This is a genomic window from Streptomyces sp. NPDC086554, from assembly GCF_040686095.1.
In the GTDB taxonomy this organism is placed as follows: domain Bacteria; phylum Actinomycetota; class Actinomycetes; order Streptomycetales; family Streptomycetaceae; genus Streptomyces.
This window is the reverse complement of sequence record NZ_JBFBJK010000019.1, coordinates 1-56533: the sequence shown is the minus strand read 5'-3', so window position 1 is coordinate 56533 and position 56533 is coordinate 1. Positions and strand designations below refer to the sequence as shown.

At 71.2% G+C, this 56533-nt stretch carries 49 protein-coding genes and 3 pseudogenes (1 of these 52 cut by a window edge); 26 read left to right on the top strand and 26 right to left on the bottom strand.

The features are described 5' to 3' along the window. The 6 genes and pseudogenes from AB0O76_RS28690 to AB0O76_RS28665 all read left to right on the top strand — a co-directional run. Positions 1-647: the 3' portion of an STM4015 family protein gene (locus tag AB0O76_RS28690; RefSeq protein WP_365496831.1), read on the top strand. Its footprint begins 316 nt before the window's first position; the window shows 647 of its 963 coding nt (coding positions 317-963); its start codon lies beyond the left edge, outside the window; it ends in the stop codon at positions 645-647. Positions 648-673: 26 nt separating this feature from the next. Then, positions 674-1624, top strand: a complete 951-nt coding sequence (locus AB0O76_RS28685) for an STM4015 family protein (RefSeq protein ID WP_365496829.1) — start codon at positions 674-676, stop codon at positions 1622-1624. Further along, positions 1605-2690: pseudogene (locus AB0O76_RS28680) on the top strand (STM4014 family protein); the annotation flags it as partial. The gene AB0O76_RS28685 and the pseudogene AB0O76_RS28680, both read left to right, overlap by 20 nt. A 418-nt stretch (positions 2691-3108) precedes the next feature. Beyond that, positions 3109-3915, top strand: a complete 807-nt coding sequence (locus tag AB0O76_RS28675) for an STM4013/SEN3800 family hydrolase (protein ID WP_365497108.1) — start codon at positions 3109-3111, stop codon at positions 3913-3915. Beyond that, entirely contained in the window at positions 3912-5273 is a 1362-nt protein-coding gene (locus AB0O76_RS28670; protein ID WP_365496828.1) for an STM4012 family radical SAM protein, read from the top strand. Before AB0O76_RS28675 ends, AB0O76_RS28670 begins: the two co-directional genes overlap by 4 nt. Before the next feature lie 11 nt (positions 5274-5284). Further along, positions 5285-6139: an STM4011 family radical SAM protein gene (locus AB0O76_RS28665; RefSeq protein ID WP_365496826.1), complete on the top strand. Its 855-nt coding sequence runs from the start codon at positions 5285-5287 to the stop codon at positions 6137-6139. Positions 6140-6147: 8 nt separating this feature from the next. Here AB0O76_RS28665 and AB0O76_RS28660 read toward each other — a convergent pair whose 3' ends face one another. The 3 genes from AB0O76_RS28660 to AB0O76_RS28650 all read right to left on the bottom strand — a co-directional run bounded on the left by AB0O76_RS28660 (position 6148) and on the right by AB0O76_RS28650 (position 11301). Next, positions 6148-6813, bottom strand: a complete 666-nt coding sequence (locus AB0O76_RS28660) for a class I SAM-dependent methyltransferase (RefSeq protein WP_365496825.1) — start codon at positions 6811-6813, stop codon at positions 6148-6150. A gap of 251 nt (positions 6814-7064) precedes the next feature. Beyond that, positions 7065-10073, bottom strand: coding sequence for an FAD-linked oxidase C-terminal domain-containing protein (locus AB0O76_RS28655; RefSeq protein WP_365496823.1), 3009 nt, complete (start codon positions 10071-10073; stop codon positions 7065-7067). A 61-nt stretch (positions 10074-10134) separates the two neighbouring features. Beyond that, complete coding sequence (locus AB0O76_RS28650; protein ID WP_365496821.1) at positions 10135-11301, bottom strand: aminotransferase class V-fold PLP-dependent enzyme; 1167 nt, start codon at positions 11299-11301, stop codon at positions 10135-10137. 97 nt (positions 11302-11398) lie between these two features. Here AB0O76_RS28650 and AB0O76_RS28645 point away from each other — a divergent pair, with 97 nt between their 5' ends. Both AB0O76_RS28645 and AB0O76_RS28640 read left to right on the top strand, forming a co-directional pair. Continuing rightward, positions 11399-12163, top strand: coding sequence for an IclR family transcriptional regulator (locus tag AB0O76_RS28645; protein WP_365496819.1), 765 nt, complete (start codon positions 11399-11401; stop codon positions 12161-12163). Between the two features lie 409 nt (positions 12164-12572). Next, positions 12573-13547, top strand: coding sequence for an SLC13 family permease (locus tag AB0O76_RS28640; protein ID WP_365496817.1), 975 nt, complete (start codon positions 12573-12575; stop codon positions 13545-13547). Positions 13548-13551: 4 nt separating this feature from the next. On the opposite strand, the gene AB0O76_RS28635 is transcribed toward AB0O76_RS28640, so the two are convergent. From AB0O76_RS28635 to AB0O76_RS28595, 9 genes are all read right to left on the bottom strand, one after another. Next, positions 13552-16440: an NHLP bacteriocin export ABC transporter permease/ATPase subunit gene (locus tag AB0O76_RS28635; protein ID WP_365496815.1), complete on the bottom strand. Its 2889-nt coding sequence runs from the start codon at positions 16438-16440 to the stop codon at positions 13552-13554. Position 16441: 1 nt separating this feature from the next. Next, entirely contained in the window at positions 16442-18727 is a 2286-nt protein-coding gene (locus AB0O76_RS28630) for an NHLP family bacteriocin export ABC transporter peptidase/permease/ATPase subunit (RefSeq protein WP_365496813.1), read from the bottom strand. Continuing rightward, positions 18724-19530: an HlyD family efflux transporter periplasmic adaptor subunit gene (locus tag AB0O76_RS28625; protein WP_365496811.1), complete on the bottom strand. Its 807-nt coding sequence runs from the start codon at positions 19528-19530 to the stop codon at positions 18724-18726. The genes AB0O76_RS28630 and AB0O76_RS28625 overlap by 4 nt, the downstream gene beginning before the upstream one ends. A gap of 93 nt (positions 19531-19623) precedes the next feature. Beyond that, positions 19624-19851: a type A2 lantipeptide gene (locus AB0O76_RS28620; RefSeq protein WP_365496810.1), complete on the bottom strand. Its 228-nt coding sequence runs from the start codon at positions 19849-19851 to the stop codon at positions 19624-19626. A gap of 630 nt (positions 19852-20481) precedes the next feature. After that, positions 20482-23331 (bottom strand): DUF5682 family protein, encoded by a 2850-nt coding sequence (locus AB0O76_RS28615; protein ID WP_365496808.1) that lies wholly within the window; start codon positions 23329-23331, stop codon positions 20482-20484. 35 nt (positions 23332-23366) lie between these two features. After that, entirely contained in the window at positions 23367-24491 is a 1125-nt protein-coding gene (locus AB0O76_RS28610) for an AAA family ATPase (protein WP_365496806.1), read from the bottom strand. A gap of 84 nt (positions 24492-24575) precedes the next feature. After that, a complete protein-coding gene (locus AB0O76_RS28605; RefSeq protein ID WP_365496804.1) occupies positions 24576-26036 on the bottom strand; it encodes a VWA domain-containing protein in 1461 nt (486 codons plus the stop codon). Then, complete coding sequence (locus AB0O76_RS28600) at positions 26033-27451, bottom strand: hypothetical protein (protein WP_365496802.1); 1419 nt, start codon at positions 27449-27451, stop codon at positions 26033-26035. Before AB0O76_RS28600 ends, AB0O76_RS28605 begins: the two co-directional genes overlap by 4 nt. Beyond that, entirely contained in the window at positions 27421-27924 is a 504-nt protein-coding gene (locus tag AB0O76_RS28595) for a hypothetical protein (RefSeq protein ID WP_365496800.1), read from the bottom strand. The genes AB0O76_RS28600 and AB0O76_RS28595 overlap by 31 nt, the downstream gene beginning before the upstream one ends. Before the next feature lie 170 nt (positions 27925-28094). On the opposite strand from AB0O76_RS28595, the gene AB0O76_RS28590 reads away from it, so the two are divergent. Then, complete coding sequence (locus AB0O76_RS28590; protein WP_266873596.1) at positions 28095-28553, top strand: Rrf2 family transcriptional regulator; 459 nt, start codon at positions 28095-28097, stop codon at positions 28551-28553. Positions 28554-28662: 109 nt separating this feature from the next. On the opposite strand, the gene AB0O76_RS28585 is transcribed toward AB0O76_RS28590, so the two are convergent. The 3 genes from AB0O76_RS28585 to AB0O76_RS28575 form a co-directional block, all read right to left on the bottom strand. After that, positions 28663-29139: a carboxymuconolactone decarboxylase family protein gene (locus AB0O76_RS28585; RefSeq protein ID WP_365496798.1), complete on the bottom strand. Its 477-nt coding sequence runs from the start codon at positions 29137-29139 to the stop codon at positions 28663-28665. A 96-nt stretch (positions 29140-29235) separates the two neighbouring features. Next, positions 29236-29676 (bottom strand): hypothetical protein, encoded by a 441-nt coding sequence (locus AB0O76_RS28580; protein ID WP_365496796.1) that lies wholly within the window; start codon positions 29674-29676, stop codon positions 29236-29238. Positions 29677-29696: 20 nt separating this feature from the next. After that, entirely contained in the window at positions 29697-29918 is a 222-nt protein-coding gene (locus tag AB0O76_RS28575; protein WP_365496794.1) for a hypothetical protein, read from the bottom strand. Positions 29919-30124: 206 nt separating this feature from the next. Here AB0O76_RS28575 and AB0O76_RS28570 point away from each other — a divergent pair, with 206 nt between their 5' ends. Continuing rightward, positions 30125-31330 carry an acyl-CoA dehydrogenase family protein gene (locus AB0O76_RS28570; protein ID WP_365496792.1) on the top strand — a complete coding sequence of 402 codons (1206 nt, stop codon included), beginning with the start codon at positions 30125-30127 and terminating at the stop codon, positions 31328-31330. On the opposite strand, the gene AB0O76_RS28565 is transcribed toward AB0O76_RS28570, so the two are convergent. Both AB0O76_RS28565 and AB0O76_RS28560 read right to left on the bottom strand, forming a co-directional pair. After that, positions 31324-31476, bottom strand: a complete 153-nt coding sequence (locus AB0O76_RS28565; protein ID WP_365496790.1) for a hypothetical protein — start codon at positions 31474-31476, stop codon at positions 31324-31326. The genes AB0O76_RS28570 and AB0O76_RS28565 overlap by 7 nt on opposite strands. 17 nt (positions 31477-31493) lie before the next feature. Next, the gene (locus AB0O76_RS28560) at positions 31494-32906 is read right to left on the bottom strand and encodes an aldehyde dehydrogenase family protein (RefSeq protein WP_365497106.1); all 1413 of its coding nucleotides are present in this window, start codon (positions 32904-32906) and stop codon (positions 31494-31496) included. Between the two features lie 140 nt (positions 32907-33046). Between AB0O76_RS28560 and AB0O76_RS28555 the strand changes: the two genes are divergently transcribed. Both AB0O76_RS28555 and AB0O76_RS28550 read left to right on the top strand, forming a co-directional pair. Next, positions 33047-33637, top strand: a complete 591-nt coding sequence (locus AB0O76_RS28555; RefSeq protein WP_365496788.1) for a TetR/AcrR family transcriptional regulator — start codon at positions 33047-33049, stop codon at positions 33635-33637. Positions 33638-33851: 214 nt separating this feature from the next. Next, on the top strand, positions 33852-34673 hold the full coding sequence (locus AB0O76_RS28550) for an endonuclease (RefSeq protein ID WP_365496786.1): 822 nt from the start codon (positions 33852-33854) through the stop codon (positions 34671-34673). 73 nt (positions 34674-34746) lie between these two features. Here AB0O76_RS28550 and AB0O76_RS28545 read toward each other — a convergent pair whose 3' ends face one another. Continuing rightward, the gene (locus AB0O76_RS28545; RefSeq protein WP_365496784.1) at positions 34747-35724 is read right to left on the bottom strand and encodes an NAD(P)-dependent oxidoreductase; all 978 of its coding nucleotides are present in this window, start codon (positions 35722-35724) and stop codon (positions 34747-34749) included. After that, positions 35721-36896 (bottom strand): lactate 2-monooxygenase, encoded by a 1176-nt coding sequence (locus AB0O76_RS28540; protein ID WP_365496782.1) that lies wholly within the window; start codon positions 36894-36896, stop codon positions 35721-35723. Before AB0O76_RS28540 ends, AB0O76_RS28545 begins: the two co-directional genes overlap by 4 nt. 115 nt (positions 36897-37011) lie before the next feature. Between AB0O76_RS28540 and AB0O76_RS28535 the strand changes: the two genes are divergently transcribed. Both AB0O76_RS28535 and AB0O76_RS28530 read left to right on the top strand, forming a co-directional pair. Continuing rightward, on the top strand, positions 37012-38208 hold the full coding sequence (locus AB0O76_RS28535; RefSeq protein WP_365496780.1) for a helix-turn-helix domain-containing protein: 1197 nt from the start codon (positions 37012-37014) through the stop codon (positions 38206-38208). Positions 38209-38455: 247 nt separating this feature from the next. Next, complete coding sequence (locus AB0O76_RS28530; protein WP_365496778.1) at positions 38456-39025, top strand: hypothetical protein; 570 nt, start codon at positions 38456-38458, stop codon at positions 39023-39025. A 47-nt stretch (positions 39026-39072) separates the two neighbouring features. On the opposite strand, the gene AB0O76_RS28525 is transcribed toward AB0O76_RS28530, so the two are convergent. Continuing rightward, positions 39073-41034, bottom strand: a complete 1962-nt coding sequence (locus AB0O76_RS28525; protein WP_365496776.1) for a M13-type metalloendopeptidase — start codon at positions 41032-41034, stop codon at positions 39073-39075. Positions 41035-41203: 169 nt separating this feature from the next. Between AB0O76_RS28525 and AB0O76_RS28520 the strand changes: the two genes are divergently transcribed. The 3 genes and pseudogenes from AB0O76_RS28520 to AB0O76_RS28510 form a co-directional block, all read left to right on the top strand. Continuing rightward, positions 41204-42346 carry a S1 family peptidase gene (locus AB0O76_RS28520; protein ID WP_365496774.1) on the top strand — a complete coding sequence of 381 codons (1143 nt, stop codon included), beginning with the start codon at positions 41204-41206 and terminating at the stop codon, positions 42344-42346. 184 nt (positions 42347-42530) lie between these two features. Continuing rightward, the gene (locus AB0O76_RS28515) at positions 42531-42719 is read left to right on the top strand and encodes a hypothetical protein (protein WP_365496772.1); all 189 of its coding nucleotides are present in this window, start codon (positions 42531-42533) and stop codon (positions 42717-42719) included. Beyond that, a pseudogene (locus tag AB0O76_RS28510) lies at positions 42692-42943 on the top strand (DUF3048 domain-containing protein); the annotation flags it as partial. The gene AB0O76_RS28515 and the pseudogene AB0O76_RS28510, both read left to right, overlap by 28 nt. Here AB0O76_RS28510 and AB0O76_RS28505 read toward each other — a convergent pair. Beyond that, positions 42942-43205: a hypothetical protein gene (locus AB0O76_RS28505; RefSeq protein WP_365496770.1), complete on the bottom strand. Its 264-nt coding sequence runs from the start codon at positions 43203-43205 to the stop codon at positions 42942-42944. The pseudogene AB0O76_RS28510 and the gene AB0O76_RS28505 sit on opposite strands and share 2 nt — an antisense overlap. Here AB0O76_RS28505 and AB0O76_RS28500 point away from each other — a divergent pair. After that, positions 43189-43434 (top strand): DUF3048 C-terminal domain-containing protein, encoded by a 246-nt coding sequence (locus tag AB0O76_RS28500; RefSeq protein WP_365496768.1) that lies wholly within the window; start codon positions 43189-43191, stop codon positions 43432-43434. The genes AB0O76_RS28505 and AB0O76_RS28500 overlap by 17 nt on opposite strands. Here AB0O76_RS28500 and AB0O76_RS28495 read toward each other — a convergent pair. After that, the gene (locus AB0O76_RS28495; protein ID WP_365496766.1) at positions 43431-44063 is read right to left on the bottom strand and encodes a LysE family transporter; all 633 of its coding nucleotides are present in this window, start codon (positions 44061-44063) and stop codon (positions 43431-43433) included. The two genes, AB0O76_RS28500 and AB0O76_RS28495, sit on opposite strands and share 4 nt — an antisense overlap. A 519-nt stretch (positions 44064-44582) precedes the next feature. After that, positions 44583-45011, bottom strand: a complete 429-nt coding sequence (locus AB0O76_RS28490) for a class I SAM-dependent methyltransferase (RefSeq protein WP_365496764.1) — start codon at positions 45009-45011, stop codon at positions 44583-44585. A gap of 163 nt (positions 45012-45174) precedes the next feature. Between AB0O76_RS28490 and AB0O76_RS28485 the strand changes: the two genes are divergently transcribed. After that, entirely contained in the window at positions 45175-45786 is a 612-nt protein-coding gene (locus AB0O76_RS28485) for a hypothetical protein (RefSeq protein ID WP_365496762.1), read from the top strand. 99 nt (positions 45787-45885) lie between these two features. On the opposite strand, the gene AB0O76_RS28480 is transcribed toward AB0O76_RS28485, so the two are convergent. Further along, positions 45886-48114: an MMPL family transporter gene (locus tag AB0O76_RS28480; protein ID WP_365496761.1), complete on the bottom strand. Its 2229-nt coding sequence runs from the start codon at positions 48112-48114 to the stop codon at positions 45886-45888. 369 nt (positions 48115-48483) lie between these two features. Here AB0O76_RS28480 and AB0O76_RS28475 point away from each other — a divergent pair, with 369 nt between their 5' ends. Further along, complete coding sequence (locus tag AB0O76_RS28475) at positions 48484-49698, top strand: hypothetical protein (protein ID WP_365496759.1); 1215 nt, start codon at positions 48484-48486, stop codon at positions 49696-49698. Between the two features lie 179 nt (positions 49699-49877). Further along, positions 49878-50963 carry a tetratricopeptide repeat protein gene (locus tag AB0O76_RS28470; RefSeq protein ID WP_365496757.1) on the top strand — a complete coding sequence of 362 codons (1086 nt, stop codon included), beginning with the start codon at positions 49878-49880 and terminating at the stop codon, positions 50961-50963. On the opposite strand, the gene AB0O76_RS28465 is transcribed toward AB0O76_RS28470, so the two are convergent. Next, entirely contained in the window at positions 50941-51375 is a 435-nt protein-coding gene (locus AB0O76_RS28465) for a PPOX class F420-dependent oxidoreductase (protein WP_365496755.1), read from the bottom strand. The two genes, AB0O76_RS28470 and AB0O76_RS28465, sit on opposite strands and share 23 nt — an antisense overlap. A gap of 166 nt (positions 51376-51541) precedes the next feature. Between AB0O76_RS28465 and AB0O76_RS28460 the strand changes: the two genes are divergently transcribed. After that, positions 51542-51973: a DUF4345 domain-containing protein gene (locus AB0O76_RS28460; protein ID WP_365496754.1), complete on the top strand. Its 432-nt coding sequence runs from the start codon at positions 51542-51544 to the stop codon at positions 51971-51973. A gap of 86 nt (positions 51974-52059) precedes the next feature. Here the strand turns inward: AB0O76_RS28460 and AB0O76_RS28455 are convergent, their stop codons facing one another. Then, positions 52060-52497 (bottom strand): DUF1801 domain-containing protein, encoded by a 438-nt coding sequence (locus AB0O76_RS28455; protein WP_365496752.1) that lies wholly within the window; start codon positions 52495-52497, stop codon positions 52060-52062. Positions 52498-52624: 127 nt separating this feature from the next. Here AB0O76_RS28455 and AB0O76_RS28450 point away from each other — a divergent pair, with 127 nt between their 5' ends. The 4 genes and pseudogenes from AB0O76_RS28450 (at position 52625) to AB0O76_RS28435 (ending at position 56399) form a co-directional block, all read left to right on the top strand. Then, positions 52625-53893, top strand: coding sequence for an aminotransferase class I/II-fold pyridoxal phosphate-dependent enzyme (locus AB0O76_RS28450; RefSeq protein ID WP_365496750.1), 1269 nt, complete (start codon positions 52625-52627; stop codon positions 53891-53893). Between the two features lie 113 nt (positions 53894-54006). Further along, positions 54007-54408: pseudogene (locus tag AB0O76_RS28445) on the top strand (transcriptional repressor); the annotation flags it as partial. A gap of 90 nt (positions 54409-54498) precedes the next feature. Then, complete coding sequence (locus AB0O76_RS28440) at positions 54499-54981, top strand: GNAT family N-acetyltransferase (RefSeq protein WP_365497104.1); 483 nt, start codon at positions 54499-54501, stop codon at positions 54979-54981. Positions 54982-55139: 158 nt separating this feature from the next. Then, positions 55140-56399, top strand: coding sequence for an MFS transporter (locus AB0O76_RS28435; RefSeq protein ID WP_365496748.1), 1260 nt, complete (start codon positions 55140-55142; stop codon positions 56397-56399). Positions 56400-56533: the final 134 nt, after the last annotated feature.

Below are 56533 nucleotides of genomic sequence, written 5' to 3'. Positions count from 1 at the left end.
ACATGGTGATGGAGGAGTGCGAGATCTCCTGGATCAACCAAGGCAATGTCAGCCCGCTCCTCGACGCGTTTCCCGAGCTGCGGGAGTTCGGTGTGCGCGGCGGCACCGGCCTCACGTTTCCGGCGGTGCGGCACGAGCGTCTCCAGACGCTCGTCGTCGAGACGGGCGGTCTGCCCGCCGAAGCCGTGCGCGGCATCGCCGCGAGCGATCTGCCCGCTCTCGAACAACTCGACCTGTGGCTCGGCACGTCCGACTACGGCGGCGACGCGTCGCTCACTGACCTGGAGCCCTTCTTCGCGGGCACCCGGCTGTCGAGCCTGCGCCATCTCGCCCTGCGCAACAGCGAGATCCAGGACGAGATCGCCACCGCCATGGCGTCCGCACCGGTGGTGGCCCGGCTCGAGGTCCTCGACCTGTCCATGGGCGTGCTGACGGACGACGGCGCCACGGCAATCCTGGCCGGACAGCCGCTCACCCACCTGAAGAAGCTCGACCTGCACCACAACTACCTGAGCGCCGCCGTGCGCACGCGGCTGCGCGACTCTCTGGTCCCGGCGGGCGTCGAGGTCGACCTCGGCGCGGACGACGCCGATGAGGACACGGAGGACGACGGCACGGTCTGGCGCTACGTGGCCGTGGGCGAGTAGCGGACTTCGGGAAGTGGGGGAACGCCATGGGGTATCCGACGGCTCATCTGTTGCAGTTTGACGGGCTGCCGGTTTTCACCTTCCCGTTCGAGGGTGATGCCGCGGAGGACGAGCTGCCGCCGCCGGAGGCGGTCGCCTGGCGGTTCGACAGCTACGCGGGCGAGGAGGTGTTCGCGCGGCAGTGGCGGCGCTTCTTGGCTGCCGTGCCCTTGGAGAAGGTGCGTGCGCTGGTCATCGGCCCCTGGTGGGACGAGTACGACGAGGTGGGCATCGCTCCGGTCGTCGAGCTGCTCTGTGCCGAGCGGAACGGGCTCGCGGGGCTGCGGGCGCTGTTCCTCGCCGATGTGCTGTCCGAGGAATCGGAGATCTCCTGGATCAAGCTGGGGGATCTGACGCCGCTTCTGAAGGCGTTCCCCCGCCTGGAGACGCTCGGGGCGCGCGGCGGCGAGGCTCTGGTCCTGGAGCCGGTGCGTCATAACTTCCTGCGCAGTCTGCGGTTCGAGTCCGGCGGCCTGCCCGCCGCACCCGTCCGGGCGCTCGGCGCCTGCGAGTTCCCGGCGCTGGAGCACCTGGAGCTGTGGCTGGGCACGGACTGGTACGGGGGCGATGCCTCCGTGGCGGATGTCGCCCCGCTGCTCTCGCCGGGCGGCCGACTGCCCGCGCTGCGTCATCTCGGCCTCCAGAACAGTGACATCCAGGACGAGATCGCGGCGGCGGTCGCCGGGGCGCCCGTGGTGCCGCAGCTCAAGTCCCTGACCCTGTCCATGGGGGCGTTGAGCGACGAGGGCGGAGCCGCGCTGCTCGACGGGCAGCCGCTCACGCATCTGCGGGACCTCGATCTGCACCACCACTTCCTCTCCGAGCCGATGGCGGCGCGCGTCCTGGACGCGTTGGAGCCGCACGGAGTGCGGGTGGATCTCCATCGCGCGCGCCCCCGACTGCGATCGGGGGCCCGCTATGTCGCCGTCGGGGAGTAGTCGAGGGCCGGGCCCCGGCCTGCGGTTCGCGGTCGTCGGCAATCCCGAGAACCGCCGGGTGGAGCTGTTCGTCTCGGCCGTCCGGCAGGCCGCGCTCCCCGCGCCGCGGATCGTGCCGTGGCACGACGTCCTGCGGGACGGCGGTGCCGACTTCGCCGCGGACGAGATCGTGCGCCTCGACTCCCCCGGTGAGAACGCCGACGTCGACCGGGCGCTGCGCGGCATGGACGACCCCACGCGCGTGGAGGGCAGCGCACGTTGGTACGAGCGGTTCACCGCGGCCGTGCGGTCGCTGCACGGCGGGGTGTGGCTCGATGACCCCGGCGAGCTCTCCGTGCTCTTCGACAAGCGGCGCTGCCATGACGTGCTCGCCCGCGCGGGAGTGCCCGTTCCTGCCTCGCCCACGTCCGGCGCGACGGTGACGGTGCGCGGCTGGGACGACGTTCGCGGCCTGATGCGTGAGCACCGCATGCCGAGGACCTTCGTCAAGCTCGCCCACGGATCGTCCGCGTCCGGGGTGCTGGCCGTCGAGACGGCGGGCCCCGGCCGCGTCCAGGCCACCACGTCCGTCGAGCTCGCGGACGGCCGGCTGCACAACTCTCTTCAGGTGCGCCGCTATCGGGACGAGCGGGAGATCGCCGCGATCGTCGACGGACTCGCGCCCGACGGCCTGCACATCGAGCGCTGGCTGCCGAAGGCGTCGCTGGACGGGCGGGTGGCCGATCTGCGGATCGTGGTCGTCGGCGGCAGGGCCACGCACGCCGTCGTACGCACCAGCCGCTCGCCTCTGACGAACCTTCATCTGGGCGGCGCACGCGGCGAGTTGGCCGCAGCGATCGAGGCCTCGGGCGGTCGCTGGGCCGAGGCTCTGGAGATCTGTGAGCGCGCGGCCGCCTGTTTCCCCGGCACGCTCTGCGTCGGTGTCGACCTGCTGCCGGCCATCGGCTGGCGGCGGTTCGCCGTCGGCGAGGTCAACGCCTTCGGAGATCTGCTGCCACGCCTGACGGGTCTGCCGGGCAGCGGGGCCGAGGGGCTTGACACGTATGCGGCGCAGGTCGCCGCCGTACGGCAGGGTAGGTCGGCCCCCTCCCAGCCACCGGCGCCACCCAGCGGGCCCGAACGGCGCGACACACCTGCCGCGCACGTCACCGCCGTACAGCACAGTACGTCGACCCCCTCCCAGCCACCGGCGCCACCCAGCGGGCCCGAACGGCGCCACACACCTGCCGCGCACGTCACCGCCGTACAGCACAGTACGTCCGTCGCCTCGCAGCCACCGGAGCCTTTTGCGCCCCCGCAGCCACCGCAGTCGCGGCAGTCACCGCAACCACCGGACGATCCAGGACCAGGCGCGCGCCCGGCCCCGCACCACCCCGCATCGCCGAACCACCCCGCAAGGAACCACCATGCAAGCGCCTGACATCTCCGACGTGCCGGCCACCGCCGGCGGACACCCGGCAGCCGCCGCGGACGCCTCACTCGACATGAACGAGGTCGTCGGCCGCGACGACCTTCTCCTCGTCACGCTCGACACCCTCCGCCACGACGTGGCCGTGGAGCTCGCCGCTGCGGGCCGCATCCCGAATCTGGCCCGCCATCTGCCCGGCGGCGCCTGGGAGAAGCGGCACGCTCCGGGCAGTTTCACCTATGCATCGCATCAGGCGATGTTCGCCGGGTTCCTGCCCACGCCCGCCGCGCCGGGCCCGCATCCGCGGCTGTTCGCCGCGCGCTTCGCGGGCAGTGAGACGACCGCCGGGCGCACCTTCGTCTTCGACACCCCCGACCTGGTGTCCGGCCTCGCGGACGCCGGCTACCGCACGGTGTGCATCGGCGGCGTCGGCTTCTTCAACAAGCAGGGCGCGTTGGGCAACGTACTGCCCGGCCTCTTCCAGGAGAGCCACTGGGAGCCGGAGTTCGGCGTGGCCTCGCCGACGTCCTTCGAGGCGCAGGTGGCGTGCGCCGAGAAGGTGGTCGCCGAACTCCCCCACGACCAGCGCCTGTTCCTCTTCCTCAACGCGGCCGCGCTGCACCAGCCCAACTGGTTCCATCTGCCCGGCGCCACCCGCGAGACGGGCGACAGCCGCGCCACGCACGCAGCCGCTCTGGAGTACATCGACCGTCACATCGGGCCGCTGTTCGCCGCGCTGAGCTCGCGCCGCCGCTGCTTCGCCATCGTCTGCTCCGACCACGGCACGACGTACGGCGACGACGGCTACACCGGCCACCGCCTGGGACACGAGGCCGTGTGGACGGTGCCGTACGCCCACTTCTTCCTGGAGCCGTCCGCATGAGCACCCCGCGCCCACGCCCACGCCCGTACCAGAGTTACGTCTACGCCTACCCGCACAAGACCGCGTACCGCCCGCTCGCCGACCGCCCCGAGCTGCGCACCCTGTGGGAGGGGGAGCCCAAGGACGCGCTCTCCCTCTATCTGCACATACCGTTCTGCGAGGTCCGCTGCGGTTTCTGCAATCTGTTCACCCGCATCGGCGCCCCGGGCGAACTGACCACCCGCTACCTCGACGCCCTCGACCGGCAGGCGACCGCCGTGCGGGACGCGCTCGACGAGCGGGACGGGGCGGCGACGCCCCTGCGGTTCGCCAACGCGGCGTTCGGCGGCGGCACCCCCACCTATCTCGATGCCGCCGAGCTGGAGCGGCTCTGCGACATCGCCGAACGGCGCATGGGTGCCGATCTGCGCGCGATACCCCTGTCCGTCGAGGCGTCCCCGGCGACCGCGACCGCCGACCGGCTCGCGGTCCTCGCCGAGCGGGGTGCGACCAGGCTCAGCCTGGGCGTGCAGAGTTTCGTCGACGCCGAAGCCCGTGCGGCCGTGCGGCCCCAGCGCCGCGCGGACGTCGAGGCGGCGCTCGGGCGGATCCGCGACGCCCGCATCCCGGTGCTCAACATCGACCTCATCTACGGGATCGAAGGCCAGACCGAGGACAGCTGGCGCACTTCGCTTGACGCCGCGCTCGCCTGGCGGCCCGAGGAGCTCTACCTCTACCCGCTGTACGTACGGCCGCTGACGGGTCTGGGCAAGCACGGGGCGGCGCAGGGCGGCACGGCACTCACCGACGGCGAGTGGGACGAGCAGCGGCTGCGGCTGTACCGGCAGGGCCGCGACCACCTCATCGCCGAGGGCTATGTCCAGGTGTCGATGCGGATGTTCCGCCGCGCGGACGCGCCGCCGCAGGGTGCGGACAACTACGCGTGCCAGACCGACGGCATGATCGGCCTTGGCTGCGGGGCCCGTTCGTACACCTCGACGCTGCACTACTCCTTCGACTACGCGGTCGACCTGCGCGAGATCCGCACGATCATCGACGACTACACCGCCACGGAGGACTTCACCCGTGCCGTGCACGGCCGCCGGGTCGACGGGGCTGAGGCCCGCCGCCGTCATCTGCTCCAGTCGCTGCTGCAGGCCGACGGTATGCAACTGGCGGATTACCGCAAGCGGTTCGGCACCGACCCGGGCGAGGACTTCCCCGCCGAGCTCGCCGGCTTCGCCGAGTGCGGCTGGATGGAGCGGGACGCCGATGTGCTGCGTCTGACCCCGGAGGGCCTTGCACACTCCGACGCGATCGGCCCCGATCTCTTCTCCCCCGAGGTGCGCGCCGCGATGGCCGCGTACGAACTGAAGTGAGCGGAGCGAGCATGGACCTGACGATCCTGTACCGCGGCCCGCTGGCGTCGTGCGACTACGACTGCCCGTACTGCCCGTTCGCCAAGCGGCGTGACAGCCCCGGCCAGTTGCGGGCCGACCGGGCGGCCCTTGAGCGGTTCGCGGGGTGGGCCGGGCGGCAGACCGATGACCGTCTCTCCGTCCTCTTCACGCCGTGGGGCGAGGGCCTGGTCCGATCCTGGTACCGGCGCGCCTTGGTCGAGCTCTCCCACCAACACCACATCGACCGGGTTGCCATCCAGACCAATCTCAGCTGCCGTACGGACTGGCTTGCCGAGGCCGATCCGGACACGGTCGCACTGTGGTGCACGTATCACCCGGGGCAGACGCCTTACGACCGCTTCCTCGCCAAGACGCGTCAACTCGCCGAGCGGGGTGTGCGGTTCAGCGTCGGCGTCGTCGGCATGGCCGAGCACCTCGACGACGCCCGGCGGCTGCGCGCGGCGTTGCCGGGTGAGGTCTATCTATGGGTGAACGCCGCCGAGGGCCACACCTACACCGACGCCGAAGCCGAGCAGTGGACGGCCCTCGACCCCCTGTTCCCCTACAGCCGCCACCCGCACCGCTCGGCCGGGCTGCCGTGCCGTACGGGCGAGTCGGTCGTCTCGGTCGACGGCGACGGCACGGTCCGCCGCTGCCACTTCGTCCGCAGCGAGCTGGGCAATCTCTACGACGGTTCCTACCGCCGCGCCCTGGAGCCACGCGCCTGCCCGCTCGCCGTGTGCGACTGCCACATCGGCTACGTCCACTTGGAGACGCTGCCGCTGTACGACGTCTTCGCGGGCGGGGTACTGGAGCGCATCCCCGCGGCCGGGGCCCGTGCCTGACCGGTGTGTCAGCGCGGCACGGTCTGGGTGACGCGCCACAAGCGGCGCGGCAGCTCGCCTTCCTCGAAGGCGTGGACATCGTCCAGCGTCCAGCCGTCGGCGAGTTCGTCGACCAGGCCGCGGTCGAAAAAGTGCACGGCGAAGCCGCCGTGCTCGTAGATGTCGTCGCCGTGTGCGACACCGGTTCCGTAGTGGGCGTCGCCGGTGTGCCGCACGGTGTAGACGAAGGTGCCGCCGGGCCGCAGCACGCGGCGGACTTCGCCGACCGCCTTCTGGATCTCCTCGGTCGACAGGGCCATGCACAGCAGCATGTGCGCGAAGACCCCGTCGACGGAGGCGTCGGGCAACGGCAGCGGCTCGCGCACGTCGTGGACGGCGGTGGTCACCCGCTGGTCGACGCCCTGGTCACGGGCGGCGGTCCGCAGTTGCTCCAATCCGGCGGGACTGAAGTCGGTGGCCCGAACGGCGAAGCCCTCGCGGGCGAAGTACAGGGCGTCCCGGCCGTGCCCGGCGCCCAGCTCAAGGACATCGCGTACGCCACCCGCCAGGAACACCTCGGCGGCGTGCACGGCGGGGGCGGAGGGCCGCTCGCCGTACATGCCGGGGTGCGCGGTGTAGGTCTCCTGCCAGTGGACCCGCTGCGCCTGCGCGAGATCCCGCTCGTCATCTGCCACGTCATCGGCCTTTCCTCGGTGCTGAGGCGAGCGTAGGTGGAGAGCGGCGCAGATCAGGCGATTCGGCCACCCCAGTGTCCGCGGTGGATGACGTCGTCCGTGTCGCGCCGGGCACACCGAACTCGGCGCGGAACGGCCGCAGGCCTTGTAGGCCAGCGGCACCACGACCAGCGGCGCATCCTGCATGGTCGGTGTCTGCTCGACCCACGCGGGGACGAACGGCCAGAAGCGCGCACGGTCGGCGGGATCGGTCAGGGCCAGCGGCTTGCCTCTCCTGAACGCGGCTGGCCCGTTGTCGCCGTCACCGCCTCCCTCAGCAGCTGGACCGGATGCCAGGCGTTCCGCTCCGTGCCGTGGAAGATCTGCTGGCGGCAGGAGACGCCGGTGGCCACCACCACCGTGTCCGGGGATTCCTGTGTGATCGCGGGGAAGAGACGGTCCTCCCCCACCGTCATGGATACGTCGTAGTGCTCGGATTCGAAGCCGAAGGATCCCGCCATTCCGCAGCATCCGGCGTCCAGTTCGCTCACCGTCACGCCCGGGATGCGGTTGAGCAGGGCCATGGTCGCGGCCGTGCCGACCTCGGCCTTCTGGTGGCAGTGGCCGTGGTAGAGGAGTCTGCGGCCCGCGAGCCAGGAGTCGTCGCGCAGCCGCAGCCGGCCCGCGTCGATGGCCTCCACCAGCAGTTCCTCGACCTGGCGCACCCGGCCCGCGACGTCCTTGACGGCGGTGTCGTCCGGCAGCAGCGCCCGGTGTTCGTCGCGCAGGGTCATCAGGCAGGAGGGCTCGCACCCCACGATCGGCGAGCCGGGGTCGGTCGTGTCGGCGAGGCTGTGGGCGAGGTCGCGTGCCTTGTTCTTCGCGTCGTCGACCAGACCCTTGGAGAGGCTGGACCTGCCGCAGCAGCCGCCGCTCTCCAACCGCACGCGCCAGCCGGACCGTTCGAGGAGCTCGATGGCCGCCCGGCCGATGTCCGGCTCCGTGAAGGTGGTGAAGGAGTCGGCGAGATAGGTGACGGTGCCCTCGGTGACGGGGTGCGCGACCGGTGTCCGGCGGCGGAACCAGCGCAGCAGGTTGTGGCGCACGAAGACCGGCAGCGGCCGTGCCGGGGCGATGCCGGCCACGCGGTCCATGAGGCGGCGCACCGGTGCGATGCGTCCCGGCAGGTTGGACAGCGGCGCGGTGGCCGAGCCGAGACGGTTGAGCGTACGGATGGCACCGAAGAGGCGGGAGCGCAGCGGCACTCCGTGGGCGTCGTGGTAGTGCGAGAGGGTCTCGCTCTTGAGGGTTGCCATGTCGACGCCGAGCGGGCATTCGCTCTTGCACGCCTTGCACATCAGGCACAGGTCGAGGATCTCGTGGAGGCGTTCGTCGCCGAGCGCGGCCTGCAGGTCCGGTTCGGAGAGGGCCTTGACCAGGGCACCCGCCCGGCCGCGGGTGGAGTCCTCTTCCTTGCGGGTGGCCATGTACGAGGGGCACATGGCGCCGCTGCCGCTCTTGCGGCACAGGCCGATGTTCATGCACCGGTCGGCCGCCGCGCGCATGCCGCCCCCGCCGACGACCTCGAAGGAGAGCCGGGTGCGCAGGGGTTCGGCGGGCGGCAGGGCCGCGTCGCGCAGGCTCTGCGTCATCGGCGGCGCGTCCACGATCTTTCCGGGGTTGAGTACGCCGTGCGGGTCGAAGAGCCGCTTGACCTGGCGCATCGCCTCGTACAGCTGATCCCCGAAGATCTCCCGGTTGAACTCGCTGCGCGCCAGGCCGTCGCCGTGCTCGCTGGAGTTCACGCCGCCGTACTCCGCGACCAGGTCCTTGATCTCCTCCGCGACGGCGCGCATCCGACCCACGTCGGCCGGGTCGGCGAGGTCGAGGTAGGGGCGGATGTGCAGACAGCCGACCGAGCAGTGGCCGTAGAAGCCGGCGCTCATGCCGTGCCGGTCGAGGACGTCCTTGAACCGGCGGGTGTAGTCGGCGAGATGGGCGGGGTCGACCGCGGTGTCCTCGACGAAGGCCAGCGGGCGGCGGGTGCCCTCGCCGGCGGCCATCAGCAGGCCGAGCCCGGCCTTGCGGACCTTCAGGAGCGACGCCTGCTGGGCCGGGGTGACCGCCTGCAGGGTGTGGTAGCCGTGGCCGTGCCGCGCCCACAGCTTCGTCAGGCGCCGCATCCGGTCGAGGAGTTCGCCCTCGTCGTCGCCGGTGAAGGAGACGAAGAGCAGCGCTTCGGGTGCTCCTTGGAGGAGGTCGCCGAGCGCCGCGTACTCGATCTTGCGGCGGGACAGGTCGAGGATCGTACGGTCCATCAGCTCCACGGCGGCCGGGTCGCAGGCCAGCGCGTCCTCCGTACCGGCGATGGCCTGCGCGACGGAGGCGAAGTGGCCCACGGCGATCACGGTGCGGCTCGGCTTGGGCACTAGGTCGACCAGGGCCTGAGTGGCCACGGCAAGGGTCCCCTCCGAGCCGACGACGAACTTCGCGAGGTCGAAGGGGGCGTCGTCGCGGGCGAGCCGGTCGAGGCGGTAGCCACAGGCGCGGCGCCAGTGGGCCGGGAAGCCATCGGCGATCGCCGTCGCGTTGGCGCTGACGATCTCGGGCAGTTCGCGGTAGAGGGCGCCTTCGAGGGTCTCCTGCTCGGCGCGGCGGGCGCGTTCGGTCTCGTCGACGCGGCCGAGGCGGGCCCGGCTCGCGTCCGAGAGCACCACGTCGAGTTCGCGGATGTGGTCGATGGTCATGCCGTAGCGGACAGAGCCGCTGCCGGCGGAGTTGTTGCCGATCATTCCGCCGATGGTGGCGCGGTTGCTGGTCGACGTGTCGGGGCCGAACATCAGGCCCCACGGGCCGGCGGTGCGGTTGAGCTGGTCCTGTACGACACCGGGTTCGACCAGGGCGGTGCCGCTGCCGGGGTCGAGCTCCACGATCGCGTTCATGTGGCGGGACAGGTCGAGGACAAGGCCGGGGCCGACGGTCTGTCCTGCCAGGCTGGTGCCGGCGCCGCGCGGCACGACGGGGACCTGGTGGGCGGCGGCGGCCGCGACGGCGGCGGCGATGTCGTCGGCGTGCCGGGGGAAGACCACGCCCATCGGCGTGATCGCGTACATGCTCGCGTCGCGGGCGAACAGATGGCGGGTGTAGTCGTCGAACCGGACCTCACCGTCGAGATCCTTGACGAGGTCTTCCTTGAGAGCGCGGGCCTTTTCATTGCCCGCGGGATCGTCGTCCGTGGGGTCGTCGTCCGTGGGGTTCTCGTCGCGGTTGGTGACGGACATGCGCGGCAACCTCCTCTGCTGGGTGGAGAGTTCGGCGGCGTCACTCGACGCTTCGGCGGCGTCACTCGTCGCGCAGGATGTCCAGGGCGGCGGTGAGTCCGTTCGGGTCGATGCGTACGCCGGCCAGTTGGAGGCCCATCTGGACGCCGGCGAGGGTGCCCGCGAGGGTCAGGGCGTTGAAGTGGCCGAGGTGGCCGATGCGGAAGACCCGTCCGGCGAGCTTGCCGAGCCCGGCGCCCAGGGACATGTCGAACCTGTCGAGGATGACCTCGCGCACCTTGTCGGCGTCGTCGCCCTCGGGCATGAGCACCGCGGTGAGCGAGGAGGAGTACTCCCGTTCGTCGGCGCACAGCAGCTCAAGTCCCCAGCCGCGTACGGCGGTTCGGGTGGCCGCCGCATGCCGGTCGTGACGGGCGAAGACCGCGGGGAGCCCTTCTGCCCGCAGCATGCGCAGCGCCTCGGCAAGGCCGTAGAGGAGGTTGGTGGCGGGGGTGCAGGGGAAGTAGCCGCGCTTGTTCGCCTCGATGACGGGCTGCCAGTCCCAGTACGACCTGCGCAGTCCCGCCGTGCGGGAGGCGGCGAGCGCCTTCTCGCTGACGGCGTTGAAGCTCAGGCCGGGCGGGAGCATCAAGCCCTTCTGGGAGCCCGCGACGGTGACGTCGACGCCCCATTCGTCGTGCCGGTAGTCGATCGAACCGAGCGAGGAGATGGTGTCGACGAGGAGCAGCGCCGGGTGCCCTGTCGCGTCCATCGCCCGCCGGATTTCGGAGACCCGGCTGGTCACGCCGGTGGAGGTCTCGTTGTGCACTACGCAGACGGCCTTGATCGTGTGGGCGGTGTCGGCGGCGAGGTGTTCGGCGACGGCATCGGGGTCGGCTCCGTGGCGCCAGTCGCCGGGCACGAAGTCGACGTACAGGCCGAGAGCGGTGGCCATCTGCTGCCAGAGCGTGGCGAAGTGGCCGGTCTCGACGTGCAGGACGCGGTCTCCGGTGCTGAGCGTGTTGACCAGAGCCGCTTCCCAGGCGCCGGTGCCGGAGCCGGGGAAGATCACGACGGGTCCGGTGGCACCGAAGACCGGTCCCAGGTCGGCGAGCAACTCCGTTGTGAACGCGGCGAATTCGGGGCCGCGATGGTCGATGGTGGGCGCCGCGATGGCGCGGAGCACCTGGTCGGGGACGTTGGTGGGGCCCGGTATCTGCAAGAAGTGCCGCCCGGACTGAGAGGTCACTGTGGCCAACTCCCTTGAGACGTGTGCCGCATTGTGGCACGGTGTTTCGTAAAGTGGCACGCCGGAGCATAGGAGCCGACCGCAGGGGAGTCAACGGATGCAGAGCGTTCTCAACGCACTTCGAGTGCTTGAAGAGGTGGCCGCGCGCCAGCCGGTGGGCGTCGCCGACCTGGCCCGCGCCCTGGAGCTGCCCAAGAGCTCGGCGCAGCGAGCCCTGCGTACGCTGCACACGGCGGGCTGGATCCGGCCCGCCGGTGGAGAGGTCACGCGCTGGGCGCTGACCACCAAGGCGCTGCAGGTCGGGCGGCTCGCCACCGGAGAGTTGAGCCTGCGCGACGTGGCCGTGCCGATCATGGAGGAGCTGCGGCGGCGCACCGACGAGACGGTGCATCTGACCGTCCCGGACGGCGAATCGGTGGTCCTGATCGAGCGCCTGGAGACCTCCAAGCCGGTGCGGATCATCCTGGCCCTCGGTACCCGGCTGCCCATCCACGCCTCCGCGAACGGCAAGGCCGTGCTCGCATCCCGCTCCACGGAGGCGATCGAGCGTCAATTGGCCGCCGGGCTCGATGAGTTCACCGGCACGACGATCACGGACCGGAAGGCGCTGCTCGCCGAGCTCGCGCTGATCCGGGAGCGGGGTTACGCCACCAACTGCGGCGAGTGGCGCACCGATGTGTCGGCGGTCGCCGCGCCGGTCCTGGACGGGGCGGGTTCGCCGGTGGCGAGCATCAGCGTCAATATGCCGACGAGTCGGATGACGGAGGAGTCGAGCGTGGCGCATGGATTGCTGGTGAGTGAGACGGCGTTGCGAGTCAGCGCCGCGTTGGGGCAGGTGCGGCAGGGTCCGTCGAGGCGGTGATGAATCCGCGGGCTGGTGGGGGCTGGTCGCGCCCACGCGGCGGAGCCGCACATAGATACAGCCCCGCGCCCCTTACGGGGCGCGGCACCGCACCGGAATCATGCGCGCCCCCCTTGACGTCCCGGGCGAAGCGCTTCAATACTCCCCACCGCGAAAGCCTGATTCCGCATGTCGGAATCCAATCGACTCCCCTGAGCCCTTCACGCGCCCCGGCCTCAACACGCCCCGGCGCTCCGCGACATGACCATCGGCCGACGGCAAGGGAGCCCTCGTGTCAGACCCTGGTGCTGATCTTCGCCATCGCGACCTTCTCCTCCGTCCATCTGGGCGCGCTCGCCCTGGTGGCCGCGTTCATCATCGGCTCTTACTGTTCGCCATCGCGAAGAACAACGGCTCGGTCGACTGGCTCGTGCACGCGGCCGTGAAGGCGGTGCGGGGCCGCATCGCTCTCATCCCCTGGGTCATGTTCCTGGTCACCGCCGTGCTCACCGCGGTCGGCGCGGTCACCCCGGCGGCCGTCGGGATCATCGCGCCCATCGGGCTCGGCTTCGCCGCGACGTACGGCATCAACCCCGTGCTCATGGGGCTGCTCATCGCCAACGGGGCCAGCGCGGGCGGCTTCTCGCCCATCGGCGTGTTCGGCGGCATCACCAACAACGTCGTCGAGCGCAACGTCGCGCTCTGCGTCATCGTCTTCTTCGTGTTCGGCGGGCGAAAGTTGCTGGGGCAACGCGCGGCGACGTACGGCACCGGCGCCGGGAGCACGCTCCCCGCACCGGACAGACGCGACGACGGACCGCCCGGCGGTCAACTGGTCGAGGCGGGTGGCGCATCCCGGCCGACCCTCACCGTCGCCACGAACACCGCGGGCAATGCGATCGCGGTACCGGACGCGCCCGTACGCCTCGACGGCCCCCGCGCCCTGACCCTGCTCGGCCTGGTCGCCGGAGCGCTCTTCTTCGACCTCGACGTGGGTCTCATGGCGCTCAGCATCACCGTCGTGCTCTCCCTGGTCTCCCCCAAGTCGGCCAAGGGCGCGGTCGAGCGGTGTGCGTGGTCCACCGTGCTGCTGGTCTGCGGCATCGTCACCTACGTGAGCCAGATGGAGCGCATGGGCACCATCGACTACCTCGGCAAGGAGGTCGCCTCCATTCAGGCACCCCTCGTAGGCGCCCTGTTGATTTACCTCATCACCGCCCTTGCCATCTCCGCGTCCGTGGTGGACGCATCGCCGTTCTCCACCAGCGGGGCGCTGGTGACCGCCAACACCCCGGAGAAGCAGCGCGACTTCGTCTTTCGTCGGCTGATGGCCTGGGGTCTTGGCATTGCCGTGGTCGCGCCGCTGGTGACCTGGGGTCTGTTCGTCGTCCCCGGATCCCTCTGACGGGTCAGCTCATCTGGCGCCGCACCAACTCGTGCAACCGTCCGCCCGTGTCCGCCAACAGCTGGGCAGGCGGACCCTGTTGGACGACGCGGCCCTCCGACATGACGATCACGCGGTCGGCGTCCAGGACGGTGGAGAGGCGGTGGGCGATCACGACGCGGGTGGCGTTCAGGGCGCGGGTGCTGTCGATGACCGTGCGCTGTGTCTCGTTGTCCAGGGCGCTGGTCGCCTCGTCGAAGAAGAGGACGCGGGGGCGGCGGATCAGCGCCTGGGCGATCATCAGGCGCTGGCGCTGGCCGCCGGAGACCGCTCCCCCGCCGGAGATCATCGTGTGCAGGCCCATCGGCATGCGCTTGATGTCCTCGGCGAGGCCCGCCATCGCCGCGGCCTCCCAGGCTTCTTCCTGGGTGAACGTCTCGGCGCCGCAGATGCAGTCGAGGATGGAGCCGGTGAGCGGCTGCGCGTTCTGCAGCACGACCCCGCACTGGCGGCGTACGGCGGCCTGGTCGAGGGCGGAGAGGTCCTGGCCGTCGTAGAGGACGCTGCCCGCGACCGGCTTGTCGAAGCCGATGAGCAGGCGAAGGAGGGTCGATTTTCCGCAGCCGCTCGGGCCGACGATCGCCACGAACTCGCCGGGGCGGATGGCCAGGGACACGTCGTCAAGGACCAGCGGGCCGTCGTCGGCGTAGCGGAAGGAGACGGCGCGGGCCTCGATCTCCCCCTGGAGTTCGCCGGGCTGCGTGCTCGCGCCCCGCACCTCGGGGGCCTCGTCGAGGACCGGCTTGATCTGTTCGAACATCGGGAGGACCGAGGCCGCCGAGATCAGTGCCCCGGTGAGCTGTGTGACGGATGTCAGGAGCATCGTCACGGCGGTGCTGAAGGTGAGGAACTCCCCCGCGGTGAGGCTGCCGCGCGCCGGGCCCGCGAGGAGCACGAACATGATGAGCGTACAGAGCGGCAGATAGACCGCGTTGAGGACCGTCGTGAGGTTCTTGATGCGGCCCGCGCGCTGCTGCAGCTCACGGCTGCGCGCGAACTCCCCCGCCCATGCCGCGTACGCGAAGCTCTCCGCCCCTGCGACGCGGAGCTTGGGCAGTCCGCGCAGGGTCTGGAACGCCTGGTTGTTGAGCTTGTTGCCGAGCTCGACCAGGCGGCGTTGCCAGCGCAGTTCCCACAGCCCGAGCGCGAGGAACACCCCGGCGATGACGGCCAGCATGCCGAGCGCGGCCAGGGCGAGAGGCACGCTGTAGACGAGCAGCAGGACGAGGTTCATCGCGCCGACCGTGCCTGCCTGCAGGGCCACCGGGCCGATGCCCGAGAGCACCCGGCGGATGGCGCTGACGCCCATCGCCGCGCTGGCCAGTTCACCGGTGGACCGGGAGGCGAAGAAGCGGGTCGGCAGCCTCAACAGACGGTCCCAGACGGCCGGTTGGAGGGCGCTCTCCATGCGGCCCTCCATCCTCAGGATGGTGAGGTTCTGCAGCAGCATGAACGCCGCAGAGACGATGCTGGTGATCATGACGGCCAGGGAGACCTGGACGATGAGGCTCTTCTCGGCGTTCGGCACGTACACGCCGAGCACCTGGCCCGTCGCGATCGGCACCAGGGCCCCGATGAGGACCGTCACCAGACCGGCAATCACCAGATTGCGTACGTCGCCGCCGTTGCCGCGCAGGCTGAAGCGGAAAAGACCCCAGGGGGTCAACGCCCGGTCCGGCAGCGGCCGGTAGAACATGACGCCCTGCGGCTCGAACTCCTCCGCGTTGTCCTCGTCGACGCGCGTGCGCCGCCCGGACGATGGGTGCACCGACTCGTAGCCGCCGCGCCGCCACAGCAGCGCGACCGGCGCCCCGCTCGCGGCCCGGTGCCCCACCAGAGGGCCCGCGTTCTCGCGCCACCAGGGACCGTCGAGCCGGACGGCACGGGTGCGGATCCGCGAGGCCACCGCGACCTGCTCCACCGGGTCGATCCGGTCGCTGACCGCACCGCTCTCCGCCGGGGCCGCCAGCTTGATGCCGGCCGCGTCGGCGACAAGACGGCAGGCCGCGTACGTCATGTCGTCGCCGCCCTGGGACGCGGGACGGCCCGAACCGCCCCTGCCCGAGCGGCCGATGGAGGCGATCAGGGTCCGGTCGGCCTGCTCGCGGACCGTCTCACCGGCCTTGATGCCGGCGGCCGTGCGGTCCTCGTGGGCGCGCTCCAGGCGTTCGATCCAGCGGTCGAGCGTGGACAGCAGCCGGTACTGCTGGTTGACCATGCGCTGCCAGACGCCGGGGTCCACGAGCAGATCGCCCGCGGCCTCCGTGCTGTAGGCCGCGCCGTACTGCACGCTGCCCGGCGCGACCGGCATCCAGAGGATCTCGTCGTCGGTCACCACGTCGTCGCCCATGATGCGCCCGTCGAGGGGCGCTTCGAACAGCACCCGGTGGCCGCGTCCGATGCCGAGCGCGAAGGCGTGCTCGAGCAGACTCAGGGCCTGGTCCTGGGTGTCGTACTGGCTGGGGTACTGCTGCTCGTAGGCCCAGGTGTCGCCGTAGTCGGGGCGGTAGAGCTCGCGCAGCGGGATGCGGCGCAGCTCGCAGCCCTGGAGGGGGCGTCCGACCAGGGTGTGCTGGGGGCCTTCGACGGGGCCCAGGAGCAGGGTGCCCGGTTCGAGGCGGCCCAGGAAATGCCAGTGGCCCTGCTGTGCGGCGTCGACCGCGAACAGGTCGAGGGCGCCTGCCACGACGAGCCACAGCACCTGCGGCCCCTCCAGGTGGACGCTGCGCAGGTCCGTGCAGTCGGCGGGCGTTCCGAGCGCGCCGAAGGCGGCGGCGACCGCGTCGTCCGTGTACGCGGTGTGCGCATCGCCGGTGTGGCCGGTGTGCGTGTACTGCTCCGGTACCGAGGTCACCTCAGTGCTCCTTGACCAGGTCGGCGTAGGGACCGCCCGCGGCGACCAGGTGCTCGTGACGGCCGCGCTCGACGACCGTGCCGTGGTCGAGGACGACGATCTCGTCGCTGTCGCGCACGGTGCTCAGGCGGTGGGCGATGACGACGCAGGCGCAGCCGCGGCGGCGCAGGTTGTCGATGATGACCTGCTCGGTCTCCGCGTCCAGGGCGCTGGTCACCTCGTCGAGGACGAGGATGCTGGGGCGGCGCACCAGCGCGCGGGCGATCTCCAGGCGCTGGCGCTGGCCGCCGGAGAAGTTGCGGCCGTCCTGCTCGACGCGGCCGTGGATGCCGCCGGGTCTGCGGGCGACGATCTCGTACAGGCAGGCGTCCTTGAGCGCGGCGACGACGGCGTCGTCCGGGATGGAGGGGTCCCACAGGGCGACGTTGTCGCGGATGGTGCCCTCGAAGAGGAAGACGTCCTGGTCGACGAAGGAGACGGAAGCGGCGAGCGCGCCGCGCGGGATGTCCTCGAGGCGCTGTCCGTCGATGCGGATCGTGCCCTCCCACGGGCTGTAGAGGCCCGATATCAGCCGGGAGACGGTCGACTTGCCGCTGCCCGAGCCGCCGACGAGCGCGACCTGCTGGCCGGGGCCGACCGTCAGGGAGAAGCCGCTCAGGAGCGGCTTGTCCAGGGGGCTGTAGCCGAAGGAGATGTCTTCGAGGGTGACGTGGCCCTTGAGGCGGCGGGTGCTCGCGGCCGGTTCGGGGCGGGAGTAGAGCGTGTCGACGGGGAAGTTCTCTACGTCCTTGAGGCGGGCGACGTCGGCGGCGAAGTCCTGGATGCGTCCTGCCACACCGTTGAGGCGGGTGATCGGTGCGGTGAAGCGGGTCACCAGGGCCTGGAAGGCGACGAGCAGGCCGATCGACAGATGCCCCTCCACCGCGCGCAGGCCGCCGATCCACAGGATCAGCGCGCTGTTCAGGGTCGCGAGCGTCGGTGCGACGATGCCGAGCCAGGCGCTGGGCACGCCGAGGCGCTGCTGTTCCTCCAGAGTGGTGGCGTGCTGGCCTGCCCACCGCCGGAAGTAGCCGTTCTCGCCGCCGGTGGCCTTCATCGTCTCGATCAACTGCAGGCCGGTGTACGAGGTGTTGGTGAGCTTGGCGCTGTCGGCGCGCAGCTTCTGGGTGCCGGTGGCCCGCAGCCGGATGACCACGCGCATCGCCACGATGTTCAGCAGGGCGATACCGACGCCGACGAGGGTGAGCTGGGGATCGTACGTCCACAGCAGGGCCGCGTAGAGGAGTACGACGATGCCGTCGACGCCTGCGGCCGTGAGATCGCGGGCCAGGGTTTCGGCGACCGCGTCGTTGGACGCCAGGCGTTGCACGAGGTCGGCGGGGCTGCGCTGGGCGTAGAACGTGACGGGCAGGCGCAGCAGATGGCGCAGGAAGCGGGCGCTGCTGAGGGTGGAGGAGATGATGCGGCCGCGCAGCAGGTTCGCCTGTTGCAGCCAGGTGAGGACCACGGTCAGCGCGACCATCGCGCCCATGGACGCGAACAGCGCGCCGAGCAGCGAGGTCTGATCGCCGATCAGGAACAGATCGATGTACGTCCGGCTGAGCGCGGGCAGCGCCGCGCCGACCGCCACCAGGAGCAGGCTGGCCAGGAGCGCGGCGAGCATGGTGCCCGTGGTGCCGCGCAGGCGGGCCGGGAGCGCCCGCATGATGCCGGGCCTGCGCCCACCGGGGCGGAAGTCGTCGCCCGGTTCGAGGACCAGGACGACACCGGTGAAGCTGGTGTCGAAGTCCTCCGACGGCACGAAACGGCGGCCCTTGTCAGGGTCGTTGATGTGGACGCCGCGGCGGCCCAGGCGGCGCCCCATGCCGTCGTACACGACGTAGTGGTTGAACTCCCAGAACAGGATCGCGGGCGCCTTGACCTCGGCGAGCGCGGCCGGCTCCATCTGCATGCCCTTGGCGGTGAGGCCGTAACTGCGCGCCGCCTTGAGGATGTTGCTGGCCCGTGAGCCGTCACGGGAGACGCCGCAGGCGATGCGCAGCTCCTCCAGCGGTACGTGCTTTCCGTAGTGGGCCAGGACCATGGCGAGTGCGGCGGCGCCGCATTCCACGGCCTCCATCTGCAGGACGGTGGGGGTGCGCACCGTCTTCTGCCGCTTGCCCTTGGACGGGGGGCGCTGCGCCGCTCGGCGGCGGCTGCGCTGCGGGGGCTCGGGGCGGTGCCTGCGGCGTCCGCCGGGGGGCGGCAGTTGCTGCTGGTGTGCCGGGGAGGGGTGCGGTGCGGTCACGGAAGCAGCCAATCGATCGGGCGCTGCTCGGCGAGGTGGAAGGCGCCGGTGGCCAGGGTCATGGAGTCGAGTGCGAAGGGCGGGCCGCCCGCCGACGACCAGGCGTAGCCGGACTTGGTGGCGGACGAGCGGTCGAGCCGCACGAGGACCGCCACGCGCGGGCCGTCCTGGGTGAACTGTTCGGCCAGTTCCTTGTCGCCGAGGAATCCCGTGATCTTCTGTGCGCTCTGCGCGGACCGTCCGATCGCCTTCACATGCCCGCGCAGCACGCCGTACTCCTGTGTGGGCACGGACTGAACGGTGAGGTCCACCTTCGCGCCGACGGGGACGGTGGCCGCGCTGTCGGCGGGTACGTAGACCATGGCGAGGAGCGGGTCGTCGCTGCCGTCCACGCGCTCCACGGTCGCGACGTCGGCGCCCGTGGTGACGACGGTGCCGATCCGGGCGACCAGCGCGGTGACGCGGCCTGCCGCGATGGCGCGGACCACCTTGTCGCCCTGCTCCGTACGGACCTTGAGCACCGGAGCGCCGGCGGCGAGCCGTTCGCCCTCTTCGACGAGGACGCCGGTCACCTGCCCGGTGACGGGGCTCTGCAGGACGTAACTGCCCTGACCGTGCGTGAGGATGCCGGGCGCGCGCAGCGTCGAGGAGACCGAGCCGGTCACCGCCCAGACGCCGGCCGCGGCCATCACGACGAGGGTGATGGCGAGGACGAGCAGGCCCTGGGGGCGGGCGTAGCGCACCGGCAGGTCGAGTTCCTCGGGCGACTGCAGCTTGGACAGGGCCTGTTGGCGGAACTGCACGGGGCTCTTCCCTACCTTGCTTATGGCGTCCGTGAGCCCCGGAACTGGATGTTCCGGGGCTCACGAATCATGGTGTCTCAGCGAGCGAGATGCTCAGAGACCGGCGACCGTGCTGGTGGCCAGGCCCGCGACGGGGGCGGTGTTCAGGCCGGTGGTGCCCTCGACGAGGCCCACGACGCCGGCGACGGTGGAGGAGACCGGGGCGATCGAGTCGACCGTCGAGGTCACGGTGCCGACGGCGGCGGCGGACAGGCCACCGGCGATGTTGTCGAGGTCGGCGTCGGCAATCTCGAGGGTCTCGACCTGGGGGGTGTAGTTCATGATGGGAGCTGCCCTTCTCATGGTTGTTGCAAAGATGTTTCTAAGAATGCGGAACCCAAACTGCGAATTCCGCGTGGGCAGGATCAAAGCACGTTCGCATGTCGCACATCCAATCGGTCGGTCAGCCGTCAGCTGTGGATGCGACGACGAATCACCCCTGCGTGCAGGCATGTTCACCGCGTGGCGGCAGCTCCTTCACAAGCTTCACATGAGGAAATCGGGCACGCCGCGGGACTCCCTTCAACAAAGCGGACACTCCCTCCCCAAAAGCGTCTGATCTGTGGCCCGTACACACGGCTTTGTGTGAAGTGTTCGCCGAATACGGTGACTGGACCGGGTATTCGATGTGCAGGTTTATTGAAGGCCCCCCCCAGCGCGGTTGTCCCAGATGGCGACGTCGGGGGTGCCGAGCAGCCGGGCGAAGGCCTCGTGGCTCTCCCCGTCTGCTCAAGGAGTGCTGCACGGACGGCGGCCACGGTCGCCTCGTCCAGGTGGTGCCGGTGGCTCGCTTCGCGACCTTGCAACGCGCGGGTTCGCGGAACGCTCGTGCTGCCGGGAATCACGAACTCGCCCGCGGCTTCGCGGTACTGCCGCGAGCCACGGACGAGTTCGGAGGTCACCCCGTCGAGGTCAGGCGCCGGACAGCAGCGCCTCAAGCGCCAGTGCCGTCTCGGGATGACGACCGACCAGTGCGGCACCGGACGGGCCCGCATCCGCCGTCTCCCAAGTCCCCTCGCAGCCGAGCAGGCTCGCCACCGCGTCGCACGTCGCGGGGTGAGCGGCGAGCAGCGCGCACCCGGAGGCACCGTCCGTGCGCCCCGCCGGACGCACCGCTACCGGCTCCGGCTGCGCCAGCCACGGCGGCACCCACGCGTCGAGCGCCGCGAGCTTGCCCGGGAAGATCCGTCCTGCCTCGCGGATGAGGAGCGGCGCCAGGTCGGTGCCGCTCCCGCGCAGGGTGGTGATCAGCGTCGGCAGCCACGGCAGGAGCACCGGGTCCGGCAGCCGTCCGAACGCGTTGGACACCGCCTCCACCACGAAGTCGGTCAGCCCCGGGACGGGTTCCAGGGCGTGCACGAAGCCGCTCAGATAGTGCGGATAGGCGGGCACCACCAGGGGGTTGCCCAGGAGTTCGTCGCACCTGGCCCGGAGGTCCGTACGGGACAGGTTCCCCAGGTGCGTCTGGGCGGCCCACAGCAGCGCCGTCTTCGACGGGTCCTGCGGATGCGACTGGGCGACGGCGAGCTCCAGCTGGGTCCGGTCGCAGCCGAGCGACAGGGCCAGGCTCTCCATGCTGAACAGGAAGCCCAGCATCGCCGCCACCTGGCGCACGGTGGCGTCCTCGTCGGTGAACGCCGTCGGCAGCAGGGTGCAGTAGTGCGCGTAGCCGGCCTTGACGAAGGACTCGATCCACGGCGGCAGCGTCGGCTCGCTGGTGCGGTAGTGGGCGAGCAGCCGCCGCACCCGGCGCAGCACTTCCGGCGCGCCGTCGACGCTGCGTTCGGCCGAGAGCACCTCGAGCGCCCGGGTCCCCAGTTCGTCGGCGAGGCGGCGGCTGCGCAGGTACAGCGTCGCGTCCTCGACGGCTTGCAGGACCGTGGCCGCGGTGGCCTGGGGGCCGTACGCGGTGCGGCGCAGGCGCTGTTCAAGGACCTGCTCGATGCTGACGCCCTCGTAGCCGAGCTCGATGAGCGCGCGCTGGTGGGTGCCGATGGCCAGGTCCCACGACTCCTGGATGGACCGCTCCCCCAGCTTCCGCTCGCCCATGATCGGCCGTGCGGCACCGTGCGGCATCAGATGGCGCAGCATCCACAGCACGTCGGAGCACGGCCCCAGCTCCGGCCGCCCGGCGATGTCGAGCAAGGCCCGCTGCACGCCGCGCTTCTCCAGGGGCAGGTTCAGCGGCGCGAGCCGGTCGTGCACGTCGCGGGCCAGCGGTGGCAGCGATTCGTAGCCGACCTGCCCGATCCGGTCGCCGCCCATCATGATCTCCACGAGGCGGCGTACGTCGCGCCGGCCGGGCACCGAGTCCTTCTCGATGCACGTGACGGCCGCGTCCTGGAAGTCGTACGGCGTGGGCCTGGCCCGGTCGCGCATCCCGGCGAGCAGGATCGACGTCTCGAACACCGCGATGGCGTCGGCGGTGGAGGCCAGATAGCCGTTGCGGCGCGCGGCGCGCACGATCTCCACGGACCAGCCGAGCAGTTCGGCCTCGTCGAGCCGGTCGAGGACGGGCGGCTGCCGCAGGAAGCCGGTCAGCTTGTCCGGGGGCTCGGCCACCGGCGCGAGTGGTGGCGCGGCCGCGGGCACGGGCGGTGGCGCGGCCGCCGTCTTCTTCTTGGCCTTGGATTTCTTAGCGCCCGCCTGTCCCGCGAGGTGGTACGGCTCCGTCCTGGTGCGCTTGAGGTTCTTCGCCCAGACCGTCGCGGCGATCGACACCGAGCCGGCGGCGAGGCCGAACTGCGCCTCGATCGACGCGTGGCTCGACGGGATCAGGCCGTGCTGCCACTTGGTGGCGGTGCGCGGGCTGATCTCGAAGGTGTCGGTGCCGTGCACGCCGAACTCCTCGACGCGGCTTGCCGCGTGGAAGGCGCCGCAGACATAGAGGCAGTCGGCAGGGTCGGTGCCGGTCGCGGCCAGGTGCTCGCGCATCCTGGTCCACATGTAGCGCTCGCGGTCCTCGTCGACCCGCACCCGGTGCGGGTCGCCGGGTGCCAGGCGCCGGAAGAGGCTGCCGATCAGGAGCATCACCTGGCGGTAGGTGTCGTGGTCGCTGTCGCCCAGCGGCAGTTCGACGTACTGGTGCCACCATTCCGACCAGTGCCGCACCCGGCCGTGGCGCAGCAGATGCTCCTCCAGTTCGGCGAAGCGCGGCCGCAGGTCGCCGATCTCCACGCCGACCGCGTCGCCGTGCAGCGCGGCCTCCTCGTCGGCGGGCGGTGCGTCCGGGTCGGCCGGGTCATCGGTGTGCTTGCCGCGCGTGTCCCACTGGAAGACGTGGTCCGACGAGCGGTCGACGAGGACCAGTTCCACGCCCGGCGTGTCCAGTGCGTACGCGACCGCCTGGTACTCGGCCGATGCCTCGGTGATCGGTGCGACCACCGACAGCGGCGACCAGTCGGCCGGGAAGCCGTCGATGTCGGTGGCGAACGCCTGCACCGCCACCGGGAGCCTGCAGTTGCGCAGTTCGGTCAGGAGCGGCGCCATGTCCTCGCACAGTTCCACGTACACGACCTTCGGCTGCTTCTCGCGCAGGCGGCGGGCCATCGCGAGCGCCGATGCGGGCGAGTGGTGGCAGACGGGGAAGATCTCCAGCGGTTCGCCGAGGGCGCGGTCGACGTCGTCGACCAGGCCGAGGAGGATGCCCCGCAGGGCGTCGGGCCCGTCGGCGAACGTCGCGGCGGCCTCCTGCAACTGTCCGCGCAGCGCCTCGAAGGTGCCCTCGTGGGTGGTCGCTTGGGTGTCTGCTTGGGTGCTCACTTGAGTGTCTGCTCGGGTGTTCTGTTGGGTGCTGCTCATGACAGGGTGGCGATCGCGTCGCGGCCGCCCTCCAGGAACTCCGGCCAGGAGCCGCCGACTTCCTTGCTCCGCGGCTCGACGACGCCGTGCAGATACTTGTTGAGGATGGCCAGGTCCTCGGGCTCGCGCCGGGCCAGCGACCCCACCAGCGAGGAGGCCAGCGTGTACGCGGTCAGAGCGCGCTCGCCGAAGAAGTTGCTGTGCAGGATGGCGTCCTCGAGCACGCCGATCTGTTCGGCGGTGGACAGGGCGGACTCCAGTTTCTCGTCGTCGCTGGCGGCCGCGGCCGACGAGGCGCGCAGGTCGGCGAAGCTCTGCAGCAGTACGTCGAGCAGCGTCGGCGGCACGTCAAGGTCGATCCGGTGGCGGCGCAGCAGTTCCTCGGTGCGGAAGCGGACGATCTCCGTCTCGCTCTTCTTGTTCGTCACGACCGGGATGCGGACGAAGTTGAAGCGGCGCTTGAGGGCCGACGACAGGTCGTTGACGCCGCGATCGCGGCTGTTGGCGGTGGCGATGATGGAGAAACCGGGCTTGGCGAAGACGATGTTGTCGCTGTCCGCGTCACTGCCCAGTTCCGGTACGGAGATGTACTTCTCGGACAGGATCGAGATCAGCGCGTCTTGTACGTCACTGGTGGAACGGGTCAGTTCCTCGAAGCGGCCTATGGTGCCGGTCTCCATCGCCGTCATGATCGGCGAGGGGATCATCGACTCCCGCGACTGGCCCTTGGCGATGACCATGGACACGTTCCAGGAGTACTTGATGTGGTCCTCGGTGGTGCCGGCCGTGCCCTGCACCACCTGCGTGGAGTTGCGGCTGATCGCCGCGGAGAGCAGCTCGGCCAGCCAGCTCTTGCCGGTGCCGGGGTCGCCGATGAGCAGCAGTCCGCGGTCGGAGGCCAGCGTGACGATGGAGCGCTCGACGAAGCTGCGGTCGCCGAACCACTTCTGCGAGATCTTCCGGTCCAGGCCGTCGGAGCGCTCGGAGCCCAGGACGAACAGGCGGACCATCTTCGGGGACAGCCGCCAGGAGAAGGGCTTGGGGTTGTCGTCGACGGACTCGAGCCAGTCCAGCTCCTCGGCGTACTTGAGCTCGGCAGGGGCGCGCAACACATCGGACATGGCAGGGCCTTCCTCGAAAAGTGTTCAGGTGACGGGGGAGAGCTTTTGGAGCCTGGAGCGTCAGGCGAGAGGTCAGGTGAGACGTCAGGCGAGAAACGTCTTGAGCTCGTGGACGAGCTTCTTTATGTGGCCGGAGAGCACCGGCGCACCGAGGTCCTTGAAGCGCTGGCGGAACCACGGGTTGACGCTGCCGCGCCCTGAGCTGGTCACCGAGCCGACGGGAATGAACTTGGCGCCCGAGCGGTGGATGGCCGCCATCGACTCGAACAGCGGCTCGCTCCGCCACTCGTAGAAGTCGGAGATCCACACGACGACGGTGTTGCGGGGCTCGGCGATCTTCGGCTGCGCGAGGGCCATGGCGACCGTGCCGTCGGTGCCGCCGCCGAGCTGGGTGCGAAGGAGCGTCTCGAAGGGGTCGTGCACCCAGGGCGTGAGGTCGAGCGCCTGGGTGTCGTACGCGATGAGGTGCACGTCCACCTTGGGCAGCCCGGCGAAGATCGACGCCAGGATCGTGCAGTTCACCATCGAGTCGACCATCGAGCCCGACTGGTCCACGACGACGATCAGCCGCTGGGGCGTCGTCTTGCGGGCCGTGTGCCGGTAGTAGAGGCGGTCGACGTACAGCCGCTCCTCCTCCGGGCTCCAGTTGGTGAGGTTCTTCCAGATGGTGCGGTCGAGGTCGAGGTTGCGGAACACCCGCTTGGGCGGCACGGAGCGGTCCAGGGTGCCTGCCGTGGCCTTCTCCACCTGAGTGCGAAGAACTTCGGCGACCTCGTCCACGAAGCGGCGGATCAGCGCCTTGGCGTTGGCCAGGGCCACACCCGAGAGGTTGTCCTTGTCCCGCAGCAGCTGCTCGATGAGCGACATGCTCGGGGTCAGCTGCGAGGCGAGCCTGGGGTCGGCGAGGACCTCACGCAGATGCATGCGCTTGACCAAGTCGGCCTCGATGGAGCCCAGTTCGGGACCGATCGCCGGGATGAGCCTGCTGAGGTCGGGGGTCGTGCCGCTGCCGCCGGTGCCGGTCGGGCTGACACCCTGTCCCCCGCCGCCGGTGGCCGCTCCTGCGCCCGTGCCTCCTCCGCCGGCCCGGCCGCCGCGCAGATCGCCGGGCTTGCAGCCGAGCGCGCGCTCCAGCCAGCCCGCGTCGGACTGCCAGCGCGCCAGCTGCCCGGCGGTGACCGTGCCGGATCCGGTGGCGAACACATTGAGCAGCGTCTTCGACACCAGGGCGGCGCGCCGCACCTCGGCGGCCCGGTCGCGGGCACCGTCGGCGGAGTCGGAGTCGGGGCCGGGTGCCATCAACCCGTCGAACTCGGCGGCCAGTTCCGGATGGCGCTGCACGATGGAGTCGACGGAGGCCCCCGGGTCCAGGAGCGCCGACGGCAGTCCGATGTCCTCGACGACGGCGAGACTCGCCGACTCCAGCGTGGGCTGCTCCTCGGGGTCGAAGAGACGGGCGAGGAGCCGCCAGTACAGGACCTGCCGACGGTTGTCATGAGGGTCGGCCTCAGGAGTGGGCGGCTGCCCGGTCGCGTGATCCGTCATTTCCGCAGCAGCCTTCCCGCGCGCTCCCGCAGCACGGCCACCGCGTCGGTGGCGGCCTTCTCGGCCTTGACGCCGGCCTTGTCCGTCGTGCCGCCTGCCCATCCCCCGGCGTGGATCGCCACGGCCTTCTTCCGTACGGTCGTCTCCACGGCCAGCGGCTGCAGGCGGTACGCCCCGGCGTCCCAGCGGAGCAGTCCGATGCACGCGCCGGACGTGGCGACGGCCTTGGGAGTGAGCGGTCCCGCGGCCGGAATGCGGTCGGTGTCGACGGCCAGGGGATGTCCGGCCACGGTGAACGTCAGCGCCTCGTCGTCCTCCTGTGCCGCGTACCCCTCAAGGAACACCGGGACGGCGATGCGCGCCGGATGCCGGTCCAGGGGTGCGGTGGGCGCGTCCGTGGCGGTGGGCAGGGCCACGCGGGCGGTGGCGAAGGCGTCCGCGGGCTCGCCCGCGCGGGCGTGCTCGTCGCTCCAGATCAGGTCGCCGTCGGCGGTGACCGGCATGTCGGTGAGGTCCATCGAGCGGCCGTCGCCGAGCGCGGCGAGGAGCGACAGGTGCGGGCGGAGCAGCTGCCAGAGACCGGCTCCGACGACCGTGTCGGGCTTCGGCGCCGACGCACTGGCCCGCACCAGGCGGGGCGTACCACAGTCGGCGGGCTCGAACACCGCGTGGACCTGGGCCTGTACGGCAGTCGCGTGTTCCTGCACGTCGACGCCGAGGGGCAGCAGGCGGCCGGTGGCCGTGCCGGTCGCCGGGGCATCGGCCGCTCCGGGCAGGGTGAGGAGCATCGCGCGCGACCAGAGGTCGGCCCAACGGCGTACCGGAACGCGTTCCAGGGTCACGCCCGGGCAGGACGCGGCGAGTTCGGCGGCGAAGCCGTCCAGGATGGTGGCCGGGCGGCGCAGGGCCGGGTCCGGGAGCATCGCGGAGACGATCTGCGCCGCGCCGGAGACCAGCTCGTGGTCGATGCCCTGCCACCCGGCGCGCGCCAGGTCGGCGAGCCAGGAGCGGGCGGCGGCAAGGACGTTCGCCGCTTCCTGCCCGCCGGGCGCCGACGCGGTCTGCTCGCCGCGGGGGCGTCCTGTCGACTCCTCGACGCGGGTGAGCAGGGCGTCGTGGACGGAGCCGAGCAGTGCGGTGCGGGCTGCGGCCAGTGCGACGAAGTGGTCCTCGCTCGCGGCGCCGGCCGCCGCCTTTTCGGCGGCCTCGGCGACCCGGGCGGACAGCGGCGTTCCCGCGACGGCGTGGGCGAGCTGCGTCAGACCGGCGGCCTGGGCGGGCTGCGGACGGAGCAGACCGGTGACGAGTGCCTGGTCGAAGGCGTCGACGGCCGTGAGGGCCTCGTCGAGCCCGTCGATGGTCTCGGCGAGCAGATCGGCGCGCATCAGGCCACCGCCCGGGTCGGCAGGAACCACTGCATCTCGGGCAACGGCGCGGTGCTCGGGGCGAGTTCCAGGTACGCGAGGTGGCGCAGGAAGCGGCTGAAGACGGGCGCGGCGGCCGTGGTGTCCCCCTGCGCCGGGCGCGTGCCGCTCATCTCGTAGGTGAGGGAGTGCGCGCTCGGCTCTCCGTCGGCGACCTCCACCTTCAGATAGCGGGCGACGCGCTCGGCGCCGTACTGCAGCACCGCCTCGCCGACGAGCGCCCGGATGTGGTTGCAGAACGAGCCGCGCGCGCCCCCGCAGGGCCGGTTGTTGTTGGTGCTGCACGCGAACGCGTACGTCCCGGCCGCGATCGACGAGACGTAGACACGGCCGATGTCCGAGCCGCTGGACACCACGCCCTGCAGGCGTCCGTCGGCCAGTTCGACGAACGGGACCTTGGCGAGTTTCCTCGGCCGCGCGGGTGCTGTCACCCGCGCCGTGCTCGACCTCTCCCAAACTGACACCACACCAACTCCTCCACGCCAAAGGGACGTCCGCGCCGGATCGGCGGGACACGAATGAACTTACTGGCGACCACTGACAACGCTGATCGCGGACGTCGGGCACCTGGCGATCACGCCCGCGTGACCAGGGGCGATGCGTTCCGTTCGGGGCGGTGCACCATAATGCGGCCATGCGGATCTCAGCCAGGGCGGACTACGCGGTACGTGCCGCGCTGCAACTCGCCGCGTGCCAGGACGACGGGCCCTTGAAGGCCGAGGCCATCGCCGACGCCCAGGAGATCCCGCACAAGTTCCTCGAGGGCATCCTCAACGACATGCGCCGCGGAGGGCTCGTTCTCAGCCAGCGCGGCGGCAACGGCGGCTACCGCCTGGCGCGGCCCGCCGATTCCATCAGCATCGCGGATGTGATCCGTGTCGTGGAGGGGCCGCTGGTGTCGGTGCGCGGTGTCCGGCCGCCGGAGCTGGCCTACAGCGGGCCCGCCGAGTCGCTCCTTCCGCTGTGGATCGCGCTGCGGGCCAATGTCCGCCAGATCCTCGAGGGCGTCTCGCTGGCCGACGTCGCGGCGGCCGAACTCCCGGCCCAGGTGACGGCGCTCGCCGAGGACCCGGCGGCTTGGACGAACCCGTAGTCCGACGGTGGACGCCCCCCGGGAATCAGCACAACGCCCCGGGCCCGGGTGAACGGGCGCCCAGGGCGTGTGCTGCTGCTCGTCTGCTCGTCTGCTCGTCTGCTCCTCGTTACACGGACCGTCCGGCCCGGTAATCGCCGCCCCGCTGCCGGGTGATGACGCCCAGTCGGTTGGCGGCGTTGATGAGGGCGATGGTCGACACCAGTGCGCCGAGCTGTTCCTCGTCGTAGTGCTTGGCGGCATTCGCCCAGGCCTCGTCGGTTACCCCGCCCGCGGTGTCGGCGATACAGGAGCCCTGCTCCGTCAGCTCCAGGGCGGCACGCTCGGCGTCGGTGAACACCGTGGCCTCACGCCAGACCGCGACCAGGTTGAGGCGCGTCGCGCTCTCCCCCGCATGCGCGGCGTCCTTGCCGTGCATGTCGGTGCAGTAGGCGCAGCCGTTGATCTGGCTTGCGCGCAACTTCACCAGTTCCTGGGTCACTGCCGGCAGCGTCGACTCCATCATGATCACCTTGCTCGCCGATGCGATGTGCCCCAAGGACTTGGCTACGAGCGGGGTGCCGAAGAGGTTCAAGCGGGCTTCCATGGTGACTCCTTGGCCGTTGGTGGCGGTTACACCTCCTACACGAGGCGGCCCGGCGGGAATCGACATGGCCGAATGTGGTGCGCGCCACTGTGCCGGTCAGGCCAGGGCGGGCGCGGTCAGGTCGAGGGTCAGACAGTTTCGCCAGTCGTTGGTGAAGACGGCGGTCGCCCCTTCGTGGTACACGCCCACGAACGGGTTGGAGAGGAACATGACGGCGACCCATCGCAAGGAGCGGTCGGCGTCGAGGCGGGCGAGGTAGCCGATGTTGCCCATTCCGCTGCCCCCGCCGGATATCCATCCCGCTCCGTCCGGCAGCGGGCTCTCGAAGTTGGGGCACACCTCGGTGCAGCCCTCCTCCGCGACGGCCAGGGCCACGTCGACGGGCCCACCCAGGCAGAAGGGGATCGGCTGCCCGGCGTCCGGGTGATAGGCCCCCGGACCGTCCACGTACAGTTCAAGGCCGGTGTCGTCCGGCCGGTAGAGGCCGTCACGGAACGGCATCTCCCCTGCCGCCCACAGCCGTTCGATCAGTCCCACGATCCGATCCCACGCCTCCGCTAGCGCCGGTTGCGCGGATGATTGCGCGCCGTACGTTCATTGCCGTGCTTGTACGCACCCGTCCAACGGGCCATCACCAGTTGGGCATCGCCCGACTCGACCTCGGCGAGGAACTTCTCGGCACGCGCACCGCGCAGCGTGCCGGCCGCGCGGCCGTGATGGGTGATCGTCACGCTGCCGTCGGGACGCTGCTCATAGGCGAATCCGGAGGGTCTTGGCATGGTCGGATGCTAGGCAACCGGGCCGCGGTTCCGTAACCGAATTTCGGCGGGTCCCGACGTGGCGCGAAGGCAGGCACGCGCCCCCGCCGTCCCAGAAATCGAGACGGACCGGTCCACAGCTTGAACACCCCCTTGCCGCAGCGGGAGTTCAGAACCACTATTCCTATCAATCAGGTAGGGAAACTAGGAATCTGTGAGGCGTCCCCGTGACAACGCTGATCCCCTCCGCCTCGCCGCGCGTCGTCCGGGAACTCGCCGACGACCTCGCCGTCGACGCGGACCTGCGCGACCGGGCGGGCAAGCCTCCGTTCGACGAGGTCGCCCGGCTGCGCGAGGCGGGACTGCCCGCGCTCCTGACGCCGCCCGGCCCGGACGGCCCGGGCGGCCGCGGCGTCGACTGGCGGACGGCGTGTACAGCGGTCAGGGACATCGCGGCGGCGGACAGCTCCATCGCCGAACTCCTCGCGCACCACCACGCCCTGTCGTGGAGTCCGCGGCTCTTCGGCACGGCCGAGGACGCCCCCACCCTCGAACTGCGCGCCGTACATGAACAGTGGCTCTGGGGCGGTGACATCGACCTGCCGGACGCGCAGACGAGCACCGGCCTCGCGCTCACCCCGGCCGCCGACGGGTACGTACTCAACGGCCGGCGGCCCTTGACCGCGGGCGTCGCCGTCGCGGACCGGCTCGTCCACACGGCGCGGCGCACGGACAGCGGCACTTGGGTGGTCGTCCATGTGGACCCGGCCCACCCCGGGGTGTCCGTCGAGCCCGCTCACGATCTGCTCGGCCAGCGCCTGAGCGGGGCGGGCGGCGTCAGCTACGACGACGTACCGGTGGCGGCGCACCAGGTGCTCGGCGGCGTTCCGGTGGACGAGCACGAGATCTCACCATTCACCGCGCTCGCGCCGCTGGCCCGCCGCCTGCTGCTCGTGCACGTCGGCCTGGGCAACGCGGAGGGCGCCCTGGCCGAGGCGCGGGACATCAGCCGCGCCCTGCCGCGCGCCCGCCCCTTGGCGGATGCCGACAGCGGCGCGCACTACGGGACACCGCCCGCCGACCCCTATCTCCTCCTTGCCTACGGGGAGTTGGCGACGTCCGTCCACAGTGCGGGCGCGGTGGTGGACCGGGCGGCCGACGCCCTGGCGCACGGTCTCGCGGAGGGCCCCGCGCTCGGTGCGGACGAGCGGGCCGACATCGCGTTCCTCGTCGGCGCGGCCGAAGCGGTCACCGCCGATTCCGCCCTGCACATCACGACCCGCGTCCTCGAACTCACCGCCGACGCCCCGACCCTGGCGACCGACCCCGGCCTCGACCGCTTCTGGCGCAACGCCCGCGCCCTGACCGCGCACGGCTCCGCGGCGCACCGGCTCCGCGACATCGGGGAGCACTACCTCAACGGACTTCAGTAGGCGGCGTGGTCGGCCACCGCGACGCGGAGGAAGTAGCCGCCCGCCCTGACGCCCCTGCCGCTGTCGGGGCCGAGCCCTTCTCCTCTCCCACCCCGGGAACGGTCCGACGCACGGGCCGCCTTCCAGGACTCCGCCTCCGTGGGCATGGGCTTCCTGCCGCCGCTCACAGGAAGCGGCGGATCAGCCGCTCCTTCGCAGCCGTGAAGGGCGGGTAGACGGCCCGTACGGTGTCGGGAAGCAGCGGCTTGTCGAGGACGGCCTTGGTGTGGCTGAACGTCTCGATCGAGTACTGACCGTGGTAGCTCCCCATGCCGCTCTCACCCACGCCGCCGAACGGCAGTCCCGGCAGGGTGAGATGGGCGTTGGGGAGTCCGAAGCCGACCGCCCCCGAGGATGTCTCGGCAAGCACTCGTCGCCGGGTCCCGCGGTGGGGCGTGAAGGCGTAGACGGCGAGCGGCTTGGCGCGGGCGTTCACGAAAGCGATGGCCGAGTCCAGGTCGGGCACCGGAAGGACCGGCAGGACGGGGCCGAAGATCTCGTCGTCCATCACGGCGGCGGACGGGTCGACGTCGGCGAGCACGGTGGGGGCGAGGTAGCGCGACGCGCGGTCGTGTGTGCCGCCGGTGACCACGCGGCCGTCGCCGAGCAGGGCGGTGAGCCGGTCGAAGTGGCGTTCGTTGACGATGCGGCCGTAGTCGGGGCTGCGGGCGGGGTCCGTGCCGTACATCGAGGTGATGGCGTCGGCGATGCGGTCCGCCAAGGGGCCCGCCGTGCCGCCGATGGCGAGGACGTAGTCGGGGGCGGTGCAACTCTGCCCGGCGTTGAGGAACTTGCCCCAGGCGATCCGGCGCGCGGCGGCGGCCAGATCGGTGCCCGGCTCGACAACGACCGGGCATTTGCCGCCCAGTTCGAGGGTGACCGGGGTGAGATGGCGGGCGGCGGCCGTCATGACGATCCGGCCGACCGTGCCGTTGCCCGTGTAGAGGATGTGGTCGAAGCGCTGCTCCAGAAGCCGGGTGGTGCGCTCGACGCCGCCCTCGACGACCGCCACCGCGTCCGCGTCGAGGTAGCGGGGCAGGAGCCGGGCCAGCGCGGCGGAGGTCGCGGGGGCCAGTTCGCTCGGCTTGAGCACGGCGCAGTTGCCCGCGGCCAGGGCCCCGACCATCGGCGCGAGGCCGACCATCACCGGGTAGTTCCACGGGCTGATGACCAGGACCACGCCGAGCGGTTCGCGCACCGTCCGGGCGCGGGCCGGGAGCATCAGCGCCGGTACGGATACGCGGCGAGGGCGCAGCCAGCGTTCCAGGCGGCGCAGCGTGTGATCGATCTCGTTGACGACGACGCCGAGCTCCGAAGTGTGCGTCTCCACCGGGCTCTTGCCGAGGTCTGCGGCGAGCGCCTCGGTGAGCGCGAGGGCCTGTTCGGTCAACAGTGCGCGCAGTGCGTGCAGTTGGCGGCGTCGCCAGGCCGTCGGCCGCGTCCGGCCGGTGTCGAAGGTCGCGCGCAACCGGGCGACCGTCCCGGCGATGTCCTCGGCCCCGTCGACCTCCGTCGAGACGGACTCGGCCGCACCCAACTCCTGTGCCCCGTCAGCGAGTAGTTCCTGCCCCACGGCGTCCCCTCCTCGAAAATGCAACGGTGCGTTGCGTTTGGCTGACCGTAGCCGTCCAACCATCCATATGCAACGCACCGTTGTGTTGCATTAGGCTTCGGGGCATGACGACGAATCACCGCCCGCGGCCCGCCACGGGCGGTGGGCCGCGCCGCAAGCAGCAGATCTTCGACGCCACCCTGCGAGCCCTTGCCCGCGACGGCTTCGCGTCCATGACGATCGAGGGCATCGCCGAGGAGTCCGGCGTCAACAAGACGACGATCTACCGCTGGTGGCCCTCCAAGTCGACGCTCCTCGGCGCGGCCCTGATCGATGCGCCGCTCCTGGAACTGCCGACGCCCGACACGGGGGATCTGCGCGGGGACCTGGAGCAGCTGGTCGAGCACCTCATCAAGTTGCTGACCGGAGAGCCCTCGGGATCCGTCGCACGGGCCGTACTGGGCGCCGCACTTGGCGACGCGGGACTGGCGACGTACATCAGGGACTTCTTCGCCGACCGCCTCGCCCGCGAGCAGGCGGTGGTGGATCGCGCCGTCGAACGGGGTGAACTACCGCCCGGCACCGACACGATGCTCCTCATGGACCTGCTCGCGGGCGCGGTCTGGCTGCGCGCGGTCTTCCGCCGCCTGCCGCTGGACGAGGACTTCGCCCGCCGGACCGTCGCCGCCGTGCTCGACGGCGTACGCACCCCCTGACGACGTACGCGCTCCCTGACCACGTACGCATTCGCGTTCCCTGGGTCGCTTGTCCCGTCCATGACATCGTCACACACTCGACGCACAACGTTCATACAGTGATGCACTCGCCCGTGCCACTCTCCCGTTGACCCACTTGTCAACTCGCGTAGATCGCGGCTCCTGTTGGAGGGATCCGCGGTCCGCCCGAGCCTCCGGGAGAGGACACCCCCACATGCCCGTCCCTCATATACGTCGCTGGAAACCCCTCGCGATGACGGCCGCCGCGCTGCTCGTCGGGATCACCGTCCCGGCCGCCGCCGACGCCACGACCCCGGCCCCCACGCCGGCCGCCGCACCCGTCGGCGCCTATGACGACACGTACTACCAGGACGCGCTCGGCAAGACCGGGCCCGAGCTGAAGAGCGCCCTGCACACCATCATCAGCGACCAGACCAAGCTGTCGTACGACCAGGTCTGGGACGCGCTCAAGGTCACCGACGAGGATCCGGCCAACAGCAGCAACGTGATCCTCCTCTACGCCGGCCGCTCGCAGAGCAAGGGCAGCAACGGCGGCGACCCGGACCAGTGGAACCGCGAGCACGTGTGGGCCAAGTCCCACGGCGACTTCGGCACCGCGACAGGACCGGGCACCGACATCCACCACCTGCGCCCCGAGGACGTGTCGGTCAACAGCACGCGCGGCAACAAGGACTTCGACAACGGCGGCAGCGCGGTCGGCGAGGCGCCCGGCAACTTCACGGACTCCGACTCCTTCGAGCCCCGTGACGCCGTCAAGGGCGACGTGGCCCGCATGATCCTCTACATGGCCGTGCGCTACGACGGCGAGGACGGCTTCGCCGACCTCGAGCCCAATGACAAGGTCGACAACGGCAGCGCGCCCGCGATCGGGCGGCTCTCCGTGCTCAAGCAGTGGAGCGACGAGGACCCGCCGGACGCGTTCGAGAAGAACCGCAACAACGTCATCTTCGACCAGTTCCAGCACAACCGGAACCCGTTCATCGACCACCCCGAGTGGGTCGGAGCGATCTGGTGATCCTTGCCGATGGGGGGCGGCGGCTGGTGCCCGGCTCCCGGAGCGCCACCCCCACCCAGCGGCTGACGTAGCGTCAGGAGACCATGTCGGCCAGTGGCTTGCCCTCCAGGTGCCCGGCCACGTTCTGGATCGCGGCGAGGCCGATGCGGACCAGCGTCTCGCGGGTGACGCCCGCGACATGCGGGGAGAGCACCACGTTCGGCGCCTTGAGCAGCCGCAGCGCGGCGGTGGGCGGCTCCGGGTCGAAGACGTCGATGCCCGCCCCGGCCAGCGCACCGGCCGTGAGCGCGTCGGCGAGGGCGTCCTGGTCGATGAGCGCGCCGCGGGCCGTGTTGACGACGAAGGCCGTCGGCTTCAGCAGGGCGAGGCGATCGGCGTTCAGGAGATGACGCGTCCCGTCGTTCAGCGGGGCGTGCAGGGTGACGTAGTCGGACGTACGCAGCAGTTCGTCGAGCTCGACGTGGCGGGCGCCGCCGAGACGGGCCTCCGTCTCGGCGCCGACCGAGCTCGGACCCGCGTACACGATGGACATGTCGAACACGACCGCGCGGCGGGCGACTTCCTCACCGATGTGGCCGAGTCCCACGATGCCCAGCGTCTTGCCGGACAGCTCCGTGATGGACTGCTGCAGCCGGGGCAGCGCCCAGTCGGCCTCGGTCAGCGCGGTGTGCGCCGGGATCAGCTGCTTGGCGAGGGCCAGCATGAGGGCGAAGGTCTGCTCGGCGACGTTCTGCTTCTCGGCGCCGCTCGATCCGATCGAGCAGACGGCGATCGAGCGGGCGCGGGCCGCGTCCAGATCGACGTAGTCGAAGCCGTGGCTCGCGCACTGGATGACCTCGAGGCCGGGCGCCGCCGCGATGTGCTCGGCGGTGACGGGCGCGAGGCCCGTGACGATGATGTGTGCCTCGCGCAGCGCCGCGGGGTCCTCGTCGGCCGCCTCGACGACGGTGACGTGGGCCGACGCGGGCAGCAGCCCGGCGAGCGCGCCACCGGCGGCGCGGCCGCCGACGTGCGGCGAAACGATGGCCAGGACGTTCTTCACGGCGGTCACGGGGTCTCCTCGATCAGGTCGTCGGGGGTGAGGGACGCGGGCCCGGCGTGCCCGGAAAGGGCCAGCGTGAGGTCGAGTTCGGCGAGCAGACAGCGGATCACGTGGTCGACCCCCGCCTGGCCGTCGAGGCCGAGGCCGTAGGCGTACGGCCGTCCCACGAGCACCGAATCGGCGCCAAGCGCGAGCGCCTTGAAGATGTCGTCGCCGGTGCGGATCCCGCTGTCGAACAGCACGGTGAGCCGGTCGCCGACCGCCTCCGCCACGCGCGGCAGCGCGTCGGCCGCGGCGACGGAGCCCGCGACCTGACGGCCGCCGTGGTTGGAGACCACCACGCCGTCCATGCCCGCGTCGACGGCGCGGCGCGCGTCGTCCGGGTGCAGGATGCCCTTCAGGACGATCGGCCCGTCCCAGTTCTCCCGCAGGAACTCCAGGTCCGGCCAGGTCTTCGCGGGGTCCGAGAACATGCCGACGAAGTGCATCACGGCCGCGTTCGGGTCCTCTTGCACCGGCTTGGCGAGGCCCGCCTGGAACGCCGGGTCGCTGAAGTAGTTGGCGGTGCCCACTCCGTGCAGGAAGGGCAGATACGCCTGGTCGAGGTCGCGCGGCCGCCAGGCGAGCAGCGGGGTGTCGAGCGTGACGAACAGCGCGGTGAACCCGGCGGCCTTCGCCCGGTCCAGGAAGCTCTTGGTCACGTCCCGGTCCTTGGCCCAGTACAGCTGGAACCACCGCCGCGCGTCGCCCATCTCCTTGGCGACCTGCTCCATCGGCGTGCTGGACGCCGAGGACAGGATGTACGGCACACCGCGGGCCGCGGCCGCGCGGGCGGCGGCGGACTCGCCCTCCGGGTGCAGGATCGACAGGACGCCGACGGGCGCGAGGGCGAGCGGGGCGGGGAGTTGATGCCCGAGCACCTCCACCGACAGATCGCGTTCGTGTACGTCGCGGAGCATGCGCGGCACGATCCGGCGCCGCTCGAGCGCCTCGCGGTTGGCGCGGGCGGTGCTGCCGTTGCCCGCGCTGCCCGCGACATAGCCGACGGGGCCGGGGCCGAGCCGCTGCTCGGTCAGTTCCTCCAGGCGGGTCAGGTCGGTGGGCAGGCGGGGTACGGCTCCGGTCATGCCGTTGAGATAGATCTCGTACTGGAAGTCCGCCCAGTGCGGCGAAGGCGTCATGTGGTGGGTCCCGTCCGGTGTCCGTGAGACTGCACTGTCTACCCGTCGATCCTTGCCACAGTGACAAGCGCCGTCCATGGCCGTACGCACCTTTTTCCGATGGGACCATCACCCTGTGACAAACAAGCGCGAACGCGTCCGGCAGGAGCTCCTGGCCGACACCCGGCTCGTCGAGGCCGTCGTCGACGCGGTGCACGAACAGGTTCCGGCGTACACGGCCCTCGACGGCAGCCGGTTTCCCGAGGTGCGTGCCATCGCGGCCTGGGCGAACGACCGGCTGCTCGACCACTGGGTGACGGGCGGCGCGATCGACGCGGCCGATCTGCGGCGCTTCCGGGGGATCGCGGCGGCACGGGCGGCGGACGGCCGCCCCTTGCAGGCCGTGCTGCGCGCCTACCGGGTCGCGGCGGCGGTGCTCGCCGACGAGGTGGCGGCCCGTGCCCCGCAGCTGTCCGCGAAGGACGCCTTCGCCCTCACCCGGCTGCTGCTCACCGCCATGGACACCCTGTCCGAGGAGATGACCGCGGCGTACGCGGACACCAGTCAACGCCTCACGGGCGACCGCGACCGGGCGCTGCAGTTGCTGCTCGACGACCTCATCGCAGGCCGCCACGCCTCGCTCGGCGCGCTGACGGACCGGGCGTCGCGCCTGGGCATCCAACTCCCGGAGCGCTACTGCCTGTTGGTGGCCGAACCGGCGGACACCACACCCCAGGACGGCGGCGCCACCGACCTCTCCCTGCACACATCGACGGCCCTGCTGACGGCCCTCGACACCGACCGGGCCCGGGAGACAGCACTGGCGACGACCCACGGCTCGCGCGCCGTCCTCCTCCTGCCGACCTCGGCAGCCGACGCCGTGCCCGGCGTCCTGCGAGGACACGGCTGGCGCGGCTGCGTCATCTCGGGAGAGAGCCTGGACCGCGTCGCGGTCGCCCACCGCCTCGCCGCCGGCGCCCTGGACTCCGCTCCCCCGCACGCACACCACCCCGACCGCGTCCTGACCGACGCCGACGCCCACGTCCTCGCACTCCTGGCCGGGCACCCCGTGACGAGCCCCGACCGCATCGGCCGCATCGTCCTCGGCCCCTTGACCGACCGCGCCCAGCGCCACCTCCTGGAAGCGCTCACCGCGTACATCGACACCGGATCCGCCAACGCCGCCGCCCGCGAACTCCACCTCCACCCCCAGTCCGTCCGCTACCGCCTGCGCCGCGTCCACGACATCACGGCCCGCGACCCCCGCGATCCGTGGCAGCGCCTCACCCTGGACATCGCCCGCACGATCGCCCTCGGCGGCCGAAACGGATAGGGCCTCAGCCCGCAGGATCTTGTCCTCGGCATGGGCGGCCGCGACATGATCCGCCGGGTCCCGTCGCGGACCGTACGCGAGGCCGCTCCGCCAGGAACATTCGTCCAAGACCATCGCTCCGACCTCGACGACAGTTGGTGGTGCGCGCCGCGGCCACACCGCTTGTCGGCGCACCGCAAGAGACTTGAGCCGTACGACGTCCGGGAGGCAGCCCCCAGTGGATAGCGAGGTCGCAGACGGCTGGGAGATGGCCGTACCTGCCGGCGGTGCACGCATCGCGGGCGTCCAAGTGGCGGCGTTCCGGGACCGTTCGGGGATCGGCCTCGACATGCGGGCACTGCCGCAGCCGGTCGTGACCGTCGTGCTCGGGTTCGCGGACGACATGCTGACGGTCGACGGCACCACCGGCCGGCAGACGCTCGGAGGCCTGGTCGCCGCCCCGTTCCCGGGGCCCACCCGCATTCGCGGTGAGCGGGTGGAGTGCGTCGAGCTGCATCTGTCACCGGTGGTCGCGTCCGGCCTTCTCGGCGTCGCGCCGTCCGAGCTGAACGGGGCGGTGGCCGACGTGGACGACCTGTGGGGACGCCAAGCGCGGCTGATGCGGGAGCAGTTGGCGGCCGCCACGACGTGGCCACAGCGCTTCGCGCTGGTGGACGCGTTTCTGGCCCGACGCCGCGGTGGCGTCGTCCAGCGGCTCGAAGAGTCCGCCGAGCGGCCCGCCGCCGAAGCCGAGCTCGGTGACCTCCACGGTGCCGCGTCCGAGCCGATTCGACTTCAGCTTCAACTCCACGGTGCCTCCGGTGCCTTGAACGGGTGACGGCCGCGGCAAGCCTGCCGCGGCCGTCACCCTGGTTCAACCGGATTTCACCAGATGCGTACGCGCTCCGCGTGGTCCAGCCAGAGCCCGTCGCCGTCCGTCGTCCCGAACGCCTCGTGGAACTCGTCGAGGTTGCGGACGATGTTGGCCCGGAACTCCGGCGGCGAGTGCGGGTCGATCGTGAGGTACTGCTGCTCCTGCTCCTTGCGGCGCTTGGTGCGCCAGCAGTAGGCCCAGTTCATGAAGAGCCGCTGGGAGCCTGTCGTGCCGTCGCTCTCGGGCATCGGGCCGCCGTCGAGCGCGATCTTGTACGCCGTGTGGCCGATGGTCAGGCCGCCCAGGTCGCCGATGTTCTCGCCGACCGTCAGGGAGCCGTTGACGAACTCGCCGGGCAGGTTGCGGGGCGAGAAGCCGTCGTACTGCTTGACCAGTGCCTTCGACTTCGCCTCGAAGGCGGTCTTGTCGTCGGCGGTCCACCAGTCGTTGAGGTTGCCCGCGCCGTCGTACTGCGCGCCCTGGTCGTCGAAGCCGTGGCCGATCTCGTGGCCGATGACCGAGCCGATGCCGCCGTAGTTCTCGGCGGGGTCGGCGTCGGGCGAGAAGAACGGCTTCTGCAGGATGCCCGCGGGGAAGCAGATCTCGTTGGTGCCCGGGTTGTAGTACGCGTTGACCGTCTGCGGCAGCATGAACCACTCGTCGCGGTCGACCGGCGCGCCGATCTTGGCGAGCTGCCGGTCGGACTCGAAGGCGGCCGCCGCGTGCGCGTTGCCGAGCAGGTCGTCGGTGGAGACCTCGAGCGCCGAGTAGTCGCGGAAGGTGTCCGGGTAGCCGATCTTGGGGCGGAACGTGGCGAGCTTCTCGTACGCGCGCTCCTTCGTCTCGTCCGTCATCCAGTCAAGGCGGGCGATCGACTGGCGGTAGGCCTCAAGGAGGTTGGCGACGAGGTCGTCCATCATCGCCTTGGAGGACGGCGGGAAGTGCCGTGCCACGTACTCCTTGCCGACGGCCTCGCCGATGGAGCCCTCGACGAAGGCGACGGCCCGCTTCCACCGGGCGCGCAGCTCGGGTGTGCCGTTGAGGGTGCGGCCGTAGAACTCGAAATTGTTCTGGACGAAGTCGTCCGTGAGGTACGGCGCGCTGCTGCCGAGCACTCGGGTCAGCACCCAGTCCCGCCACTGCTCGATCGGCACCTCGTCGAGGACCGCCGACAGGTGACGGAAGTAGGACGGCTGGCGGACGCACGTCTCGGCGATGGTGGCGTCCGTGCCACCGAGCCCCTCGACATAGGCGCGCCAGTCGAAGTGCGGCGCCAGGGTGATCAGTTCGTGCAGCGTGAGGAGGTTGTACGTCTTCTGCACGTCCCGCGTCTCGGCCCGCTCCCAGTGGCCTGCGGCAAGGCGGGTCTCCAGCGCGAGGACCGTCTGCGCGGCCTCGGCGGGCGAGGCGTGCCGCCCGAGCGTGAGCAGCTCGGTGAGGTGGGCGACGTACTTCTCGCGGATGTCGGCGAACTTGTCGTCGCGGTAGTACGACTCGTCGGGCAGGCCGAGGCCGCCCTGGAGGATGTTGAAGAGGTAGCGGTCGGAGTCGCGGTCGTCCGTGTCGATGTACGAGCCGAAGAGGCCGGAGCCGCCGACGCGCTCGAAGCGGCCGAGGAACGCCGCGAGCTCCCGGGTGTCCCGTAGGCCCGCGACCTCGTCGATCAGGGGCTGCACCGGGGCGAGCCCGCGGGCGGCAATGGCTTCCTCGTCCATGAAGGAGGCGTACAGCGTGGCGATCTTGTGGGCGTCCTCGGAGCCGGCCCCGTCCGACGCGGCGGACGCCAGCTCCTGGATGATCACCTTCACTTGTTCCTCGGCCGTGTCGACCAGCTGCACGAAGGGGCCCCAGCTGGAGCGATCATCGGGGATCGGCTCGTTCTCCAGCCAGTGACCGTTGACATGGCCGAACAGGTCGTCCTGCGGCCGGATCTCAGGGTTCATGCCCGCGCGGGCGTCATCCAGCATGCTCATTCGGGCACCCTACGCGGACGACCCGCCCCAGCACGATCGCCTTCCGCGACGTGAGTTGGTATGGACATGACCGCCGAGCCCCTCCTACACTCCGCCTGAACTCATCGTGAGAGCGCTCTCATCACCCTGTTCCTCCCCCACCCCGTTGGAACGACAGAAGGGCACCACCATGAGACGCAGAACCGCGGCCCGCGCCGCCCTCTCCTCCTTACTCCTCATCGGCTCCTGGGCGAGCATCGCGCTCGCACCCGCAGCCGACGCCGCACCCGAGCCCGCCGCCCCCGCGTCGGCAGGCATGCTCACCGCCCTGCGGGACGACCTCGGCGTCACACCGGGCCAGGCGCGCGAGCGCCTCGCCGACGAGAAGGCCGCCATCGCCGTCGACCGCGCGGCCCGGCGCACCGCCGGATCGACGTACGGCGGTTCCTGGTACGACGCCGACACCGGCAAGCTGACCGTCGCGACGACCAGCACCCGGAAGGCCTCCGCCCTGCGCGACACCGGCGCGGCCGTCCGCCTCGTCCGCCACAGCGCGACGGAGCTGGACGCCGCCAAGGAACGGATCGACAAGCTGGCCGCGCCTTCCGGGGTCAGCAGCTGGCATGTCGCGCCCCGCAGCAACAAGGTCGTCGTGAACGTCGTCGCTGCTCAAAAGGACGACAACGATGTCCGACGCTTCGTCGAACGGGCCCGGCGGGCAGGCCCGGTCCAGGTCGAGACGGTCGGCGCCGCCCCCACCACCTTCGCCGCCGGAACCGTGGGCGGAGACCCGTACTACACGGGCAACGTCCGCTGCTCGATCGGCTTCTCGGTGCACGGCGGCTTCGTCACCGCGGGCCACTGCGGCCAGGCCGGGGCCGGGGTGCGCGGCTGGGACGGCTCCGACATCGGCAGCTTCCAGGGCTCGTCCTTCCCCGGTGACGACTACGCGTACGTCAGTGTCGGCAACGGCTGGTGGACCGTCCCCGTGGTGCTCGGATGGGGCACCGTCCCCGACCAGTTGGTGCGCGGTTCCGCCGAAGCCCCGGTGGGGGCGTCGATCTGCCGCTCCGGTTCCACCACGCACTGGCACTGCGGCACCGTCCTGGCCAAGAACGAGACCGTCAACTACAGCCAGGGCGCCGTCCACCAGATGACCAAGACCAGCGTCTGCGCCGAACCGGGCGACTCCGGCGGCTCGTTCATCAGCGGCGACCAGGCCCAGGGCGTCACATCGGGCGGCTGGGGCAACTGCGGCGGCGGGGGCGAGACCTGGCACCAGCCGGTCAACGAGATCCTCTCGCGGTACGGCCTTACCCTGCACACGGCCTGACGGCGAGGGACCGCGCCGGGCCCGCGGGAGGGTCCGGCGCGTACACCCCCTCGGTGAGTCCTGACGGCTGGACGGCCCCGACCGGGTTCACCGCGGCCGCCCCGGAGGAAGGACTGCGGCTGCGACATCCACGTACGTACGACAGGTCCGCGGCCCCCGGTTCACGGACGGACGGAGAACCGCGATGACAGCACCGTCGGCCGGGATCCGGCGCCGCACTCGCATCGGCACGAGACTCCTCGCCATGGTCGCCGTGGGCGTGCTCACCCTGGGCGCCGCGCACGAGAGCGCCTCGGCCGACGACAAGGCCCGCCGCGCGACCGGTCACCGTTCACCGGCCTTGCGGCGCGTCAGGGCCCGGTGCTCGCGGTGAAGTTCGACAACGCGCGGATGGCACGGCCGCACACCGGTCTCGCGCAGGCGGACATCGTCTACGTGGAGAAGGTCCGGGGCGGCAAGAGCCGGCTGATGGGCGTGTACTCCAGCCGCCTGCCCAAGGCCATCGGTCCGGTGCGCAGCGCCCGGGAGTCCGACGTCGAGCTGCTGCGGCAGTTCGGTCGCCCGGCGCTCGCCTACTCGGGGGTGCGCAGCTCGCTCAGCGGAAGGTGTGGCTCGCCGAGGTGTACCGGACGGTGCGCGCCTGTGCGGGGGAGCCGCCGGCCGGAGCCGGGCCGAACCGGAAGCCGATGTCGGTGGGGCGGTCGGCGTTGGGGGCCGAGCGGAGTACCGACTTGGGGCGTACGAAGAGGTTGTGCGGTGCGGGGCGGTGGGCGCTGCGGAAGTAGGCACTCGGGAGGCGGCCGTGCGGGCGGACGTACAACGGTGACTCCCGGAGCATCGTTTTGAAGACGATCGTCATCCAGTACGTGGACATGCCGCCGTCGCGCTACAAGGACGTCAACGGCGCGGTGACCCCGCACATCAGGACGGTGGGCAGCGGCCGGGCCATGGTGCTGCGCAACGGCAAGGCGTACAGCACCCGTTGGAAGCGTTCCAAGGCCACCGGCGGTACGTCCTTCACGCGCCCCGACGGCTCCCGGATGCCGTTCGCCCGCGGCCAGGTCTGGATGGTGTACGCGGACCGCTAACCGCTCATGAGCAGGTGGACGGCGAGCGCGCCGGTCACGGCACTGGCCGCGAGCGCCGTCCACAGCCTCCCCCGGCCGCCGGTCAACGCCCGTCCGAGCAGCGCCCCGCCGCCCGCGAGCAGCAGCTGCCAGCTCGCGGACGCGACGAAGGCGGCCAGGACGAACGCGGCCTGCGTCGGCCGGTCGGGGGCGGTGTCGGTCCCGCTGCCGAGGACGAGCGCAGCGAAGTAGACGACGGTGATGGGGTTCAGGAGGGTGATCCCGACCAGGCTCAGATAGGCCCGCGCGGGCCCGATGGCGGCCGGGGCGGCCCCGTCCGCCGACCGCCGTCGGGCCCGGTGCTGCCGAATCGCCTTCGCGCCGCCCTGAACCGCGAGCGCGATGAGCACCACGGCCGAGGCCCAGCGGAGCGGATCCATGATCGGTTCGAGTACGCGGGTGAGCGAGGTCCCCCCGATCATGGCGACCAGCGCGTAGAGACCGTCGGCGGTAGCTATCCCCAACGCGGCGCAGGCACCGGTGCGCAGGGACGTCCGCGCGGTGAGCGCCACGAGATAGGTCCCGACCGCCCCGACCGGCATGGCGATGCCATACCCGGCGAGGGCACCCGCGACCAGGGCCTCGATCACAGGCGCGCGAGCTCGGGCCTCCACGGACAGCCGGGCTGCTGCTGTACGCGCACCGGGCGGGCGGCGGCGGACAGCGGCAGGGCGGCGGTTCTCGCGATCGTGGTCATGCGCGGATTCTGGGGAACGTGCGAGGGAGGGGGCAACTCCTTTTCGGTCACGGGGGGGGGCGTGGCGCGGGGCCCCGGGCGTCCGCGCCAGCCGGGAACGGCGGGCCTCTTGAGGGCAGACGGAGCCGATCCTGCGGGACAAGACCCGAGACGGCGCGCATGCGCACCGACCTGGATGCGGGCACCCCGGTCGACCGACGACCGGGCTAGTCACCTCCGGACGGACAACTCCCCCCCTTTCAGGCAGCACCGGGGGCGTGGCACGGGGGCGCCCCGGGCGTCCGCGGCAGCCGGGAACGGTGGGCCACTTGAGGGCAAGCGGAGTCGATCCTGCGGGACAAGACCCGAGACGGTGCGCATGCGCACCGACCTGGATGCGGGCACCGCGGTCGTCCGACGCTGGACCGACCAGTCACCTCGGGACGGACAACTCCCTCAACGGGTCTCCCCCGTCGATGAAGAGCCGCCCCGTGGGGGCCAGCGCGGCGGCGATGCGGGTCATGGCGCGGGCGCCCGCTTCCGGGTGGCGGCCGTCGAGCGCGCCGACCCGGAACGCGAAGACGAGGTCGAACGGACCCTCGCCCGGCTCCGGGACGAAGTCCTCGGCGGCGCACCGGCGCACGGCGAGCCGACCGGACGCGATCTCCGCCGCGCACGCGATCCGCGCCTGGGCCACCGCCGCGGCGGACCTGTCGATCGCCAGGATGTGCCCGGTGTCCAGCCGCGCCGCGACGGCCCGCGCGGCGGCACCGGGCCCGCAGCCGATCTCCAGGACCCGCAGATGCGGCTCGACGGGAAGCGCGTCGACGGCCTCGGCGAGCCGTTGGGAGAGCTGTGGCATGCGTCGACCGTACGCACTGAACGGCGGCAGGAAGAGCTTCTGCGGTCCCTCGGACAACGGGGTGATCCGGGCCCTTCTCACGGCGCGCCCCGCCGGCCATCGGCACCCCACGTCCGATAGTCACACCAGCACAACGAGGCGAAAAGCATGGAGTGATGCGTCAATGAAGATCCGCGTGAGGCACTTGGCCGTTTCCGGCAGCCTGGCCGTGCTGGCCGCCACGGGCAGTTTGACGGCAGCAGCCGCCGACGGTCCGTCACCGGCCGGGCCTGCCCTGCATCGCACCGGCCAGTCGCCGCCGACGCAGATGGGCGGACCGGCCATGGGACAGGACCACGGGCAGCAGCCATGGACGCAGGACCGCGACGACTCCCCGTCCGGGCACGGGGAGGAGGAACTGCCGGGCCACGGACACACTGAGACGCCAGGGCCGCGCCCCTCGGACGCGCCGTCGCATCCCACGGGCCACGGGGACAAAACCCCGCACACGTCCTCCGCACCCACACCCAGTCACACCCACACCCACACCCACACCCACACCCACACCCACAAGCCGAGCTCGACGCCGTCGGTGAGCGCGCCCGTCACTCCCCCCGCGGAAACCCCGACGCCCCCGACGTCGGACAACGGTGTGCCCACGCAGCCGACGCGCCCGCGCCCGCCCGAGCTGGCGGAGACCGGCGACACCAGCCTGTGGATGCTCGGCGCCGTCGCGGCCGCGGCGATGGCCGCCGGGGCGGGCTGCCTCGTACTCGGCCGCCGGGCACGCCGCTGACATCTCCGCCCTCCCCAGGACAGGCGTCAGCCCGGTGACCAGGATCGGTCACCGGGCTGACGTGAGGTTGCTCCTCCAGGGGCAGGGAGCGTCAGGTGCTCAGCCGCGTACGGACTCCAGCTCCCTGTCGCGGTCGGCGTGCGGCGCCGACGGGACGTCGCCCAGCTGCTTGTGCAGCTTCTCGCCCTCCACGTCGACGTTCGGAAGCAGCCGGTTGAGCCACTTCGGCAGCCACCACGCCGACTTGCCCAGAAGGGCGAGGACGGCGGGGACGATCGCCATGCGGACGACGAAGGCGTCGAAGAGGACGGCGATGGCCAGGCCGAAGCCCATCATCTTGATCATGTCGTCGTTCTCCATGATGAAGCCGGAGAAGACGCTGATCATGATGACCGCCGCCGCGGCGACGACGCGTCCGCCGTGTGTGAAGCCGGTGACGACGGCCTCGCCCGGCCGCGCCCCGTGGACATACGCCTCACGCATCCGCGTCACGAGGAAGACCTCGTAGTCCATGGCCAGGCCGAAGACCACGCCGATCATGAAGATCGGCATCATGCTCATGATCGGGCCCGGCTGGTCCACGCCGACGATGTCGGCGAGCCAGCCCCACTGGAAGACCGCGACGACTGCGCCGAGCGCGGCGGCCACCGAGAGGAGGAAGCCGAGTGCCGCCTTGAGCGGTACGAGGATCGAGCGGAAGACCAGCATCAGGAGCAGGAAGGCCAGGCCGACGACCAGGCCCAGGTAGGGCAGAAGGGCGTCGTCGAGGGTCTGCGAGAAGTCGATGGTCATGGCGGTCGCGCCGGTGACCAGGACCTCGGATCCCGTCTTGTCCCCGAGTCCGTCGACGGTCGAGCGGATCTCCTTGACCGCTTCCTCGGTCTTGTGGTCGCTCGGACCGGTCTTCGGTACGACGTTGAAGATCGCGGTGTCGTCGCTCTTGTTGGCCTGCGCCGGCGCCACGGCGGCAACGCCGTCGATCTTGGCGATCTCCTTGCCGACCGTATCGGCCGCCGCGGCGGCGCCCGCACCCTTGTCCTTGTCGACGGTGACCATCAGCGGGCCGTTGAAGCCCGCGCCGAAGGAATCGGACAGCATGTCGTACGCCTTGCGCTGCGTGGTGTCCGGCGCGGACGTGCCCTCGTCGGGAAGGCCGAGCTCCAGGCTCGCCATCGGCACGGCGACGGTTCCGAGGCCGACCACGGCGAGCAGCAGCACCGGCAGCGGGCGGCGCAGCACGAAGCGCGCCCAGCGGGTGCCCAGCTTCGGCTTGGCGTTCGGGTCCTGCAGCTCGGCCGGGGACTTCTTGCGGTCCTTGCGGCGCAGCACCTTCTTGCCCGCGAAGCCGAGCAGCGCGGGGATCATGGTGAGGGCGATGAGGACGGCGATCGCGACGGTGCCCGCCGCTGCCAGACCCATCTTGGTGAGGATCGGGATGTTGACGATCGCCAGGCCGGACAGCGCGACGATGACGGTGAGTCCGGCGAACACCACGGCGGAACCGGCGGTGCCGGTGGCGCGGCCCGCGGCGTCCTCCGGCTCACGGCCGTCGGCTATCTCCGCTCGATAGCGGGAGACGATGAAGAGGGCGTAGTCGATGCCGACGGCGAGGCCGATCATCATGGCCAGCGTCGACGTCGTGGCGGAGAGGTCGAGGAGGCTGCCGAGTGCGGCGATGCCGGAGACCCCGATGCCCACGCCGATGATGGCGGTGAGCAGCGGCATGCCCGCGGCGACCATGGAGCCGAAGGTGATGATCAGGACGACCGCGGAGACCGCGATGCCGATGAGTTCGGCGGAGCCGCCCATCTCCTGCTCGGCCATGACCGCGTCGCCGCCGGTCTCGACGGTGTAGCCCGTCTTGCGGGTGTCGTCGGTGGCCTTGGTCAGCGCGTCGCGCGCCTTGTCGGTGAGCTCCTGGGCGTTGACCTTGTACGTGACGGACGCGTACGCGGTGGTGCCGTCCTTGCTGACGGCGTTCGCCTTGTACGGGTCGGCGACCTCGGAGACCTGCGGGCCTGCGCCCAGGGTCTTGACCAGCTTCTCGACGTCACCCTTGGGGCCGGACTCGGTCAGCTTCTCGCCCTCGGGGGCCCGGATGACGACGCGGGCCGTGGCACCCTCTGCGCTCGCTGCGGGGAACTTCTCGTCGAGGAGGTCGAAGGCCTTCTGGGACTCCGTTCCCGGCATGGAGAAGGAGTCTTCGGGCGGTGCGGGTGCCGCGGACGCGGAGAAGCCGACGCCGACCAGCAGCACCACCCACATCAGTGCCACATAGCGGCGTCGCCGGAAGGCGAGGCGGCCTAGTTTGTAGAGGAACGTAGCCACGGCGAAAGGGACCCCCGTCGGGATTGGCAGGCAGGGTGACTGTGCCCGGCGTCACATCAGTGCACGTCAGGGCGGTCAGCAGGTTCCCCTCTAATATCCGGTCCGGATCGGGCCGTGAAGTCCGACTCAGAGTCGGACTATCGGCCCACGGGCGCTGTAGTGGCGTATACACAGGGTCATCCTCGGGTAGGAGATGTGATCGCCTCGTGTAGGACCCCCGGAGAAGACCGCCGCACCGGAAGCCTTGACTCCGCACCCTGGGGCAGTGGTTCCGGCCTGAACAACTCGGCCTCATACCAGGCCAATAGAGGCGATAAGGTAGCGAGTCAGCTCTCAGATAGTTGTCATACCCATCCAGGAGAACTTTTCGTGACTCTTGCCATCGCGCCGTCCGACGCAGCCGACACGTCCACCGACACCGCGGCGGCCGACACCACGGCGGCCGGTGCCGCGGCCGTCCCGTCGGCCGACGTGCCCGACCCGGTGGCCCGGGACGCCCGCGAGTTCGGGGCCTACGCCCGGACCGGCGGCTGGGCCTTCGCCCTGAAGGTCGCGCGCAGTGTGCGGCCCGGCGGACAGAGCCCGCAGGAGCAGGCCGCCGACGAGACGCCGAAGGTGTCGGCGAAGGAGTTCAGCGAGCTGGCGGGCTGCTCCGCCGAGCGCGTCATGCGCTACTACAAGGCCTGGGACAAGGCGGCCGACGACGGTCTCGTGCCGCACTTCGAGACCCTCACGCCGGGTGTCGACATCGAACTGCCGGACGCCGACGCCTGGTTGACCTACTACGCGTCCCGCTCCAGCGCGCTCACCCCGCGCGGCAACGCGATCACGGAGGCCGCCGAGGCCGAGGGCATCCGCCCCACCAAGGCGCTGGAGGTCGCCGAGAACCCGACGGCGCTGCGGGCCGCGATCCTCGCCGACCCCGGCACCGCGGAGGCGGCGCGGAAGGCGCTGATGGACCGGCTCGACGAGGACCCGGCGCTGCGTACGGAGCTCGTCCGTGACATCGTCCGCGCCGACGACCTGAAGAAGGCGGTCGCGGCCGAGGCCAAGGCCGGCGACCGCGTCGACTACGTACGCCAGATCGTCGACAAGGGACAGGTCAAGACCCCGGCGGGCCAGCTCATCGACGCGCCCGCCGAGCTGAAGGAGGAGGCCGAGCGGCATCTGTCCCTCATCGACGAACTGGACGACGGCGAGGACTCCGGCGAGTGGGCCCGCGAGGCGTACGACACCGTGAAGGACCTGGTTGCCCAGACCGTGCAGAGCGATCCGCAGCTGCGGGTCCAGGAGCGCCGCGCCAAGTTCTACAGCAGCCTGCAGAAGGCGACGAAGGTCTTCGAGGAGCTGACCTTCGACGACGCCGAGGTCGACGACATCTACGAGGACGACATGCTGCTGCGCCTCGAAGAGCTGCAGAAGTCGATCGCCGCGTGCATCTCGGCACTTCAGGCCGCGACGGTGGGCTCGGCCGCCGCCGGTGCCGGTGCGGCCACTGTCGCTGCCGCATCCGATGCCGTTGCCGTCTTCGACGACATGCCGACCTTCGATGCCACGCCGGACACCGCGCAGGACGCCGGCTGACGACCGCGGACCCCCACTCCCCCGTACATCCCGATGATGACCATGGGCACCTGCCGTAGCCCTGGAGTCGTACGGAATGACCCATACGCGGGGGGATTCGCCGCACCGCGCACTGCTCGTAGCTTCTTGATCAACGTACGGAGACCGGCGTACGGAGTTGATCGAGAGGTCATGGATCTATGCACGGCAAGGCATTCGCGCCCGAGTACCAGGGGGAACTGGGCTCGGCGCTTGGAGTGAACTCCTCCTACGAGGAGGTGCACGCGGCCGCGGGCCGCGCCCTCTCCCATGCGGACACCGCACTGGAGAGGGCGCGCGCCGCACTCGCCCTCGCCGAGGCGGGACGGCGGCTCGGCCGGGTGGACGAGGCACGCGCCGCCTGGCGGGAGAGCTACCGCAGCGCACGTGCCGCGGGGGACGTCGGCGCCATGGCCTGGGCGCTGTGGAGCGGCGGCACGCTCGCCCGCCAGTGCGGGCAACTACGGCTCGCCCGTCGCCTCCTTGCCTGGGGGGTCACGCTCGCGGCCGACAGCGGGGAACGGCTCGCCCATGGCTATGCGCTGGCCGGGCTCGCCGAGACGGGACGTATACAGGGGGATTACGCGGCCGTCGCGGCGCTGCACGAGCAGTTGCTCGAACAGGGGCGGGCGCACGGCGAGGCGCGGCACATGGTGTGGGCGATGTCCGGCATAGCGCAGATGCGGCGCAACGCCGGAGACCATGCCGAGGCCCTCGAACTGTTCACCGAGTGCGTCCGGATAGCGACCGACGCCCAGGACGCGCGGGGGCGCGCCTGGTCGCTGCGCGGGGTCGCCGACGTCCTGTCGCTGCGCGGCGAGACGGAGCGCGCCCTTGCGCTCCTGTCGGAGGCGGAGGTCATCTGCCGCGCCATGGACCTGGCGAGCGCGCTCGCCTACAACCACAAGATGCGCGGCAACGTGCTGTACCGGGACGGGAGTTACGGGGCGGCGCGCGAGACGTACGCCATCGCGCTCGATGAGTTCCGCGCCATGCGGGAACCACGCGGCATAGCCCTCGCACGGCTCGGCCTGGTGAAGTCGCGCGCCCGGCTCGGCCGCGACCGGGCCGAGACGCTGGCCGAACTCGACGGTCTTGAGCGGGACTTCGCCCGGATCGGGCTGCGGCACGCCCATGAGACGGCCGTCGCCTTCCGGGCGGAGATCGAAGCGGAGGCGAGTACGGAGGCGAGTGCGGAGGCGGGTGTTGACGCGGGTGCCGAGCTCAGCTCGGCGACACGTCGGTGACGTCGGACGGGTCGGTGGCGTCGGTGCGGTCCGTGAGCGTGATGCGGATCCCCACCGTCCCGCCGAGGCCGCGCCGGAGCCTGCTGCCGAGCAAGGTCAGCCTGCCGATCAGGCCGTACTTGCGGGCGAGGAGGGTGCGGTAGCGGGCCGTCCGCTCGGGGTCGCAGATCTCGGCGGTGGCGGGGAGTTGCTCGCCGGTGGGGTTGCCCCGCAGGTCGCAGGGGCCGACCAGGACGTCGGCGCGGTTGCGGATCCGCTTGACCTTCCAGGAGTCCGCGACCGTCCAGACGCCGAGCGCGGTGCCGTCCTGGACCACCCAGACGGGGCTCGGCACCAGCGTGCCGTTCTTGCGGTAGCTGCTGACCAGCAGATACTTCCCCGCACCGAGCCGCTGCGCCGCCGCGTCGTCCATGTCCCGCTCCAGAACTCTGCGCCGGCCCCGATGCGCGCCGACGTTGGGTGCGCGATCTTACGCCCGCCGCCAGCGGGGAGGCACGGCTCGACGCTGCTTGACACCTGCCTACTATCTGTTCGAGGCGTAACGGACAGGTGTCTACCGGCGGTTGGGGATATTGATCATGGCCAGAGCTAAGGTGCTCCGCGTGCTCGTCCTGACGATGGGGTACGCGTGTGTGGCGATCGGGCTCTTCCACGTACTGCTCGGGAACGCCTCGATCCCAGGGGCCGAGTCGGCCGGGGCGACGATCGACAGCCTGGGGCGGTTCTTCGGCGCGATCTTCGCCGGGTACGGCCTCGCCTGGCTCTGGGCGGCCCGTCAGTCGCCGATCCCCGCGGCGGCGGTGCGGGTGCTGACCGGGGTGTTCCTGCTCGGTGCGCTCGGGCGGCTGCTCTCGCTGGCCGTGGACGGGTGGCCGCACGGGTTCCAGGTGGCCCTCGGCGTGCTCGAACTGGTGCTGTCCCCGTTGCTCTTCTGGCTCGCGGACGCGGAGGAGAGGGCGGCCGGAGTCACCCGCCCGGTCACCCGGCAGGAAGCGCCGCCGTCGCCCTGAGCAAGTCCCGGACCAGGTCGAAGTCGATGCCCTCCGGGTTTTCCGGTTTGCGGAACCGCAGGCAGCCCTAGGGCCTGTCCGATGGGTCAGGCCGGTCTTCGCGCCGGGTGCCGATTCAGCAGGGCCGAGCGGGCCCTGGTGCGTGCAGCTGCAAGGCGGAGGAGGGCGACAACGCGGAGCGTTGGCAACCGACGACAACGCGGCAGATGGGCGTGCCAGGGGTCGCGACCCCGGCAGGACCCATCGGACAGGCCCTGGCCCATGTCGTGTCCGGCAAGGCGCTCCTCGAAGCCCTCGCGCACCTCGCCGCGCAGAAGGTAGAAGGAGACGTACTGCTTCTGGCTGGCGAAGGCAATCTCGGCGGTGACCTGCCGCTCGTACGCCGGCATCCCGTACGCCATGACCTCGTCAAAGCCCGGCAGCTCCGCCAGGCAGAGCTCCCGCAGTCGGGTCAGCGCGGGCCTGCGCCCGTCGGGGACCTCGGCCAAGTAGCCGGTCACGTCTTCAGCCGCGCTCTGCACCATTCCCCGAGGGTATGCCGGGACGCCCCGGCGGGCGTGCGCGGTCAGGCCGGTTTGTATCCTCGGCAGGCAGTACGGAAGCCCCCGGCGCCAGTACGGGCCGCGCCACCAGCAGTGAGAGGACACACCCATGACCACCGAGCTGAGCGCCGACGCCCTGAGCGGGCTCCGCGAGCGGGCCCTGCAGGACTACGAGGCCCTTGTCGCCCGCGGGCTCAAGCTCGACCTCACGCGGGGCAAGCCGGCGCCCGAGCAGCTCGACCTCTCCGACGACCTGCTGAGCCTGCCGGGCGGGCGGCACACCTCCGCCGACGGCACGGACGTACGCAACTACGGCGGCCTGCAGGGCCTGCCCGAACTCCGGGAGATCTTCTCCGGCGTGCTGCAGGTGCCGGCCGGGCAGCTGCTCGCGCTCGGCAACTCCAGCCTCGAGCTGATGCACGACTGCCTGGTGCACGCCCTGCTCGGCGTGGTGCCGGGGGCCGAGTCGCGCTGGGTGGACCAGGAGCGGATCGCGTTCCTGTGTCCGGTGCCCGGCTACGACCGCCACTTCGCGCTCTGCGAGCGGTTCGGGATCGACATGATCCCGGTGCCGATGACGGCCGACGGCCCGGACATGGACGTCGTGGAGCGCCTCGTCGCCGAGGACCCGGCGGTCAAGGGCATCTGGTGCGTCCCGAAGTACAGCAACCCCGACGGTGTCACGTACAGCGACGAGACCGTGGCGCGCCTGGCCCGCATGGAGACCGCCGCGCCGGACTTCCGGATCTTCTGGGACAACGCGTACGCCGCCCATCACCTCACCGACGAGCCCGCCGAGATCGCCGACCTGCTCGCCGCCTGCGCCGAGGCGGGCCACGTCGACCGCGCCTTCGTGTTCGGCTCCACCTCGAAGATCACCGCTGCGGGCGCGGGCGTCGCCTTCTTCGGCTCGTCCCCGGCGAACGTCCAGTGGCTGGTCGCCAACAACTCCAAGCGGTCGATCGGCCCCGACAAGATCAACCAGCTGCGGCACGTCCTGTTCCTGCGGGACGCCGACGGTGTGCGCGCCCACATGGAGCGCCAGCGCGCGCTGCTCAAGCCCAAGTTCGAGACGGTCGCCCGGATTCTGGACGCCGAGCTGGGCTCCACCGGTCTTGCCCGGTGGACCGACCCCAAGGGCGGCTACTTCGTCACCCTGGAGGTGCCGGACGGCTGCGCGAAGGAGGTCGTGCGCCGTGCCGCCGACGCGGGCATCGTGCTGACCCCGGCCGGCGCCACCCACCCGTACGGGGACGACCCGCGCGACGCCACCATCCGCATCGCGCCCAGCTACCCGGGGCTCACCGAGCTGGAGCAGGCCATCGAGGGCCTGACCGTGTGCGTGCGGCTCGTGGGGTACGAGAAGCAGGCGAGCTAGGTCCGGAGGCAACCGACCGCCGGCCTCACCGGTCGGCGACCCTCTTCGACTTGAAAACCGTGTTCATTTAACATGGGGGCTCCACCAGGCACCGTTCCGCCAAGGAGCCCCCCATGAGCCATGCCCGGCCGGCGGCCCCGCTGGGCGCGCGGGACACCCGCGCCACCGAGCGGGGCCCGCGCAGGACGCGGCAGCGCACCGCCGTCCTCGAAACGCTCGGCCGCTGCCAGGACTTCGTCTCCGCGCAGGAGCTGCACGCCCTGATGGCCCGCTCCGGCAGCACGGTCGGCCTGACCACGGTCTACCGCACCCTGCGCGACCTTGGCCGCGCCGGACTTGTCGACGTCGTACGCGACGAAGGCGGCGAGCGGCTGTATCTGCAGCGGCCCACGGACGAGCACAGCCACTACCTGATCTGCCGCTGCTGCGGCCGCAGTCAGCCGGTGGACGCCGAGGTCGTCGAGCGGTGGGCCGAGCGCCTCGGCGAGAGCACCGGCTTCGCCGCGCTCGAGCACACCCTCGAACTGAGCGGCGTCTGCGCCCGCTGCCAGGCCGCCGATGAGACCACTCCGTGCCGTCAGGCGCCGGCCAGGGATACTGCGGCCATGAATGCGCGTACAGACGCGTCGCCGGTGTCCCTTGCCGCCCCGGCCTGGGCCCTGCGGGCCGCCGAGCCCACGGACGTCGAGGTGATCGCCGAGCTGCGTGCGACGGCGATGCGGCCGGATCTGGAGCGGCTCGGCCGGTTCGACGAGCACCGGGTGCGCCAGCGGCTGCGAGACACCTTCTCGCCCCGGCACACCTCGGTGATAGTCGCCGACGGCGCCTTCGCGGGCTGTGTCACGCTGCGTCCCGCCGATGACGGGCAGTGGCTCGAGCACTTCTATCTTGACCCCGCGCTCCAGGGCCGAGGTCTCGGCTCGGCCGTGCTGCGGACGCTGCTCGACCGGACCGACGCCGCGGGCGACCTCGTCCGCCTGAACGTCCTGCAGGGCAGCGCCGCCAGGCGGCTGTACGAACGCCATGGGTTCAGCGTCGAGGAGCAGGACCCGATCGACGTGTACATGGTGCGCCGGCCGGGGGCCTAGCGATGGCGTGATGGCCGGGCGCGCGCTCTCACGGGCCGCGCCGATTGGCCCAAGCCGAGGTCCTGCAAGTGGTCCATGTATGGGACCACTTGGCTGCCTAATCTCTTCCCATCAGGCAACCGCCAGACGGCTCAACCGCCGCTGACCTGGGGAGAGTTGTGCCGCATCAGATCCTTCCGCCGGCCGGGGCGCCGCGCGTTCTCGCCGTCGCCCAGCTGAGCAACTCGCTGGGCGACGGCGCCTATTACGTGACCTCGGCCCTCTACTTCACCCGTGTCGTCGGCCTCTCCCCCACCCAGATCGGGCTCGCGCTCACCATCGCCTGGGCGATCGGTTCCGTCACCGGTGTCCCGCTGGGCGCGTTCGCCGACCGGAAGGGGCCGCGCGGAACGGCCGTGCTGCTCGCCCTTGCCACCAGCGCGTCGGTCGGCTCCTTCCTGTTCATCCGGTCCTTCGTCCCCTTCCTCCTCACCGCCGTCGTGTACGCCGTCGCGCAGTGCGGACTCGCCGCGGCGCGGCAGGCGCTGCTCGCCGGACTCGTGGAGCCCGCGGCGCGTACGGGCGTCCTCGCCCACCTGCAGTCGACGCTCAACGCCGGGCTCGCCGTGGGCGCCGCGCTCGGCGGACTCGCCCTGCGCCATGACACGCGCGAGGCATACCTGGCGGTCTTCGCGCTGGACGCGGCCGGTTTCCTGCTCTGCGCGGTCACGCTGCTGCGGCTGCCCGCGGTGCCGGGTTCCCCGGCCCGCGCGAAGGGCGAGCCGCGCCTCGCGGTGCTCCGGGACCGGCCCTACGCTGTCGTCACCGCGCTCAACGCGGTTCTGCTGCTGCGGATGCCACTGCTGAGCCTCGCGGTTCCGCTGTGGATCGTGGAGCGGACCAACGCGCCGAGCTGGCTGGTCTCGGCGCTCTTCGTCCTCAACACCCTCGCGGTGATGGCCTTCCAGGTGCGGATGGCCCGCGATGTCAGCGGAACGCGCACGGCGACCCGCGCGGTGCGGCGCTCCGGCCTGGTCATGCTGGCGTCGTGCGTGGTCTTCGCCTGTTCGGCTGCGGGCCTGCCGGTGTGGGCGACGGTGGCGGTCCTCGTCGTGGGGGCGGTGCTCCAGGTCGTCGCCGAGATGCAGCAGTCGGCGGGCTCCTGGCAGATCGGCTTCGACCTGGCCCCCGCCCACCAAGTGGGCCAGTACCAGGGCTTCTTCGGCACCGGCGTCCCCGTCGCCCGCACCCTGGGCCCTCTCCTGCTCACCTCGCTCCTGGTGATGTGGGGCGTACCGGGATGGCTCCTCCTGGGAGGCATCTTCCTCGTCACGGGGCTGGCGATGGGGCCGGCGGTGCGCTGGGCGGAGGCCGCTCAGCAGGCCTCGGCAGCTTCTCCCGTCCAGACGGTGGGCTTCGGCGCTCCTCCACGGAGCTAGGGCCTGTCCGATGGGTCAGGCCGGTCTTCGCGCCGGGTTCCGATTCATCAGGGCCGAGCGGGCCCTGGTGCGTGCAGCTGCAAGGCGGAGGAGGGCGACAACGCGGAGCGTTGGCAACCGACGACAACGCCGCA

What these genes read in the sequence shown, in the direction of transcription:
- AB0O76_RS28605 (WP_365496804.1), bottom strand. Translation starts at nt 26,036, where the DNA reads ATGACGGATCACGCGACCGGGCAGCCGCCCACTCCTGAGGCCGACCCT.
- AB0O76_RS28460 (WP_365496754.1), top strand. Translation starts at nt 51,542, where the DNA reads ATGGCCAGAGCTAAGGTGCTCCGCGTGCTCGTCCTGACGATGGGGTAC.
- AB0O76_RS28465 (WP_365496755.1), bottom strand. Translation starts at nt 51,375, where the DNA reads ATGGACGACGCGGCGGCGCAGCGGCTCGGTGCGGGGAAGTATCTGCTG.
- AB0O76_RS28620 (WP_365496810.1), bottom strand. Translation starts at nt 19,851, where the DNA reads ATGAACTACACCCCCCAGGTCGAGACCCTCGAGATTGCCGACGCCGAC.
- AB0O76_RS28590 (WP_266873596.1), top strand. Translation starts at nt 28,095, where the DNA reads ATGCGGATCTCAGCCAGGGCGGACTACGCGGTACGTGCCGCGCTGCAA.
- AB0O76_RS28455 (WP_365496752.1), bottom strand. Translation starts at nt 52,497, where the DNA reads ATGGTGCAGAGCGCGGCTGAAGACGTGACCGGCTACTTGGCCGAGGTC.
- AB0O76_RS28610 (WP_365496806.1), bottom strand. Translation starts at nt 24,491, where the DNA reads ATGTCCGATGTGTTGCGCGCCCCTGCCGAGCTCAAGTACGCCGAGGAG.
- AB0O76_RS28540 (WP_365496782.1), bottom strand. Translation starts at nt 36,896, where the DNA reads ATGACGCCTTCGCCGCACTGGGCGGACTTCCAGTACGAGATCTATCTC.
- AB0O76_RS28565 (WP_365496790.1), bottom strand. Translation starts at nt 31,476, where the DNA reads ATGCCCACGGAGGCGGAGTCCTGGAAGGCGGCCCGTGCGTCGGACCGT.
- AB0O76_RS28665 (WP_365496826.1), top strand. Translation starts at nt 5,285, where the DNA reads ATGGACCTGACGATCCTGTACCGCGGCCCGCTGGCGTCGTGCGACTAC.
- AB0O76_RS28685 (WP_365496829.1), top strand. Translation starts at nt 674, where the DNA reads ATGGGGTATCCGACGGCTCATCTGTTGCAGTTTGACGGGCTGCCGGTT.
- AB0O76_RS28575 (WP_365496794.1), bottom strand. Translation starts at nt 29,918, where the DNA reads ATGCCAAGACCCTCCGGATTCGCCTATGAGCAGCGTCCCGACGGCAGC.
- AB0O76_RS28550 (WP_365496786.1), top strand. Translation starts at nt 33,852, where the DNA reads ATGCCCGTCCCTCATATACGTCGCTGGAAACCCCTCGCGATGACGGCC.
- AB0O76_RS28530 (WP_365496778.1), top strand. Translation starts at nt 38,456, where the DNA reads ATGGCCGTACCTGCCGGCGGTGCACGCATCGCGGGCGTCCAAGTGGCG.
- AB0O76_RS28485 (WP_365496762.1), top strand. Translation starts at nt 45,175, where the DNA reads ATGAAGATCCGCGTGAGGCACTTGGCCGTTTCCGGCAGCCTGGCCGTG.
- AB0O76_RS28585 (WP_365496798.1), bottom strand. Translation starts at nt 29,139, where the DNA reads ATGGAAGCCCGCTTGAACCTCTTCGGCACCCCGCTCGTAGCCAAGTCC.
- AB0O76_RS28525 (WP_365496776.1), bottom strand. Translation starts at nt 41,034, where the DNA reads ATGAGCATGCTGGATGACGCCCGCGCGGGCATGAACCCTGAGATCCGG.
- AB0O76_RS28675 (WP_365497108.1), top strand. Translation starts at nt 3,109, where the DNA reads ATGAACGAGGTCGTCGGCCGCGACGACCTTCTCCTCGTCACGCTCGAC.
- AB0O76_RS28450 (WP_365496750.1), top strand. Translation starts at nt 52,625, where the DNA reads ATGACCACCGAGCTGAGCGCCGACGCCCTGAGCGGGCTCCGCGAGCGG.
- AB0O76_RS28470 (WP_365496757.1), top strand. Translation starts at nt 49,878, where the DNA reads ATGCACGGCAAGGCATTCGCGCCCGAGTACCAGGGGGAACTGGGCTCG.
- AB0O76_RS28655 (WP_365496823.1), bottom strand. Translation starts at nt 10,073, where the DNA reads ATGTCCGTCACCAACCGCGACGAGAACCCCACGGACGACGACCCCACG.
- AB0O76_RS28645 (WP_365496819.1), top strand. Translation starts at nt 11,399, where the DNA reads ATGCAGAGCGTTCTCAACGCACTTCGAGTGCTTGAAGAGGTGGCCGCG.
- AB0O76_RS28440 (WP_365497104.1), top strand. Translation starts at nt 54,499, where the DNA reads ATGAATGCGCGTACAGACGCGTCGCCGGTGTCCCTTGCCGCCCCGGCC.
- AB0O76_RS28520 (WP_365496774.1), top strand. Translation starts at nt 41,204, where the DNA reads ATGAGACGCAGAACCGCGGCCCGCGCCGCCCTCTCCTCCTTACTCCTC.
- AB0O76_RS28490 (WP_365496764.1), bottom strand. Translation starts at nt 45,011, where the DNA reads ATGCCACAGCTCTCCCAACGGCTCGCCGAGGCCGTCGACGCGCTTCCC.
- AB0O76_RS28505 (WP_365496770.1), bottom strand. Translation starts at nt 43,205, where the DNA reads ATGACGATCGTCTTCAAAACGATGCTCCGGGAGTCACCGTTGTACGTC.
- AB0O76_RS28670 (WP_365496828.1), top strand. Translation starts at nt 3,912, where the DNA reads ATGAGCACCCCGCGCCCACGCCCACGCCCGTACCAGAGTTACGTCTAC.
- AB0O76_RS28555 (WP_365496788.1), top strand. Translation starts at nt 33,047, where the DNA reads ATGACGACGAATCACCGCCCGCGGCCCGCCACGGGCGGTGGGCCGCGC.
- AB0O76_RS28515 (WP_365496772.1), top strand. Translation starts at nt 42,531, where the DNA reads ATGACAGCACCGTCGGCCGGGATCCGGCGCCGCACTCGCATCGGCACG.